Consider the following 57,671-nt stretch of genomic DNA (forward strand, 5'->3'; position numbering starts at 1 on the left):
GAGCTGGGGCTGCTGGACCCGGACTGGTCCGCGGAGCCCGCCGCCCTGGTCGGGGTCGACGGCGGTGCCGGGGGCGTCGATGCCGACGTCGATGTCGACCAGGAGCGCGGCAGCGTCGATCTGGACCCGCCGCACAACCGCGACCTGGCCCGCCGGCTGGCCCAGCAGGCCGTGGTCCTGCTGGACAACGCCGCCGGCGTGCTCCCGCTGAACCGCGGGGGGCAGGACGGCATGGGACAGGACGCCGCCGGGCCGGGCCCGGTCGCCGTGGTGGGCCCGCTCGCCGACGAGGCGATGGCGATGATGGGCTGCTACTCCTTCCCCGCCCATGTCGGCGTGCTGCACCCGGGCACCCCGACCGGGGTGGAGGTGCCGACGCTGCTCGAATCGCTCCGCGCCGAGCTGCCCGGTTCCGAGCTGCGCCACGTCCGCGGCTGCGACGTCTCGGCCCCGTCCCGCGAGGGCTTCGCCGAGGCTGTCGCCGCGGCCCGGGAGTCCTCGGTCTGCGTCGCCGTACTGGGCGACCGGGCCGGGCTGTTCGGCCGAGGCACCTCCGGCGAGGGCTGCGACGCCGCCGACCTCACCCTCCCCGGCGTCCAGGGCGAGTTCCTGGACGCACTGCTGGAGACCGGAACCCCGGTCGTGCTGGTGCTGCTGACGGGCCGTCCGTACGCGCTGGGGCGCTGGGCGGACCGGCTCGGTGCCGTGGTCCAGGCGTTCTTCCCGGGCGAGGAGGGCGGAGCGGCGCTCGCCGGAGTGCTCTCCGGCCGGGTCAACCCCTCCGGCCGGCTGCCCATCGGCATCCCGGTCGGCCCTGGCGGCCAGCCGTGGACCTATCTGCAGCCGCCGCTGGGCAACGCAAACGAGGTCAGCAACCTCGACCCCACCCCGCTGTACGCCTTCGGCCACGGCCGCAGCTACACCTCGTTCGAATGGGACGAGGCGGAGGTGACGGCGGGCGCGGTCCCCACCGACGGCGAGGTCGAGATCAGCGTCCGGGTCCGCAACACCGGCCCGCGCGACGGCGCCGAGGTGGTCCAGCTCTACCTGCACGACCCGGTCGCCCAGGTCACCCGCCCGGAGTCGCGGCTGATCGGGTACGCGCGGGTGGAGCTCCCGGTGGGCGAGCAGCGCCGGGTGACCTTCCGGGTGCACGCCGACACCACCTCCTTCACCGGCCGCGACGGCCGACGCGTGGTGGAGCCGGGCCGGCTGGAGTTCCGCTTGGCGGCGTCCAGCGCCGAGTCCGACATCCGCTCCCGCGTCCCGCTCGTCCTCACCGGCCCGGAGCGGCGCGTGGACCACACCCGCGTGCTCACCTGCCCGGCCGTCATCGGCTGAGCGGCCGTGCCGTCGGTCAGCCGATGACCATCCTGGTGTGCGGCCGGTCGACGATCCGGCCGGGTGCGAGGCGCTGGTCAGGCGTGCCCGCACGGTAGGCGCGGACCGTGGGTTCCGGGCCGTCGCGCAGGTGCCGGTCCCAGTGCCGGACCTGGTCCGCGACCGACGTGGCGAGGGGCTCGCGGTGCGGGCCGTGCGCCCACACGCCCAGCTCGAAGCCGGCCGGGTGGTCCGGCCGGCGGCGGAGCACGAGGTAGGCCAGAGTGTCCCGGTCCCAGCCGGCCGGACTCCCGAACGGGGGCGTCCAGCCGAGCGGACCGGGACCGGCCTCCAACGTCGGGCCGACATTGACGAAGCGTCCGTACACGTCCATCGTCACCGCCAGCCAGAACTCTAGGTGCAGCAGGACCCGGCCGCCGTCGCCCGGCACGGTGGTCCCGGTCCACACCTGGTACGCCGGGGCGGAGAGGGCCGCCATGAGCGCGGCCGGGTCGGCGGGCTGGTCGTCGTCGATGCGCAGCCGTGCCCCGTCGGAGCCGCCGGGCCTGTCGGAGCCGCCCGGCCCGTGGGATCCCGGGAGCAGCGTGAGGGTGCGCTGCGGCCGGGCGCCGTCGCCGCGGATGGGCACGAAGCCGCTGGGGAGCTGCTCGACCGCGATCCAGTGGTCGTTGGGGTCCCCGAGGTCCCCGAGGTCCCCGAGGTCCCCGAGGTCCCCGGGGTCCCGGTGGTCCCTGAGGTCGTCGTGGTCGCCCTCGGGTGCGAAGGCGAAGGTGCGGGAGATCCCGCGCAGGGTCAGCGGGACCACCAGCCGCCCGGTACCCGGGCGCAGCTGGTCCAGCCAGGCGGCGGCGATGTCACCGGCCTGGGCGGTCACCTCGATCGCGTCGAAGGGGGCCGATCCGGGGGCGCCGTACTCCCCGTCGCCCAGGACCGTGACCACGTTGTCCGCCCCGGCCGCCGCCAGACCGCGGCGGGCCCCGGCTGCGAAGTCGGGGTCGATCTCGACGGTGACGACCTGCCCTTCCGGACCCACCAGCCGGGACAGATAGCCGGCGTTGACACCGGTGGCGGTACCGATCTCCAGGACCCGGTGGCCCGCCCGGGCGCGGGTCATCCGCAGCATCTCGGCGACCAGGCCGGGCGCGGACGCCGAACTGAGCGCCCTGCCGCTGCCGTCCCGCTTGGTCACCACCACGTCGTCGGCGTAGAGCTGCTCCAACGGCACGCCCGGCAGGAAGAGTTCACGCGGCAGCCCCCGCATCGCCGCCTCGATCGCGGCGGTACCGACCGCGCCCTGCGCGACCAGTGCGTCCACCATCCTGTCGCGCAGTGCCTGAGCTGTCGTCACGGGACGATTCTCCCTGCCGGGCGTCGACCCCGCCGAAGGTCAGTAGCGCAGCACGGCGGCCATGTGCTCCATGCGGGTGAGGCTGTCGTCGGGGACGAAGGTGATCTCGGCGCCGGTGTCCAGGGCCCGCTCGATGATCTCGTCGACGATGTCCTCGCGGGCGTCGGGGTGGGTCGGGTCGTCGGCCGGGACCAGGTGCTCGCCGTCGTCCCGGACGGTGGTCCGGTAGTTCTCCTCGACGCTGAGCGAGGCGATCCGGCCCTGGGTGACGTTCTGCCACACCTCGTCGAGCCCTGCGGCGAACTCGCGGCGGCTACGTGCCTGGTCCAGGGCGGTGAGCACGTCGGAGACCCGGCGGCGGCGCTGCGCCTCCAGCACCGGGCCGACCGCCTTGAACAGGGCCTGGCCCGGCCCCTTCGCCAGCCCGCCCTGGGTGATGTGGGCGGCCCCGGTGAAGGCCGCCAGCGCGCTGCCGGTGGCGGCCTCCGCCAGCAGCGACAGCGCCGCGGCCTCGCCGACCAGGAACAGCGGGCGGCGGTTCGCGTCCAGCACGGGGGAGGCGGCCTCCCCCGCCTGGCGCAGGAACTGGCGGGTCTGCTCGTCGCGGAAGATGCTCGGCAGGTCGCCGATGCGCTCCTTGCGCTCGGAGTCCGGGTCCTCCAGGCTGCGCGTCAGGGGGAACCCGTCGGTGTGGTGCTCGGTCAGCCGGTCCAGCACCCCGCTCCAGAGCGAGACGTGGTCCGCGGCCACCGCCAGCACCCAGTAGGGCTGCTCGGCGATGTGGGCGGAGACCAGATTGCGGGTCACGAAGGTGTCGGCGAGGACCACCCGGGCCGGCACCGGCCGTCCGAGGCTCCAGACCTGGTGCTCGCCGGGGGCGGCGAACAGCACCAGACCGTCCTTGGCGTGCACCAGGTCCACCTCGGCCACGGCGCGGTCCAGCTGCTCCAGCACGTCGATCCGGTCGGCCCTGGAGACGTCCGGGTCGCTCGCGACCCGCTCCTTGGCCTCCGCGACCAGGTTGCGCAGCCGTACCGGGTCCTGGGTGTTGTCCGGCTCGCGGCGGTGGGTGGGCACCAGGACGGACACCGCGGGGTAGCGGCGCGGCCGGCGCAGCTCGGCAAGGACGGAGGCGTTGAGGACGGGATCCATACGGGCTCATTCCGCAGTGGGTGGCCCTGGGCGCCGATCCTCCCCGACCCGACCCGCGCACAGGCTGACCTCAACCGACCATATGCGGGGACATCGACCTTCGCAGTCCGGCGCCTCAGGCCTGTGGGCCGACCAGGCAGGAGGTGGTGGTGCCGTCGGCGGGGGAGAGGGTCGCGCGGAGCCCGTGGTCCCGGGCGACGGCGGTCGGCAACGGAAGCTCGCCGACCTCGGCGGGGAGCTGCAGGCGCTGGCGGTGGGCGACCCCGGCGGACACCGACTCGACGGTCAGCTCGCCCTTCAGGGCCGTCATCGCGGTCCAGGTGGTGGCACCGCCGGCGTCGACCCGGTACTCGAGGGCGCAGACCGGGGGAACCGGCGCCCCCGGCGGAGGGGGCCAGGGCGCCCCGGGCGGCGGCAGCGGAGGCATCAGCGGGCGGGACGCGCCGGCGGATGCGTTCGGAACGGTTGACGTAGGGGCCGTCGACACGCCCGACGACACGCCCGGCGAGGTGGAGGCGGCAGGGGCGAGTTCGCCGACCGGACGGGCCGAGGCCGGGTTTGTCGGTGTGCCCGTCGGCCCGTCGGCCGCCACCGTGCCGTCGGCGTTCGCCTTGTTCTGGGACGGCGTGGCCGTCGTCACCAGTATCAGCAGCGGCACGCAGAACATGAGCAGAACCGCCACGCCGATCGCCACATGGCCGCGCGACCGACGCCGCGGTGGTTCCCGGAACGGCTCGGACGAACTGGTGAACGCCATGGTGGTGCTCCCGCCGAGTCATATGCCTTTGCGTCAGATTGGCATCCCTGGGGGGTTGTTGATGCCAAGTTGCCGGAATGTGATGGCAGCGGGGGAGAGTACTGGGCAGTACTGCCGGACTACTGGCCGGGCAGGACGCTGCGCACGGCCTCGTCGGTACGGGCGACGACTGCGTGGCCGTCGTCTGCGGTGATGATCGGACGCTGGATCAGGACGGGGTGCTCGGCTAGCGCGGCGACCCACCTGCCGCGGGCCTCGTCGGTACGGGGCCAGGCGGTCGGGTCCTTGAGGCCGAGCTCCTTGGCGACCGGTTCGTCGGTCCTCGCGATGTCCCAGGGTTCGAGGCCCAGCCGTTCCAGGACGGTCTCCAGTTCGTCCGCCGTGGGCGGGTCCTCCAGGTACCGGCGCACCGTGTACTGGGCCCCGGCCTCGTCCAGGGTGTGCAGGGCGCCCCGGCATTTGCCGCAGCGGGGATTGATCCAGATCTCCATGGCAGCTGATCCTACGCACAGCCCGGCGCGGCCGACCAGGACGTGCCGGCTCAGGGGCTTATGGGCTTATGGGCTCAGGGGCTCAGGGGGTGGCGTCCCTTCCCTGCCAGGTCGTCACGCAGATCTCGTTGCCCTCGCTGTCGGCGAGCACCCAGAGGGCGGGGGCCTCGTCCGCGGAGACGAGTCGGCCGCCGGCCGCCAGGGCGGCCTCGATCCGGTGCTGCGCCTCGTCGTGGGGGACGCAGAGGTCGAAGTGGATGCGGTTGCGTTGCGGGCGCGGCTGGTCCATCTGCTGGAACCAGATCGCGGGGCCCTGCCCGACCGGGTCCACCAGGCCGGCGCCGGAGCAGGTCGGTTCCGCCTCGTCGGTGTAGCCCATCACGGCCTGCCAGAACGGCCTGATGGCGGGAATGTCGAGCGCGTCGATCGCGATCTCCAGCATCTGCACCGAACGGACTGCCCGCGTACCCGTCTCCGCGCCCGTTTCCGTGCCCGCCGCTGCACCGGTCTCCGTGGCGAGCTCGGGCTCTGTGCGCAGCCCGGCCGCACGTACGACTGCGGAGAGCCGCTCCGCGAGATCGGCGTCGCGCCCGGTCACGGCGGCCTGGGCCAGCGACTGCAGCGTGAGCACGACCCGCCCCGGGCGGATGTCGACATGCAGGTGTCCGTCGGCGTCGTCCCCGCACGCGCTGACCGCGCTCGCCGCGACCTCGACCGCCTGCGCCAGCGACCGCACCGGCACCGACGCGCACAGGGCACCCAGCAGCAGCCGCCACCCCTGGGCTCCGACCGCGTCCGAGGCCTGCTTACGACTCAGCTTCTGATCCAAGATGTCCATGGGTGCATCCTGGCAGCTGGGACTGACAGCCGGTGGGGGAGGCGGGGCGCCGTAGTCGGTGTGGTGGGGTTCGTCTGGCGGCCGAGCCCCCGTCCCGACGCCGTATCTGACGTGCGTGTTCGCTCCCGCTGACTGTGCGTCGCCTCCGTGGGGCACGACGGTCGGTCCCGGGCTGGGGTGGCTCGCTGTCGCTCGCGGCCAACTGCGAGGAGGGGGAGGGTGGTGGGGCGGGCGTTGCCGGGCGGCGGGTCGGTGCCCTTCCGGGCGGGGGTCTGGAGAAACGTTCCTGTGTGGCGTCTTCCGCTGAACCGGGGTCACTTTTGGTACGTCGGGTCATTCTTGGTACGAGCATGTGCGGATGAATCGGGCATATCGGCAAGATCAAGTGACACCTTGTCCCGAAAGTGACCCCGGTTTGCCCGATCACCCGGGTTTTGGGGTCACTCGACCTGCATCGGGGTCACTCGTCGACACTTTATGACCGATATGTCCGAATTCAGTGAGCCCAACGTAGGTCGAGTGACCCCAGAACGGCCCAGAGCGGCCCGGAACGGCGCACGCGCCCCAGCCCCGCGCCCTCGCCGCACGCTCTGCGCCGGGCCCCAGCACCCCCCGCCCTTGTCGCGCGGCGAAGCCGCTTCTTTCCGGGCGTGAGCCCGGGAGACGGCGGCCGACTCGCGTCACCACACGCTGCCGTTGCAGGCGTGGGGCGTTTCCACCGCCCGCCGTGTCGCGTCGTCACCACTGGGGGATCGGTGTGCTGTCGGTTGCTCCCAGGCGTGGGGTGTCCGTCAGTTCCAGGTGTGCTCCCGGTTGGTGCAGTTCCAGGACGATGAGCTCATTGGTTCCGGGCCGCCAGAGCGGGGCCGGGGCGTAAAGGGTCTCCTGCGGGCCTTCGGCCCAGTAGCGGCCCAGGGCGAAGCCGTTGAGCCAGACCATGCCCTTGGTCCAGCCGGGCAGGGCGAGGAAGCCGTCGGCCGGGGTGTCGATGTCCAGGTGGAGGCGGTGGAAGGTGGGGCCGGTGGTCGGCGAAGCCGGGGAGACCTGTGGGGTCGGGAACTCCAGCGGGGTGAGGTCGGCCAGCGGTAGGGGGCGGATCTCCCAGTCGAACTGGTACTGGTTGTCCAGCCGTACGCCGCCGCTGATGCCCTTGCGGTCGGTGGTCAGCAGTGGGCCGTAGTTGATCCGTCCCTGGTTCTCGACCAGTAGTTCCAGCACGGCACCCTGCTCCGGTACGGCGATGGTGAGGGTCTGGTTCGGGCGGTCGCGGTGCAGGACGCCGAGTTCGGCGCCGTCCAGGAAGACCTGGGCGCGGTCGGCGAGGCCGTCGACGGAGAGTTGCGCCTGCGGCAGCGGTCCGCGCAGTCGGGTGCGGTAGTGGATCAGGCCCAGTGACTGGCCCAGCGTCTCCATGGGCTCGGGCTCCGCACGGTGGTGCGCCTTGGCGAGCAGGTCGAGGGAGTCGCGGAGGGCGGTGACGGCTTCCGGACGGATCTGTCTCGGCGTCAGTCTTTGTGACAGAGAGGGAAGTTGGTGTGGGTTGGGGCCCAGGTGGCGGGCGATGACCTCGCGGAAGCGGTGGAACTTCTCGGTGAGCTCGCCGGCCTCGCCGACCGGGGCGCCGTAGTCGTAGCTGGTGACGGTGGGCTGGTAGACGGTTCCGGTGTGGTTGGCGCCGTTGTACCAGCCGAAGTTGGTTCCGCCGTGGCCCATGTAGATGTTGACCGAGGCGCCCGCGGTCAGCAGCGTGTCGAGGACCTGGGCCGCCTCCTCGGCGTCGCGGGTGTGGTGCGGCTCGCCCCAGTGGTCGAACCAGCCGTGCCAGTACTCGGAGACGAACAGCGGGCCCTCGGGCTGGTGCCGGCGCAGCGTGGCAAGTGCGGCCTCCGGGCGGGAGCCGAAGGTGGCGCTGGAGAGCACACCGGGGATCGTGCCGCCGAGTTGGAAGTTGTCGCCGGCGCCGTCTGCGGTGAAGAGCAGGCAGTCGGTGGCGCCGCGCCGCAGGAGTCCCTGGCGCAGGTACTCCAGGTGCGCGGTCTCGTTGCCGAAGCTGCCGTACTCGTTCTCGACCTGGAGGGCCACGACCGGGCCTCCGCGCCCGGCCTGAAGCGGCGTCAGGACCGGGAGCAGGACGTCGAACCAGGCGTCCACCGCCGCCAGGTAGCGGAGTTCGTTGCGGCGCAGGCGCAGCAGGGGGTCGGCCAGCAGCCAGCCGGGCAGTCCGCCGAACTCCCACTCCGCGCAGATGAACGGGCCGGGGCGGACGATGACGTCCAGGCCGAGGTCGGCGGCAACGGTGATGAAGGCGGCCACGTCCTGCGGGCCGTCGAAGTCGAAGACGCCCGGCTCGGGCTCGTGGACGTTCCAGGCGATGTAGGTCTCGACGGTGTTGACGCCCATCGCGCGCAGCCGCAGCAGCCGGTCGTGCCAGAGTTCGGGGCGGACCCGGAAGTAGTGGATCGCGGCGGAGACGATCCGGTGCGGGCGGCCGTTGCGGAGGAAGGAGTCCGCGACGACGGTCAGTCCGGACGCGGCGTCGGGGGTGGGGGGTCGTGGGGATCGCGGGGGCGGGGTGGGACGGTTGGGCATGGCGCTCTCCGGGGGCAGGGGAGTGGCGGAGCGCTCGGTGGCCCGGGTGCCTGGAAAGCGCTTTCCAAAGCTGAAGGGTATGGGCCCTGCCCGGGTGGGTCAAGCATGGTCCGGTCGGGTCCACGCGTTCGGTCGGGGGCGCTCGAAGGGGTGATCCTCGGCGGCCGGGTGGCGCAAGGTGCGGTGTCGGTCCCCAGGTCGGGGCCCTGATGCGTGTTGCTGGGTGGGTCCCCGGTTCGCTCCCCGTCGACCAGGAGTCCCCGTGCGTTCCAGCAGAGTCGTCACCGCGGCCTCGGCCGCGGTCCTCATGGCCGGGCTCGCCTGGCCGTCCGCCCAGGCCGCCGGTGTCGTGACCGTGCGTCAGGCCCAGATCGACAAGGGCAGCCCGTGGGCGGTGACCCCGGACAGCAACGGTGTCGCGGCCATCGGCACGTTGGCGGACCCGGACTTCAGCGACGGCAGCGCCCGGCTGAAGATCGGCCCCGGACAGCGCGCCCAGCTCGGACACGTCCTCAACGGCAAGCTCAGCACCGTCTCCATGCAGCCGATGAGCTACGACCTGTATGTCAACGGCAGCGATTCGACCGCCAGTGCGGTTCCCTTCGGCGCCAATCTGCAACTGGTGATCACCGCACCGACCTTCACCACACTCAGCTTCCAACCCCAGCTCAACGGAGGGGTGACGGCCGGCAGTTGGCACGAGTTCATGCAGCGCTCGACCTCCAAGTGGCGCACCTCGCGGGCGTTCGGCACCTTCGCGGCGGGCAGCGACGCCACCTTGAAGCAGTTCCTCGCGGCAGCGGGCGGCGAGGCCACCGTCGCCGGGGTGATCCTGAACGTCGGAGCGCTGGGGGACGCCTCCGCGTCCTTGGACACCTATGTCGACGACGTCCGGGTGGGCGGCAGCAGGTTCAACTTCGCGACGTCCCCCGCCAGGGAGGCGCCCGTGCGGGCGCCGGCCCGGGCCGAGCCGGGCGGGAGCTTCCCGGCCGAGCTGACCTTCATCAGCCCCAGCGGCGGCGTCCGCATCCCGAACGCCACGGCCAGGGTCACCTTCAGCGGGGTGTCCAACCTGAGCGCGGATACGGTCACGGTGACGCCGACCGGCGCCTCGGTGCGCAGCCTGCGCTCCGGGGGACAGCGGGCCGGCAGTTCCTACACCACGGAGGTCCCGGTCGCGGGCGGAGCGCTGCAGTCGGGCGGGTCGACCACGGCCTCGTTCACGGTGCGGCTCGCTCCGAGCGTCGGCCGCGGACATCTGGTCGTCACCGGTGAGCTGCTCAACGACGGCACTGCGACCGGGGTCACCGCACAGGCCACGGTCGAACTGCCGACACCGTCATCGGACGACGAGACGGAGCCCGGCGAGCACATCAGGCAGGCCGCGCACCGCGCGCAGATGGCGGACACCGGGAGTTCGCAGCGGTTGACCCCGCTGGCCGGTGCCGCGGCGGGGCTGACGGTCGTCGGTACCGCCCTGGCCCTGGTGGCCCGTCGGCGGCGGCGTCGGAGCCAGTGACCTCCGGGGCCGGCTGACGGCGGTTCAATCGGTGGACGGTAGTTCAATCGGTTGACGGCGGTTCAGTTGACGGCGGGGCTTCGTCGCTCGACCAGGACGACGTCCCGCCAGCGGCCGTGCTGGCGGCCGACGCGCTCGCGGGTGCCGACCACCCGGAAGCCGGCGCGCCGGTGCAGGGCGAGGCTGGCGGTGTTCTCCGGGAAGATGCCGGACTGGACCGTCCAGATGCCCGCGGCCTCGGTGGAGCGGACCAGCGCATCCAGCAGCGCGGCGCCCACGCCCCGGCCCCGGGCGTCCGGGTGCACGTAGACCGAGTGCTCGACCACCCCGGCGTAGGCGGAGCGCTCCGAGACCGCGGAGACCGCGGCCCAGCCGAGCACCCGTCCGTCCGGGTCCAGAGCGACCAGGCGGTGCGCCGGGAGCTTGGCCTTGTCGAAAACCTCCCAACCGGGGGCGGTGGTCTCGAAGGTGGCATTGCCCTCGTCGATCCCGAGTTGATAGATCGCCAGAACCTCGTCGGCATGCTCGCTGCCCAGTTCGGCGATCCGAACTGCCGTCCTGTCGCTTGTCATCGGCGCTCTCCCTGTGCGGATTTCACCAAATTATGCCCTGCCCGTGGAAGCGTTCCTGTGACCGGTTATTGGCTGAAGTGTCTATGCTCGGCAGTCACGCGGGCGATCCCATGCCCGCACTGGGCGAAGGCAACAACGTATGCATGCTGAGGAACTGAGCAGATCCGCCATCTCGGCCGAGGTGGCCACCGACATCGCCGTCCGGCTGGACGCGGTCAGGGCGAGGATCGCGGAGATCGAGGCGCAGCTGCCGGCGCTGCGCGAGACCGAGGCCTGGCTGGAGGGGGTCCTGGCCGCGGTCGGCCCCGAGGCGGGCCCCGAGGCGGGCGCTGAGCCGGTCGCGGCTCCGACGCCGGGTCAGGAGGCGGCCCCGGAAGCGGTCGCCGCCGACGTCACCGTGCCGGCGCCGCGGCGGGAGGCGAAGCCCGCCAGGGCCGCGCGGGCCGCCAAGCCGGCCAAGCCCGCCAAGGCGCCCAAGGCGCCGCGGGCGACGAGGCGGAAGGCCGCGGAGAAGGCGCCGGCCGCCACCGGGGCGGCGCCGAGCCTGCCCGCGCGGGTGCTGGCGTTCCTGAGCGCGCGGCCGGACCCGCAGAAGACCAGCGAGATCGCGCAGGAGCTCTTCGGCGCCGAGGCCACCACGGTGCAGACCAACCTGGCCCGCGGCGCCGCCGAGGCACTGGTCCGGCGGGGGCAGGCGGAGAAGGCCAAGCAGGGCGCGACGGTCTTCTACCAGGCCCAGGGCCAGGGCGCGGCGTCCGGGGCCGTTGTCGAGGCCGGGAGCAGCGACTGATCGGTCGTGGGATGAAGCCTCCGGGTCACCTGGGTCGGTGACCGTGGACCACAGCGCGGTCACCCGCCCAGGTGACCCGGAGCGGAGCCGGCTCAGGACGGCTCGTGGGTGCCGGGCACGACCAGTCCGGTCTCGTAGGCCGCGACCACGGCCTGGGTTCGGTCGCGCAGCCCCAACTTGCCCAGGATCCGGCTCACATGGGTCTTCACCGTCTCCTCGGTGACCACCAGTCGGACCGCGATCTCCGCATTGGACAGGCCCTCGGCGAGCAGCCGGAGCACCTGGGTCTCGCGGTCGGTGAGCGCGGTCAGCGCGGTGGCGGGCCGGTCGTCCGGACGGGGTGGCCGCTGCCGGGTGAACTCGCCGATGAGCCTGCGGGTGACGGTGGGTGCGAGCAGGGCTTCACCGTCGGCGATGATCCGCACCGCGTCGAACAGCCGCTCCGCGGTGACGTCCTTCAGCAGGAAGCCGTTGGCGCCGGCGCGCAGCGCGTCGTAGACGTACTCGTCCAGGTCGAAGGTGGTCAGGATGAGGATCCGCGGCCGGTCCGCTTCCGGGAGCGACCCGGTGAGCTGCCGGGTGGCCTCGATCCCGTCGGTGCCGGGCATCCGGACGTCCATCAGCACCACGTCCGGGCGCAGTTCGCGGCAGATCCGCACCGCCTCGGTACCGTCGCCGGCGGTGCCGACGACGGTGAAGTCCGGCTGGGTGTCCAGCAGCGCGGCGAAGCCGGTGCGGACCACCTGGTGGTCGTCGGCGACGACGATGCGCAGCGGGGGTGGACCGGACGGCAGGACGGGCGGTGGGGTGGACTGAGGGGTGGTCATCGGACGGCCTCCGACCTGGTCGGTAGTACGGATTCGACGAGGAAGCCGCCGCCCGGGGCCGGCCCGGTGTGCAGCTCGCCGCCCACGGCGGCGGCCCGTTCTCGCATGCCGAGCAGTCCGTGGCCGCCGGGCGCCGGTTCGGGGGCCGGGCCGGGACCGTTGTCGCGGATGCGTAGCAGCAGTGAGTCGTCGGTGTAGTGCAGCTCCACGTCGACGGCGGCGCCCGGCGCGTGCCGGCGGGCGTTGGTCAGCGCTTCCTGGACGATCCGGTAGGCGGCCAGTTCGACCCCGGGGTCCAGCCGGTCGGGCAGCCCCCGCAGGATGAGCCGGGTGCCGGTGCCCGCCGCGTCCCGGGCGTCGTCCAGCAGCTCGTTCAGCTCACCGAGGCCCGGCTGGGGGCGGCGCTCGGCGGGTGCCGGGGCGGTGTCCGTGCCGGCGTCCTCGCGCAGCACGCCCAGCAGCCGCCGCATCTCGGTCAGCGCGGCGCGTGCGGTGTCGCCGATCGCCGAGAGCCGCTGCGCCCCGGCGGCGGGCAGGCCGGGGGTGGTCAGCCTGGCTGTCTCGGCCTGCACCGAGATCATGGAGATGTGATGGGCCACCACATCGTGCAACTCCCTTGCGATGCGGGCCCGTTCGCCACGCGCGGTGTGCTCCAGCAGGGTACCGACGACGACCTGCCGGGCGGCGCTGCTCTCCCGCGCCTCGTCCCTGGCCCGCAGTGCGGCGCCGGCCCAGGCGGCCGCCGGCGCCAGGCCCGCGAGCAGGACCGCGAGGACCCTGGTGGCGGTGTCCGACGGGTCGCTGAGCGCCAGCGGCAGGAACGGCAGGGCCAGGCCGGCGGCCGGGAGCTGCGCGCCGCCGCGGCCGAGCCGGTAGAGCGCCAACAGCTCGGCGCAGGCCCCGGCGCCGGTCAGGGTGTGGAACGGCAGCAGTGACAGCACCACCGCCAGGGTGACGGCGACGGCGGCGACGTCCGGACGCGGCAGGGCCAGCGGCAGTGTGGTGGCGAGCGCGAGCAGGAAGAGCAGCAGGTTCAGCTGGAAGGTGTGCTCGGTGAAGGGGCGGACGGCCCACTCGACCGTCGCCAGCACCGCCAGCACGGCGCCGACCAGGACGGGGAGCTGCCCCTCCGGTCGGCGCCGGCCCTGCCTGGTCTCGTCCGCTCGGCCCACGTCGATCATTGTCACCGCTGGGACTGTGCACTGGCGACCCTCGGGTCGGGGACACGGCCATCCCCCCTACGGGGGATGCGCGGGCCGGGGGAGTCGCTGGCACCGGTGACGGGAAGACGGCTCCTCGGCGCGACGACCGGGGAGCGGCCCGACGCCATGATTTCTGCCATGGAAGCAACCATCGCGGTATCCGGCCTGCGCAAGCGCTTCGGGCCGACGCAGGCTCTCGACGGCCTGACATTCACGGTTACGCCGGGGCAGGTCACCGGCTTCGTAGGACCCAACGGCGCGGGGAAGTCCACCACGATGCGGGTGATCCTCGGCCTGGACGCCCCGGACGCGGGCACCGCTCTCATCGGTGGGCAGCAGTACCGCGCCCTGAAGCGTCCGCTGAGCCATGTCGGTGCGCTGCTGGACGCAGCCGCGCTGCAGCCCAGCCGGACCGCCCGCAACCACCTGCTGTGGCTCGCGCACTCCCAGGGCCTGGGCGGCAAGCGGGTCGACGAGGTGGTCCGACTGGCCGGCCTGGAGTCGGCGGCCCGCCGCCGGGCCGGGGGCTACTCCCTCGGTATGCGGCAGCGGCTCGGGATCGCCGCCGCGATGCTCGGCGACCCCCCGGTGCTGATGCTGGACGAGCCCTTCAACGGGCTGGACCCGGAGGGGATCGTCTGGATGCGCGGGCTGCTGGGCTCGCTGGCCGCGCAGGGACGGGCGGTGCTGGTCTCCAGCCATCTGATGAGCGAACTGCAGGACACCGCCCACCACTTGCTGGTGCTGGGGCGCGGCCGGGTCATCGCCGACACCAGCGTCCGCGAGTTGGTCGCGGCTGCGTCCGGGGACCGGGTCACCCTGCGCACCTCGGAGCGTTCGACGGCGATGACCCTGCTGGCACGGGCCGGCGCGACGGTGGCGGCCACCGACCGGGACACGCTCACCGTGTCGGGGCTGGCGGCGGAGCGCATCGTCGAGCTGCTGTCGGCGGACGGGGTGCCGTTCTCGGAGGTGTCCGCGCACCGGGCGACGCTGGAGGAGGCCTACATGGAACTGACCAGGGACGCGGTGGAGTTCCGCGGCGCGAGCAGCGACGGCGATGGCGGCGGTGCTGGTGCCGGCGCTGGTGCCTCGGCCGAGGAGGTGGCGCGATGAGTGCCACGATCACGCCGTACCGCTCGCAGGTCCAGGCGCAGGCGGCCCGGGCGGGGTTCCCGCAGCTGCTGCGGGCCGAGTGGACCAAGTTCCGTACCGTGCGCGGCTGGATGGTCGGCCTGGTAGTCGCCGCGCTGGCGCTGGTCGGGGTCGGGGTGCTCAGCGCGCTGGGCAGCCACCGCAGTTGCGGTGGACCGAACGGCTCGATCACCTGCCCCTCGGTGCCGGTCGGCCCCGAGGGCGGGATGGTGACCGACCGTTTCTACTTCGTGCACCAGTCACTGGCCGGTGACGGCAGCATCACCGCCAGGATCACCGGGCTGTCCGGCAAGGAGCCCTGGTCCAAGGCCGGAGTCATCGTCAAGAACGGTACCGGCCAGGGTTCGGCCTACGCGGCGGTGCTGGCCACAGCCGGCCACGGGGTACGGATGCAGTACGACTTCACCCACGACACGGCCGGGCTGTCCGGCGCGGTCTCCGCGGGTTCGCCGCGCTGGCTGCGGCTGACCCGCTCCGGTGACACGGTCACGGGCTACGACTCCAGCGACGGCAGCAACTGGACCCTGATCGGCACCGCACACCTGGCCGGGCTGCCGTCCACAGTTCAGATCGGGATGTTCGCGACCTCGCCGGACGCGGTGCAGACGACGTCCAGCAGCTTCGGCAGTAGCAGCACCACCGGCGGTCCCACCCTTGCGACGGCCACCTTCGACCAGGTCGGCCTGCAGGGCGGGACGTCCGGTGCGGTGTGGAAGGGGGACGAGGTCGGCGGAGCCCAGGGCGGCCCCGTCGTCGGTTCCGGCGGCCCCGGTGCCGCCGGGTCGGGTGCGACGGGCGGGAACGGCTCGCCGACGTCCGAGGGCTTCCAACAGGACCAGGCCACGGGTGCGTTCAGCATCCGCGGGTCCGGCGACATCGCCCCGTCCGTGGGTGGTCCGCTGGGAGACGGCCAGGCCGTCGAACGCAGCCTGGTCGGCACCTTCGCCGGGCTGGTCGTGGTGATCGTGCTGGGGACGCTGTTCATCACCGCCGAGTACCGGCGCGGGCTGATCCGCACCACCCTCACCGCGAGCCAGGGACGCGGCCGGGTGCTGGCGGCCAAGGCCGTCGTGGCAGCCGCCGTCTCCTTCGTCACCGGAGTGGTGGCCGCGGCGGTGGCCCTTCCGTTGTGCATGCACATCCTGAAGGCCAACGGCAATGCGCTCTATCCCATCGGCCTGCTCACCGAAGTACGCCTGGTGGTCGGTACGGGGGCGCTGCTCGCCGTCGCCGCAGTCCTGGCGCTGGCCGTCGGCACGATCCTGCGGCGCGGCGCCGGGGCGGTCACCGTCGTCATCGCGATGATCGTACTGCCGTACATCCTGGCGACCGCATCGGTGCTCCCGGCCGGCCCGTCGGAGTGGCTGCTGCGGCTCACCCCGGCGGCGGGCTTCGCCATCCAGCAGAGCCTGAAGGCGTTCAGCCAGGTCGCCGGCGTCTACACGCCGACCAACGGCTTCTTCCCGCTGTCTCCGTGGGCCGGTTTCGCGGTGATGTGCGGCTGGGCCGCCGTCGCCCTGGCGGTCGCCGGGTACCTGCTGCGCAGGAGGGACGTATGAGGCTCGCCCTGCACGCCGAGTGGACCAAGCTGCGGACCCAGCCGGGCACGGCAGCCCTGCTGATCGGCGCGGTGGTGCTGACCGTCGGGTTGAGCACGGGGGTGGCGGCGGCGTCGAGCACGTCGAGCGCCTCCGACCCGGCGAAGCTCGCCCTCACCGGCATCTACCTGGGCCAGATCGCGGTCGCGTCGCTGTCCGTGCTGGTGATGGGCGGCGAGTACAGCACCGGCATGATCCGCACCACGCTGGGGGCGATACCGCGCCGCTGGACCGTGCTGGCCGCGAAGGCGACCCTGGTCGCCGGCGCGGCGGCGGCCGCGGGCGTCGTCGCCGTCCTGGGCAGCCTGCTGGCCGGGGCGCTGATCCTCCCCGGCCACGGCTTCACCGTCGCACACGGGTATCCGCCGCTGTCGCCCAGCGACGGCGCGGTACTGCGGGCCGCCGTCGGGTCGGTGCTGTACCTGGCGCTGATCGCACTGCTCAGCCTCGGCGTCGCCACCGCCGTCCGGGACTCGGCCGCGGCCGTGGGGGTGGTCCTGGCGCTGCTCTTCCTCTTCCCGATCGTGGCGTCGGTGGTGAGCGACCCGCACTGGCAGCGCCATCTGCAGCAGATCGCCCCGATGACGGCCGGACTCGCGGTCCAGGCGACAACGGGACTGCGCAGCCTGCCGATCGGGCCCTGGGCGGGACTGGGGGTGCTCGCCGCTTGGGCAGCCGGATGGCTGCTCACCGGCGGGCTGCTGCTGCGGCTGCGCGACGCTTGACGGTGCGTCAGGGGGTGGCCGGCGCCGGAGTGGGAGTTGCATCCGGTGCCGGGTGCGGGCTGCGGAAGGTGAACGCCTCGGGGCCCTCGCCGTGTTCGCGCAGGAGGGCGACGCGTTGCACCGCCTCGGCGACGGTGGGGCGGTGGCCCGCCGGAACCCACCACAGCGCCAGGTGGTGCTCGGCCAGCCGCTCGAACCACTCGCGGCGGCGGCTGAGCACCTTCAGGTGGTCGCTGCGGTAGGTGAAGTCCTTCAGCGCCTGCACCGACTCCCAGACCGAGAGGTTGATCAGCAACATGTCGTCACGGTCGTCGGGGCGCACGCTGGTTGAATCCGCGCCGTCGTCGTCGACCAGGCGCCAGACGAAGCCCGGCGACCCGTCGGCCAGGGCATTGATCTCGGGGAGTTGGGCGACGAAGTCGGCGAGGACCGGGCCGTCGAGTGGGGCGAGGATGCGTCCGACATTGACCTGGGCGAGGTGGAAGTCAGCCATGGGGACAGCATGGCCGGAGCCGCCTTCTATCGTCAATGGCTATTGGTTTTAGATCTCACCCTTCGGCGCCAGTGCAACGCAGCACCCGTCCGGGACCGGCAGCGGATCCAGCGTCGCCGTCCAGCCCTCTCCATCGGCGCGGCCGGGCAGCAGCCCCTCGATCAGCGCCAGATTCATCCCGCAGATCAGCGCGGGGAACTCCTCGGCCAGCGACCGGAACGGGCAGTTGTGCAGCCGGAGGACCGCCTGGTCCCAGTACGGCTCGTACCCCCGCTCCCGCAACTCGGCCTCGGGGTCGGCGCGGCAGCTCCCGGCCGGCTCGGCTGCCAAGGCGGCCCCGGCTTCCCTGGCTGCCGACTGCAGCTCCCGGTCGAGCCCAGCCCGCTCGACCACGTCCGCCAGCAGCCTGGCGACCGAGTCGTAGCTACGCGGCGGCAACGACAACTCCCTTTCCCCCGGCGCCCGCTGATACAGCTTCGCGGGCCGCCCGGCCCCCGGCCCGCTACGCCCCGACAGCCGCTGGTACGTCACCGTGAGCAGCCCGGCCTCGACCAACCGGTCCAGATGGAACGCAGCCAGCGACCGCGACACCCCCGCCGCCGCAGCAGCCGCATCCCGCCCCACCGCCCCCGGCCCAGCCGCCACCACCCGATACAGCTTGCGCCGCACCGGATCACCCAGAACGGCAACCGTGTCGAGAACCGCGTCGTCGCTGTCGGTGTTGTCGTTGCTCATATGTCGACTCTATAGCGAGTGGACGTTGGTGTTAGCGGAGGCGGAACGTCACCGGTCCCGGCGGAGGTGGTCGATGGCGAGGCGGGCGGCTTGGCCGATTGCGGTGTCGGCTGCGGGGAGGCGCTGGTGCACCGAGTGGGTGCGGAGGAAGACGGCGACGGCGTAGCGGCCGCCCTCCGGGTACTCGATTACGCCCGCCTCGTTGCGGACGGTCCAGTGGGTGCCGCTCTTGGCGGACACCCGTACGGGCTCCGGGAAGCCGGACTCCAGGCGGCCGGACTGGAACTGGCGGCCCATCAGATCGCGCACCTCGGCGCAGGCCTCGGCGGGTCCGGCCTGGTCGCGCCAGATCGCTGCCAGCAGGGCGGTGATCTCACGCGGGGTGCTGGCCCTGCCGTGTGCGGGGTTCAGGTAGGCGAGGGAGCGGATGCGGTCCGCGGGGACCACTCCTCGCCGCTTGGCGGGATCGCCGTGGAGCTCGCGTTGGACCTCGGCGGCGCCCTCGCGGCAGCTGTTGCCCAGCCGGAACTCGGTGAAGCCCAGCCCGGCGATGGTGTCGCGGACGTTCTGGGCGCCGACGCGTTCCAGCAGCAGATCGGTCGCGGCGTTGTCGCTGAGGCTCATCATCAGGAAGGCGGCGTCGCGCAGCGAGAGTTCGACGTCGTCCCGGCAGCCGTCGCTACCCGCACTGCTGTCGCCGCCGCTGCGGTGGGTGCCGGTGACGATGTGGCGCTCGGTGGGGTCCAGCGTTCCGGCGGCGGCCTGACGGGCGTACTCCAAGGCGACGGCGATCTTGAACACCGAGGCGAGGACGACCGGGGTGTCCGCGCCCAGGGCCACCTCGCCGTCCCCGCTGCCGTCCCGGTCCCCGTCCAGCTCGCGCACATGGAGGAAGCCCTCGGCGCCCGCCTCGGCGAAGATCTCCTTGAGGGCGGTGCCGAGCGGGTCCAGTGGATGACCGGTCACTCCTCCGCCTCCGGAGCGGGCTCGTCCTCGGCGCCCTGACCGCTCTCGCTGCCTCCCCCGGCCAGCAGGTCGAGGATCTGCTGGCCGTACGCCGCGAGCTTGTTCTCGCCGACGCCGTTGACCGCGGCCAGCTCGGCGAGGGTGGTCGGGGCGGTGGCGGCGATCTCGCGCAGGGTCGCGTCGTGGAAGACCACGTAGGCCGGGACGCCCTGCTCCTTGGCGGTGACCGCCCGCCAGGCGCGCAGGGTCTCGAAGACCGGCAGCAGCTCCGCGGGCAGGTCGGCCGGTGCGGCCTTGCGGCCGCCGGTGGCGGTCCTCGCGGCCTTGGCCGCGCGCGGCTGCTTGGCGGGCTCGCGCCGCAGCGCGACGGTGCGGTTGCCGCGCAGCACCTCGGCGCTGTCCTCGGTGAGCACCAGCGTGCCGTACTCGCCCTCCACCGCGACCAGCCGCTGGGCGAGCAACTGCCGTGCCACCGAACGCCATTCGGCCTCTGCCAGCTCGGCGCCGACGCCGAAGACGCTCAGTGCGTCATGGTCGAACTGGATCACCTTGGCGGTCTTGCGGCCCATCAGGATGTCGGCGATCTGGGTCGCGCCGAACTTCTGGTGGCGCTCGCGCTGCAGCCGGACGATGGTGGAGAGGAACTTCTGCGCGGCCACCGTGCCGTCCCAGGACTCCGGCGGGACCAGGCAGGTGTCGCAGTTGCCGCAGGGCTCGCTCTTCTGCCCGAAGTAGTCGAGCAGCCGCACCCGCCGGCACTCGACGGTCTCGCACAGCGCGAGCATCGCGTCGAGGTGGGCGGCCAGGCGGCGGCGGTGGGCCTGGTCGCCCTCGGAGGTGTCAATCATCTTGCGCTGCTGGACCACGTCCTGCAGTCCGTAGGCCAGCCAGGCCGTGGAGGGGAGCCCGTCGCGTCCGGCCCTGCCGGTCTCCTGGTAGTAGCCCTCGACCGACTTGGGCAGGTCCAGGTGGGCGACGAAGCGCACGTCGGGCTTGTCGATGCCCATGCCGAAGGCGATGGTGGCGACCATCACCAGGCCGTCCTCGCGCAGGAACCTGGACTGGTTGGCGGCCCTGACCCGGGAGTCGAGGCCGGCGTGGTACGGCAGTGCCTCCACGCCGTGCTCCACCAGCCAGGCGGCGGTCTTCTCCACTGAGGAGCGGGAGAGGCAGTAGACGATGCCGGCCTCGCCGGGGTGCTCGGTGCGCAGCAGCTGCAGCAGCTGCTTCTTCGGTTCGTCCTTGGGGGCGATCCGGTACTGGATGTTGGGACGGTCGAAGCTGGCGACGAAGTGCCGGGCGTCGGCCAGGCCCAGCCGCGAGGTGATCTCGGCGTGGGTGGCCTCGGTGGCGGTCGCGGTCAGCGCGATCCTGGGCACCGTGGGCCAGTGCTCGTGCAGCGAGGACAGGGCCAGGTAGTCGGGCCGGAAGTCGTGGCCCCACTGGGCGACGCAGTGCGCCTCGTCGATCGCGAACAGCGAGATGGAGCCGCGCTCCAGCAGCCGTACGGTCGCCTCGACCCGCAGCCGCTCCGGGGCGAGGTAGAGCAGGTCCAGCTCGCCGGCGACGAACTCGGCCTCGACCAGCCGCCGTTCGTCCATGTCCTGGGTGGAGTTGAGGAAGCCGGCCCGCACCCCGAGCGCCCGCAGGGCGTCCACCTGATCCTGCATCAGGGCGATCAGCGGCGAGATCACCACCCCGGTGCCCGGGCGCACCAGCGCGGGGATCTGGTAGCACAGCGACTTGCCGGCGCCGGTCGGCATCAGCACCAGTGCGTCCCCGCCGCCGATCACCTGCTCGACGACCTCCTGCTGGCTGCCGCGGAAGGCGTCGTAGCCGAAGACCCGGCGCAGCACGCGCAGCGCCGGGCTGTCCTCGGCCGGTTCGGGGAAGGCAGCGGGTTCCGCCGCTGCGGCCGAGTCGGCCGCAGCGGGGTTGTCGGAGGTCAGGAGGGGTTCGGTGGTCTCCGGAGCGCTCATCCGGCGATTCTACGGGTGCGGACGAGGCCCCCGGGGCGGGCTTCGGTCAGCTCACCCCTTTCGGGGAGCGGCGCCGCGGTCGGCGTGCCACTCCAGGACCTGGACCCCGTAGCGCGGCAGGGTGACCCGGTCGACGTCCGCGCCGTCGAGCGTACGCAGCGTGCCGCCCTCGGAGGTGACCGGTTTCACGGTCACCTCCTCGCGGCTCTGGCTGACCAGCCAGACGAAGCTGCGGCCGTCCCGGTGCTCCAGCCGGTCCACGGCGACCCTGGGGTCGGCGACGGTCACCGGGCGGCGGACGCCCGCGTGGGCGGCCAGCGCGTCGTAGAGGACGCTGGTGTCCTCCGGATTGACCCGGGGGGTGGCCGCCGCCATCTGCTCGATCGGGTAGGTGCAGAGCACCACGGCTCCCGCGCCGACCCGGCGCAGCAGCAGCGCGGGGCGGCCGCGCCCGTCGGAGGCCAGCACCTCCGCCCCGGTGGGGACCACCGGGAGGAACACCCGGCTGTCGGGTCCGCCCGCAGCGCGGAAGTTGAGCCGGGCGCCCTCGGCCAGGGTGCCGAAGGGCCGGTGCAGGGTGAACCGGATCTCGTCGTCCTCCACCGGGTTCACCAGGCCGTACTCCAGCTGGTGCTCGACGCCGAAGAGCCGGTCCAGGTGGGCGTACCAGGGGCCGCGCTGCTCGTCGTGGCTGCCGGGGGAGTAGGAGACGTAGACGGTGGCGCCGTCCCGGGCCCGCTGCTCCAGTTCGTACCAGGTGGGGGCGAGCAGCTGTTTGGTGGAGGGGACCAGGTAGAGCCGGGCGGTGCCGGGCAGGCCGTCGCTCTCCCGGGTGAGCGCCGGGGGTGCGTCGGCGAGCCGGGCGGCGACCCAGGACTGGCGGAGGATCTGCTGCGCCGAGGCGCGGTCCTCGGCGCGGGTGAAGGGGTAGAGGGTGTCCAGGTAGGAGGTGACCACCAGGGCGGTGTCGGAGTCGGCGCGCCGGCAGCGGCCGAAGTCGACCCGCTCCAGCAGCGCGGCGAACTCCTTCATCTCCACCAGCTGCGGCTTGGGCGCACCATGACGGTCGGTCAGGCCGAAGTGCATCTCGAAGGCATGGTGCCGGTACGGGGGCTGCTCGGCCAGGTCGTCGTAGTCGGTGTTGTTCCAGGCGATCCAGCCGGTGGCCCCGGCCAGCAGCGAGTTGTGCATGGCCTGGCGGTAGTAGTGGGCGGCGTTGGCGCCGGAGACGAAGTCCGAGCTGACGCCGAACTCCTCCAGCAGCACCGGGCGGCCGAAGGTGCCGGCCAGCTCGCAGACCCAGGCGGCGGCGTGGTGCTGGCGGACCGGGTCGTCCTCCATCCGGTAGACGTGCGGGCCGAGGAAGTCGCAGATCTCGGCGCTGTGCCGGACCCGGAAGCCGTTGTCGTGGCCCGAGGTCTCCAGGCCCCAGGCGCCGTCGCCCAGCGAGACCGGCTGGGTGCCGCCGGCCGCGCGCACCGCGTCCACCATGATCTGCGCCCAGGCCGAGACGGCCTCGGCGGTCGCGGTGGCGCGGTCGCCGTAGATCGGCATCTCGTTGGAGACCAGCCAGCCGAGCACCGCCGGGTGGTCCTTGAAGCGGCGCACCATCTCCTTGGCGAACCAGGCCTGCCGGCCCACCATCCAGACGTCCTGGTAGAGGTCGCGTCCGCCGCGCCAGACGGGGTCCCAGTTCTCGCCGGACATGTGGCCGACCACGAAGGTGGGCACGGTGCCCATGCCCAGGGCCCGGTGGCGGTCCAGGAAGTCGGCGAAGCGGTCGCAGAGCCGCTCGTCGACGCTGTCGGGGGTGGGCATGAAGTCGGGCCAGTAGAAGAACGAGCGGGTCATGGTGAGGCCGTGGTCCCGCAGGGTGCGCAGCTCCTGGTCCACCACCTCGCCGTCGTAGCCGGTGCCGGCGGAGGCCGTGCCGCCGGAGCCCGTGCCGCCGTAGCCGGTGCCGGCGGAACCGTCCCGCCACATCAGCGGGCCGCCGGTGCGGGACCAGTAGTTGACGCCGAACCAGGTGACCGGCGGTCCGTCCGGCTGTCCGTCGGAGGTGAGGCGGGCAGAGTTCCGGTGCATGCGGGAATCCCCTCGGGGCAAGGGCGACAAATGGAAGTGCCGGACCCGGTGCGGACGGGCGGTCCCGGTGGGGACAGGGAAGCACTGCACCGGTTTAGCGACAACCCCCGGAGCAGTATTCGACAGTGTTTCGACGAAGATTCCCTAAACCGGTTCAGTCTTGATCTTCGCCGGCCGGCGCCGCGGTGCTGCCGCGCAGGGTCAGCACCGGGTCGGGATCGCGCAGGTCACCGCAGTCGGCGCCGCCGGCGGCCTGCCGCAGCACCCGGGCGGCGTGCGCGCCGTGCTCGGCGATGTCCCGGCTGAGTGCGGTGAGCGACGGGTGCACCAGCTCGCACAGCGCGGAGTCGTCCCAGGCCAGCATGGAGACGTCGGCGGGAACCCGCAGGCCCAGGCCCTGCGCGGCGGACAGCCCGGACACCGCCATCACATCGTTGTCGTAGACCAGCGCGGTCGGCCGGCGCGGGCCCAGCAGCAGCTCGCGGGTGGCGGCAGCGCCCTGCTCGCCGCTGTAGTCGGAGGCCACCGTGCGGTACTCCACCCCCAGCTCCCAGGCGCAGGCGGCGAAGGCCTCGGTGCGGATCCGGGTGTGCAGCAGCTGCTCAGGGCCGGCCACCCGGGCGATCCGCCGGTGGCCCAGGCCGACCAGATGGCTCAGCGCGGTGCGGGCCGCGGCGGCGTCGTCGGTCCACACCGCGGGCAGGCTGCCGGCCGCCTGGGGCATGCCGATGGCCACCGTCGGCATGCCCAGCTGCTCCAGCACCGGCACCCTGGCGTCGTCCACCCGCAGGTCCACCAGGAACACCCCGTCCACCCGGCGCCGTCCCCACCAGGAGCGATAGGTGGCGATCTCGGCCAGCTGGTCGTCGGCCACGGTGAACAGCAGCGGGGTGCCGGTGGCCGACAGCTCGGCCTGGATGCCGGAGATCAGCTGCATGAAGTAGGGCTCCAGGCCCAGCGTGCGGGCCGGCCGGTCGACCACCAGGCCGAAGGCGTTGGCCCGGCCGTCGGACAGGGCCACCGCGGCGCTGTTGGGCTGCCAGCCCAGCTCCTCGGCGATGGCCAGGATCCGCCTGCGGGTCGGCTCGGAGACCCCGGGCCGACCGTTCAGCGCGAAGGACACCGCGCCCTTGGTGACCCCGGCCCGCCGGGCGATGTCCTGCATGGTGGGACGCTTCACCGTGCTCCTCCGTTGAGCTGTGACTATGCCGGGTTATCGCAAAACCGGTTCAGCAGTATCAGCACCCGGCTTTCTGCAAATCAATACCGGGGCATTGACAACGCGCTGAGGGCGACCCTACTTTTTCGGCACATCAGACTTTACCGGTGTCGCCGGTGTGCGGACCGCCGCCGATCCCCCCTGACCCACCCGCTCATTCGGACCCAAGGGGACACACCCATGCCCAGAACCCTCGACCGCCCCCGGCTGCTCGCCGCCTGCAGCGCCCTCGCCCTCTCCGTCACCCTCGCCGCCTGCGGCGGCAGCAGCGGGCACAAGGGCCCGTCGGCCTCGGTGCAGCACGGAGTGCTCACCGTCTCGACCGGCTCCGGCCAGAGCTACACGGCCAACTTCAACCCGTTCTCGCCCAACGCCCTGCAGGCCACCGACGGGATGGTCTACGAGCCGCTGTTCTTCTACAACACCTCCAAGTCCGGCGACATCCAGCCCTGGCTGGGCACCTCCTACAGCTGGGCCGACGGCGGGAAGACCCTGCACATCAAGGTCCGCTCCGGGGTCACCTGGAGCGACGGGAAGCCGTTCACCAACGCCGACGTCGCCTTCAGCTTCGCCAACGCCATGCACGCCAGCACCCTGAACGCCTACGGCCTGCCGCTGGCGAACGTCACCACCGACGGCACCGACGGGGTGACCCTGACGTTCACCCAGTCCGCCTACACCAAGGCGTACTTCATCCTCGGCAAGACCCTGATGCTGCCGCAGCACATCTGGGGCTCCATCCCGGACGCGCAGAAGACCACCGTGCTCAACAGCAAGCCGGTCGGCACCGGCGCCTGGACGGTGAAGTCGGTGGCGTCCACCCTGGTCACCCTGACCGCCCGGAAGGACTACTACCTCACCGGCTACCCCAAGTTCTCGACCCTGCGCTACGTCGGCTACAACGGCAACAACAGCGCCGACGCCGCCATCGAGTCGGGCGCGCTGGACTGGGCCGGCGGCTTCATCCCGGACATCAAGAAGAACTACCTGGCCAAGGACCCCAAGTTCACCCTGGTCAACAATCCGCTGGCGGTGACCGCCTTCATCCCCAACGCGCTGCAGGGCCCCACCGCGGACCCCAACGTCCGCAAGGCCATCAGCGCCGGAGTCGACCGCGCGTTCATGAGCCAGTCCGTCTACGACGGCCAGGCCGCCGCGACCAACCCGGCCGCCCTGCTCACCCCCAACTTCTCCTCGGTGCTGGACCCCTCGCTGCCGACCGCCTTCGAGACCGGCCAGGACAAGGTGGACGGCTATCTGACCGCCTCCGGCTACACCAAGGGCTCCGACGGCTACTACGCCAAGAACGGCAAGAGGCTCACCGTCACGGTGAAGATGGTGTCCGGCTGGACCGACTACCTGAGCCTGGGTCAACTCGCCCAGCAGGAGCTGAAGAAGGTCGGCATCGACCTGCAGATCGACTCCGAGGCCTACAACACCTGGGCCGCCGACCAGGCGTCCGGCAACTTCCAGATGCTGCTCAGCAGCTTCGGCTTCACCCCGGACCCGCGCGCCTACTACGACCAGATCGTCGACAGCCGGCTGGCCAAGCCGCTCGGCCAGCAGACCACCGGCGGCAACTACGGCCGCTACAAGAACGCCGCCATCGACGACGCGCTGGACCACCTGGCCGAGACCACCGACGTCAACGCCCAGAAGCCCTACTTCTACGCGATTGAGCAGCAGTTCGTGAAGGACATGCCGGTGATCCCGCTGATGGACGCCCAGAACGAGCAGGAGTTCAACGGCAACAACGTCACCGGCTTCCCCACCGCCGCCGACTCCTACGCGGCCGCCTCGGTCTGGCTGTTCCCCGACGCCGCCTGGGTCGCCATGCGCCTCAGCCCGGCCAAGTAGGGAGCGCTCCCAGCATGCGCTACCTGCTCAGGAAGCTCGGCTTCTACGCCATCGCGGCCTGGTTGGCCGTCACCCTCAACTTCGCCCTGCCGCGGCTGATCCCCGGCGACCCGGTGGAGATCATCCTGTCCCGGATGCAGCAACAGGGCCCGGTCCCCGCGGGCGAGCACGACGCGGTGGCCAGGATGCTCGGGCTGGGCCACGGCAACATCCTGGCCCAGTACTGGGACTACCTGACCTCCGTCGCCCAGCTGCACTTCGGGCTGTCGATCAGCTACTTCCCCACCCCGGTGACCACGGTGCTGCGCAGCTGCGTGCTGTGGACCCTGCTGCTGGTCGGCCTGGCCACACTGATCAGCGTGGTGCTGGGGATCGCGCTGGGCACCCTGGCCGGCTGGAAGCGCGGCACCTGGCTGGACAACCTGGTCCCGGTCACCACCTTCCTCACCGCCATCCCCTACTTCTGGCTGGCGCTGCTGCTGCTCTACCTGCTCACCCAGGTGACCCAGGTGTTCCCGCAGAGCGGCGGCTACAGCCCGGACACCTTCATCGGCTGGAACGGCGCCTTCATCGGCTCGGCCGTCAGCCATGCGCTGCTGCCGGCCATCACCATCGTGCTCAGCTCGGTGGGCGGCTGGCTGCTCGGCATGCGCAACATGATGGTGTCCACCCTCTCCGAGGACTACGTCACCGCCGCCGAGGCCAAGGGGCTGCGCGCCCGCACCGTGATGATCGGGTACGCGGCCCGCAACGCGGTGCTGCCCAGCGTGGCCGGGTTCGCCATCTCGCTGGGGTTCATCGTCAGCGGCTCGCTGGTGATGGAGATCGTCTTCTCCTATCCGGGGATGGGCTTCACCCTGCTCAGCGCCGTGGGCAACAACGACTACCCGCTGATGCAGGCGGTCTTCCTGGTGATCACCATGGCGGTGCTGGCCGCCAACTTCATCGTCGACATGCTCTACGGCTTCGTCGACCCGCGCACGAGGCAGGCCCGATGACGACCACCGCCGCCCTGCTCACCGACCCGGCGGTGCCCACCGCCGCCCCCGGCCCCGGCCGGTTGCGCCGGATGCTGCGCTCCCGCCGACTGGTCACCGGGCTGACCGTGCTGGTGCTGTTCGCGTTGGCCGCGATCATCGGCCCGTTCCTGGTCGGCGACCCCAACGCGGTCAGCACCGACCTCAACCAGGGGCCCTCGGCCGCGCACTGGCTCGGCACCACCCAGCTCGGCCAGGACGTGCTGGCCCAACTGGTCGTCAGCGCCCGCGGGACCCTGTTCATCGGGGTGGCGGCGGCGCTGGTCGCCACCGTGGTCTCGATCGTGATCGGGATCGGCGGGGGATTCCTGGGCGGGCTGGCCGACGAGGCGCTGTCGCTGCTCAGCAATGTCTTCCTGGTGATCCCGGGTCTGCCGCTGGTGATCGTGGTCTCCGCCTACGCCCATGGCGGCGGGATGCCGGCCACGGTGCTGATCATCGCGCTGACCAGCTGGGCCGCCTCGGCCCGGGTGCTGCGGGCGCAGACCCTGTCGCTGCGCAGCCGCGACTACGTGCTGGCCGCCCGGGTCTACGGGGAGCGCCGCTGGCGGATCGTACTGGTGGAGATCCTGCCCAATGAACTGGCCATCATCGTCTCCCAGTTCATCTTCGCGGTGGTGTTCGCCATCCTCACCCAGGCCGGTCTGGCCTTCCTGGGGCTGGAGAACCCGCTCGACCTGACCTGGGGCAACATGCTGTATTTCGCGCAGAACGCGGAGGCGCTGTCCAGCGGCTACTGGTGGTGGTTCGTGCCGCCCGGGGTGTGCATCGCCGCCGTCGGCGCGGCGCTGTCGCTGGTCAACTTCGGCCTGGACGAGCTGCTCAACCCCCGGCTGAGGGTCCATCACGAGCCCAGGCAGAAGAAGGCCCGGCTGCAGAAGAAGGGAGCCGGGGCATGAGCGCCGACGCCGACGTGGTGCTGAGCGTCGAGCACCTCAGTGTGGAGTACGCGGGGGAGCGGCCCACCCGTGCGGTCCGGGACGTCAGCTTCCAGCTGCGGCGCGGTGAGCTGCTGGGCGTGGCCGGTGAGAGCGGCTGCGGCAAGTCCACGCTGGCGTACGCGATCAGCCGGATGCTCAAGCCGCCGGCCCGGCTCACCGGCGGCCGGGTGCTGCACCGCTCCCGGGACGGGGTGGAGACCGATCTGCTGGCGCTGGAGGGGGAGCAGCTCCGGGCGTTCCGCTGGAGCAGGCAGTCCATGGTGTTCCAGAGTGCGATGAACGCGCTCAATCCGGTCACCACCGTCGGCCGCCAGTTCGACGACATCTTCCGGGCGCACCGGACCGGCTGGACCGCCGAGCGCCGCCGCCGGCGGGCCGGGGAGCTGTTGGAACTGGTCGGCATCGACCCGGCCCGGATCCGCAGCTTCCCGCACGAACTCTCCGGGGGCATGCGCCAGCGCGTGGTCATCGCCATGGCGCTGGCCCTGGAACCGGAGATCGTCATCATGGACGAGCCGACCACGGCCCTGGACGTGGTGGTCCAGCGGGAGATCCTGGACGAGGTTGAGCGGCTGCGCGAGCAGCTCGGCTTCAGCGTCGTCTTCATCACCCACGACCTCGGCCTGCTGCTGGAGATCAGCGACCGGCTCGCGGTGATGTACGCGGGGGAGTTCGTCGAGTACGCCCCGGCCGAGGGCCTGGCGGGCTCGGCGGCGCACCCCTACACCCAGGGCCTGCTGCGCTCCTTCCCGGACCTGGCGGGCGTCCGCCGGGAGTTGCGCGGGATCCCCGGAACCCCGCCCGACCTGCGCGAACAGCTGCCCGGCTGTCCCTTCGCGGCCCGCTGCGACCAGGTCTTCGACCCCTGCGCCGGGCAGCACCCGGCCCTGCTCGACCTCGACCGCGGCACCGGCTGGAGCGCCGCCTGCCACCTCCACGGACTCCAGGGAGCCACTCCATGACAGACGCCCGGTCGAGTGCTCCGGCGGTGGACCCGTCCCCGGCCCCGGTGCTGGAGGTCAGCGACCTCACCGTGGACTACCCGCAGCGCGGCGGCAGGCCGCTGCGCGCCGTCGACCACCTGTCCTTCGGGCTGCGCGCGGGGCAGACCCTCGCCCTGGTGGGGGAGAGCGGCAGCGGCAAGTCCACCGTGGTCCGGGCCCTGGCCCGGCTGCAGCGCCCCAGCTCGGGGACGGTGCAGCTGGGCGGGCGGCCCAGGACCGGGGCGGCCGCCTACCGCCGCGAGGTGCAGATGGTCTTCCAGGACCCCTTCGCCTCGCTCAACCCGGCGCACACCGTGGACCACCATCTGCGCCGGCCGCTGATCGCCACCGGCCGTGCCCGGCGCGGTGCCCCGGCGGACGCGGCGGTGCGGGAGCTGCTGGAGTCGGTCAACCTCACCCCGGCCGCGGACATGGCCGCCAAGCGTCCGCACGAGCTGTCCGGCGGCCAGCGCCAGCGGGTGGCCATCGCCCGCGCGCTCGCGCCCGAGCCGCGGATCCTGCTGGCCGACGAGCCGGTGTCGATGCTGGACGTCTCGATCCGGCTGGAGATCCTCAACCTGTTGGACCAGCTGAAGCGGCGGCACGGCCTCGCGCTGCTCTACGTCACCCACGACCTGGCCACCGCACGGCACTTCTCCTCGGAGGTGATGGTGATGTACCGGGGCACGGTGGTCGAGCGCGGGCCCAGCGACGCGGTGATCCTCAACCCGGCCCACCCCTACACCAGGCTGCTGGCGGAGTCCGCGCCCAGCACCGGCGCCTCCCGGGAGCAGGCCAGGGCCGCGCGCCGGGAGCGGCTGGACCAGCGCGCCCGTCGCACGGCAGAGCAGCGCGAGACCACCGCTGAGGGCGGCTGTCCGTTCCGCGGCCGCTGCCCCTCGGTGATGGACATCTGCGCGCAGCGGCCTCCGGTCGCCGCAGTCGGTGCGGGGCACCAGGCGCTGTGCTGGCTGCACAGGGAAGGTCCGGAGCATTGACCTGAGGCCAGGTCAGACCTACGGTCCTTGTTGGTTCTTGATTGTCCGTGGGTTGATATGGCGAGATATGTTCTCTGATGGAGGATTCTATGGACCTCAGCCGTCGGCGCTTCACCGTACTCAGTGGCGGCGCGGTCGCCGGCCTGGCCATCGGAACGAACCTCTCCCTGGACACCGGGCCGGCTCAGGCCGCCGCGGCCGGACCGGTCGCGGACGGCGTCGCCCGCACCGTCGGCTTCGACCGGTACTCCCTGCTCGTCGACGGCGAACGGGTGCCGATCTGGTCCGGTGAGATCCACCCGTTCCGGCTGCCAAGCCCGCAGTTGTGGCCGGACGTGCTGCAGAAGCTCAGAGCGAGCGGCTTCAACGCCGTCAGCGTCTACGTCGCCTGGAACTACCACTCCCCGGCCCCCGGGGTGTACGACTTCACCGGCGTGCGCGACCTCGGGGCCTTCCTGGACGACGCGGCCCGGGCCGGGCTCTATGTGATCGTCCGTCCCGGCCCCTACATCAACGCCGAGGTCGACGCGGGCGGCTACCCGGGCTGGCTGCAGGCCACCGCCGGCACCGCGCGTACCGACAACGCGACCTACCTGGCCCATGTGGACGAGTACCTGAGCGCGGTCGACGCGGTGGTCGCGCCGCGCCAGTACTCCACCGGCGGCGGCACGGTGCTGCTCTACCAGCTGGAGAACGAGTACGCCTCCTACATCTCCGGGAGCACCGGCAAGAACTACCTGGCGCACCTCTACGCCAAGGTCCGCGCCGACGGCATCACCGTGCCGCTGTTCCACAACGACAAGGGCCGCAACGGATACTGGACCCCGGGGTCCTTCCCCACCAGCGGCCCCGACGGCACCGAGACCGGCCGCTACCTCTACGCCTTCGACGGCTACCCCTCGCCCTCGTCCACCCCGCCCGACTGGGGCTACTTCGGCGCCGGCGGCAGCAAGGGCGGCTCCACCGCCAGCCCGGACACCCCTGGTTTCATGGCCGAGTTCGGCGGCGGCTGGTTCGACTGCTGGGGCGGCGCCGAGTTCGCCGGGCAGGGCTACGCGGCTGCCAGGGCGACCCGCGACGCCGGCTACGAGCGGCGCTTCTACCTCACCAACCTCGCCAACGGCATCAAGATCCACAATGTCTACATGGCCTTCGGCGGCACCTCCTGGGGCTGGCTGCCGGCCCCGGTCGTCTACACCTCCTACGACTACGGCGCGGCCATCGACGAGGCCCGCAACCCGACCGCCAAGACCACCCCGATGAAGCAGATCGGCAGCCTGCTCACCGCCGTCCCCGACCTCGCCAAGCTGGACCGGGCCGCCGACACCGCCGCGGCCGACCCCGCCCTGACGGTGTATCACCTCAGCAACCCGGACACCGCCGCGCACGTCTACGTGGTCCGCAACGACCACACCGCCGACATCAGCACCACCCTGGACCTGGCCGTCGCCGAGGGCACACTCACCGTGCCGCTCCAGGTCAGCGCCAAGGACGCCCGACTGTTCGGCACCGGGATCGCCCTGGGCTCACGGCAATTGCACCACACCACGGCGCAACCCATGCTGCAGGGCCGTATCGGCCGCCAGGACGTCGGCCTGCTGGTTGGCCGACCGGGCGCACCGGTCCAACTCGCTCTGTCTTGCGCCGAACAGCCCGCGGTCGCCCTGATCGAGGGTGCCGCGGACTGGAGTTACGACCCCGCCGGCGCGCTGCTCACCGTCACCGCCACGCTCTCCGGCCTGACCCGACTGAGCGTCAGCGGCGGCGGCAACCCGGTGCCGCTGCTCCTGCTGCTCGCCGACGACGACGCCTGCGCCACGCTGTGGCCGACCCGTACCGCCACCGGCACCGCGCTGGTCCGAGGTCCGGCGCTGCTGCGCACCGCGCACGCCGAGGGTCAGGTGCTGCACCTGACCGGCGACACCACGGCCCCCAGCGACCTGGAGGTCTGGGCACCCCGGGGGGTCGAGCGGGTCACCTGGAACGGGGAGACCGTGCCGACCAGGGCCACCCGTTCCGGCAGCCTGGCCGCGCGGCGGAGCCTGGCCGGCCCGCCGGCGATCACCCTGCCCGCGCTGACCGGCTGGCGCAGCGCCGCGGGCGACCCGGAGTCGGCGCCCGGCTACCCCGACTCGACCTGGACCGTCGCCGACCGGACCACCAGTTTCAGCTCCACCCCGGTGCCGGCCGGTGGCCCGGTGCTGTTCGCCGACGACTACGGCTTCCACTACGGGGACGTCTGGTACCGCGCCTCCTGGACCGGGGCGAGCGACGCCTCTTCTCTCCAACTCTCGTACCAGACCGGCACCCAGGGCCTGCTGATGGCCTGGCTGGACGGCGTCCCGCTGGGCGGCCACCGGATGCCGGTGCCGACCCTGGCCCAGGCCACCACGCAGACCTGGACCGCCACCGCCACGCTGCCGCTCCCAGCGGCGCAGCAGGGGGACGGCGACCATGTGCTGTCCGTGCTGGTCCGTCCGATGGCCCGCTCCGAGGACGGCGGGGCCAATGACGCGCAGAAGTCCGCCCGGGGACTGGTCTCGGCGGCCTTCACCCTGAACAGCGGGAGCGCTCCCGCTCCGGTGTGGCGGCTCCAGGGCGCGGACACCGTAGCGGTGACGGCGGCCGACCCGGTGCGCGGACCGCTCAACAGCGGTGGCCTGGACGGTGAGCGCAATGGCTGGCACCTGCCGCGCTTCGACGACCGCCGCTGGAGCCCGGCGGTGTTCCCGGCGACCGCGTCCGGACAGGGCGTCACCTGGTACCGCACCGGCTTCCGGCTGCGCATCCCGGAAGGGCTCGACGCCTCGGTGGGGCTCACCCTGACCGACGACCCGACCCGTGCCTACCGGGTCCAACTGTTCCTCAACGGCTGGAACCTGGGCCAGTACATCAACGACGTCGGCCCGCAGCACACCTTTGTGCTGCCGACCGGCATCCTGGACCCGCACGGCGACAACACCCTGGCCCTGGCCGTCCTCGCTGACGGCACCACCCCGTCCGGCCCCGGCACCGTGGCCCTCAGCCTGCTCGGATCGGTGGACGGGGGAACGGGCGGCACCGGCAGGTCGGGTGACTGACCGTCAATGACGGTTTGCTGAACCCTGCATGAACGACCGGCCCCGAGCGGGGAAGATCGCTCGGGGCCGGTCCGCGTCCGCGGTCGTCGGGTCTGGTGCGGCCCCTCAACCCTCCAGGCGGACGACGCGGACGGATCCAGGGGGCAGCGGAAGGCAGCCCGAGGCGCGTTCCCCGGTGAGCAGTTCGGTGCCGGGGGCGGGCAGGGTGACCTTGGCCTCGGCCGCGGTGTGGTTGATCGCGAAGAGGTAGTCCCGCTCCGCGCCGCTGCGGCGGACCACCTCGACGTCGTGCGGCAGCTCACTGCGGTCGGGCAGTCGGGCGTCCTGGCCGGCCAGCGCGAGGACCGGGGCCAGCTGGGCGGGGGAGAGCCGGGTGGAGACGTACCAGGCGTGGCCGGCGCCCAGCGAGTGCCGCGTGATCGCCGGACCGCCCGCGGCCGGGCCGTCGGTGTAGCGCCACACCGTCTCGGCGCCGCGCGGCACCACCGTCTCGGTCCAGACGTCGCCGCTGAGCGGGGCGAGCGGGGCGCCGTCCGCCCCGGTGCCGGTCCCGACGCCGTCGAGCGCCACCTCCTGGCCGGCCCGCAGCGGCAGGAACTCCTCCACGGTCAGCCCGAGGACGTCGCGCAGCGCACCCGGGTAGGGGCCGGGGTGCACGGTGTCGGTGCCGTCGACGATGCCGGAGAAGTAGGAGACGACCAGGACGCCGCCCTGCTCGACATAGCGCCGCAGGTTCTCGGCCGCCGCCGTCTCGGTGAGGTAGAGGGCGGGGACGACCACCAGCGGATAGTCCGTCAGGTCGGCCTCGGGGTGGGCGAAGTCCACGGTGAGGTGCTGGTCGTAGAGGGCCTCGTACCAGCTGTCGGCGCGCTCCTCGGCGCTGTGGTCCTCGGTGGGACGCCACTCCAGGTCCTGGGCCCACCAGGACTGCCAGTCCCACAGCACGGCGACGTCGGCACGCACCCGGGTGCCGCGGATCTCGGCCAGCCGGCCCAGGTCGGAGCCGAGCTGGACCACCTCGCGCCAGATCCGGCTGTCGGTCCCGGCCTGCGGCAGCATGGTCGAGTGGTACTTCTCGGCGCCGTAGCGGGAGGCCCGCCACTGGAAGAACATCGCCCCCTCGGAGCCGCGGGCGACATGGGCCAGGCTGTTGCGGCCCAGCTCGCCGGGGCCCTTGGCGAGGTTGCGGGGCTGCCAGTTGACCGCCCCGGTGGAGTGCTCCAGCAGCAGCCAGGGGGCGCCGGAGGCGACCGAGCGGGTGATGTCCGCCGACATGGCCAGGTTGACGTGGGTGCGCTCGGCCTCGGCGACCAGGTAGTGGTCGTTGGAGACCAGGTCCACCTCGCGGCCCCAGGCCCAGTAGTCGACATTGCGGCCCTGGCTGAGCGCGGTCATGAAGTTGGTGGTGACCGGGGTGTCCGGGGCCAGCCGGTGCAGGATGTCACGCTCGGCGCTGAAGTTGGCGAGCATGGCGTCGCTGGTGAAGCGCCTGAAGTCGAGCTGGTGGCCCGGGTTGCCGGCGGTGGGGGTGCGCCGCGGCGGCTCGATCTGCGACCAGGAGGTGTAGGTCTGGCCCCAGAACAGGGTGCCCCAGGCCTCGTTGAGCCGCTCCAGGGTCTGGTAGCGCTGCTGCAGCCAGCGGCGGAAGTCCGCGGCCGACTGCTCGCAGTAGCAGGCCGCGACCGGTGCGCCGTACTCGTTGTGGACGTGCCACAGGGCCAGCGCCGGGTGGTCGGCGTAGCGCTCGGCCAGGGCGGTGGTGATGCCCGCGGCGGCCTGGCGGTAGGCGGGGGAGCTGTGGCAGATCGCACCGCGTCCGCCGAAGGCCAGCCGCTGGCCGTCCTTGGTGACCGGCAGCGCCTCGGGGTGGCGCTGGTAGAACCAGGCCGGCGGGACGACGGTGGGGGTGCCCAGGGCCACGGCTATCCCGTTGTCGTGCAGCATCGCCAGCAGCCGGTCCAGCCAGTCGAAGGTGAAGACGCCGGGGGACGGCTCCAGCAGGGCCCAGGAGAAGACGCCGACGCTCACGGCGTTCACCCCGGCCTCCCGCATCAGGGCCATGTCCTCGGCCCAGACCTCCTCCGGCCACTGCTCGGGGTTGTAGTCACCGCCGAACGCGAGGCCGCGCCCCAGGAGTCGCGTGGGGAGCCGAGTGGGTTTCGGGGGCATGACGGACTCCTGCGGAAGCGAGAGGGCTGGGAACGTGCACACGTTAACCGACGCGTACCGCCCTTTGGCAAGTGGTGCGTCATGTTGGATTTTGTTGATCACTCGACACTTCTGAGCTGCTGACTGCCGGAAAGTCGGGATTTGCAGGCCCTTGGATAACCGGATTGCAACAACTCTTGACAAGTGTCGTGTTGGTTTCCGTACTGTGAACGCTCACAGTGACTGAAGACGACAGTCCGCATGGTGCGGACGTCCTCGTCCGTTGGAGTGTCCATGCTTTCGATGCACCGTCGCATCGCCCTCGGCCTGACGGCCGCCGGTGTCGCCACCGCTCTTCTCGCCGGCTGCAGCAGCAGCGGCTCCACTTCCTCCGCCGGTGCGAGCACCCAGGCCACGGCCTCTGGTCCGGTCAAGCTCACCTACTGGGCCTGGGCCCCCGGTCTCGACCAGGTCGTGGCGATCTGGAACAAGTCCCACCCGAATATCCAGGTCACCGTGGAGAAGCAGGCCTCCGGCGACGACCTGCTCACCAAGGTGATCACCGCGGCGAAGGCCGGCGGCGCCCCCGACCTGGTGCAGGCCGAGTACCAGGCGCTGCCCACGCTGGTCAGCAACAACGTCCTCGCCGACATCTCCAAGCAGGACGGCTCCGCGTCCGGCAAGTTCGCGGCGGGCATCTGGAAGCAGGTGACCCTCGGCTCCAACGCCGTCTACGCGATACCGCAGGACAGCGGTCCGCTGATGTTCTTCTACCGCAAGGACCTCTTCGCCAAGTACGGGCTGACCGTCCCCACCACCTGGGACCAGTTCGCCGCGGACGCGGCCAAGCTGCACGCGGCGGACCCGAAGAAGTCCCTCACCACCTTCTCCAGCAACGACGCGGGCCTGTTCGCCGGCCTGGCCCAGCAGGCCGGCGCCTCCTGGTGGACCACCAGCGGCGACACCTGGAAGGTCGCCATCAACGACGCGGCCACCCAGAAGGTGGCCAGCTTCTGGGGCAACCTGGTCAAGAACGGCACCATCGACAACCAGCCGATGTACACCCCGGCCTGGAGCAAGGCCCTCGCCGACGGCTCCCAGCTCGCCTGGGTCAGCGCGGTCTGGGCGCCCGGTGTGCTCAGCAGCAGCGCCCCCGCCACCAAGGGCAAGTGGGCCATGGCCCCGCTGCCGCAGTGGAGCGCGGGCGAGAACGTCACCGGCAGCTGGGGCGGCTCGTCCACGGCCGTGACCAACAACTCCAAGCACCAGGACGCGGCGGCCCAGTTCGCGCTGTGGCTGAACACCGACCCGACCGCCGTCGCCGCGCTGGTCAAGGACTCCTACGTGTACCCGGCCGCCAGCGACGCCCAGACCGGCGGCGCCCTGGCCACCGCGCCCGACTTCTTCAGCAACCAGCCCGACTTCTACACCAGCGCCGCCAAGATCGCCGCGACCACGGCCCCCGCCGCCTGGGGACCCAACGTCAACGTCGCCTACAGCGCCTTCAAGGACGCCTTCGGCAAGGCCGCGCAGAACAAGAGCGACTTCGTGGCCGCGCTGAACACCATGAACCAGGCCACCCTGGCCGATATGCAGAAGCAGGGCTTCAAGGTCGCCGGCTGACGCCACCACCGCAGCACCGCTGAGACTCCCCCGCCCGGGCTGGTGCCTCCACCCGGGCGGGGGCACCCCTCCCAGCCCCAGACCTGCACCGCTTCACCCCACCCCCACTCCCTGCTCCCCAGCCCCCACCCTCAACCCCTGGAACGGAGCCGCGCCCCATGGCCACGGCAGCCCCACCCCCCAGGCGTCGCACGTTCCGACTGGCGCCCTACGGATTCCTCGCCCCGGCGATCGTGCTGTTCTCGCTGATGTTCGCCCTGCCCATCGGCTACGCGGGCTACCTCAGCTTCCGCAAGATCCACATCCAGGGGCTGGGGCTGGGGCCCGGCTCGCGCAGCGAGGGCTGGGCCGGACTGTCCAACTACGCCTCGGCACTCAGCGACCCGGAGCTGCTCAACGGCACCGCCCGGGTGCTGGTCTACGGCGCGATGCTGGTTCCGGTGATGCTCGGCCTGGCGCTGCTGTTCGCCCTGCTGCTGGACGCCGACAAGGTCCGGCTGCGGGCCTTCTCGCGCATCGCGATCTTCCTGCCCTACGCCATCCCCGGCGTGGTGGCCAGCCTGCTCTGGGGCTTCCTCTACCTGCCGACCACCAGCCCGGGCTACTTCCTGCTCGGCAAGCTCGGCATGAGCGGCCCGCAACTGCTCTCCGGCCACGGCATGTACGTCGCGCTGGCGAACATCGCGGTCTGGGGCGGCACCGGCTTCAACATGGTCGTCATCTACACCTCGCTGCGCTCCATCCCCGCAGAGGTGTACGAGGCGGCCCGGCTCGACGGCGCGTCCGAGCTGCAGATCGCACTGCGGATCAAGATCCCGATGGTGCTCCCCTCGCTCGTCCTCACCTTCTTCTTCTCGCTGATCGCCACGCTTCAGGTGTTCAGCGAACCCACCACGCTGGCGCCGCTGACCAACGGCATCTCCTCCACCTGGAGCCCGCTGATGAAGGTCTACCGCGACGCGTTCGTCCGTGGTGACATCTACTCCGCCTCGGCCACCTCGGTGGTCATCGCGGCGGTGACGCTCGTGATCTCCTTCGGATTCCTGAAGCTGGTCGGCAGCCGTGCCTATGGGGAGCAGCAGTGACGATGACCCAGGACGCCACCCGCGTCAGCGTGCCCGTGAGCGGCTCCCCGCTCACCTCCCGGCTCCGCCGCATCGGCTGGGCCCCCACCCTCGGCCTGCTGGCCGGCGCGGTCTACTGCCTGATACCGGTGGTGTGGGTGCTGGTCGCCGCCACCAAGAGCAGCGCGCAGCTGTTCACCAGCTTCACCCTGTTCCCCGGCACCGGCCTGCTCTCCAACCTGCACGACCTCAGCGCCTACCGGAACGGCGAGTTCTGGACCTGGATGCTGAACTCCGCCTTCTACGCCGGGGTCGGTGCGCTGCTCTCCGCCGGGGTCTCCGGGGTCACCGGGTACGCCCTGGCCAAGTACCGCTTCGCCGGGCGCAACGCGATCTTCAACACCCTGCTGGCCGGTGTGCTGATGCCGCCGGTGGTGCTGGCCATCCCGCAGTACCTGCTGATGGCCAAGGCCGGTCTGGCCGACACCTACTGGTCCGTGCTGATCCCGAGCATCCTCAGCCCCTACGGCATCTACCTCGCCAGGATCTACGCCGCCGGCGCGATCCCCGACGAACTGCTGGAGGCGTCCCGGATCGACGGCGCGTCCGAGTGGCGGACCTTCCGCTCGGTGGCGCTGCCGATGATGATGCCGGGGCTGGTCACCGTGTTCCTGTTCCAGTTCGTGGCGATCTGGAACAACTTCCTGCTGCCCTTCATCATGCTGGGCGACGACAGCAAGTTCCCGGTGACGGTGGGCCTGTTCACGCTGCTGAAGCAGGGCGCGGCCGCCCCGGCCCTCTACACCCTGGTGATCACCGGCTCGCTGATCTCGGTGCTGCCGCTGATCGCACTGTTCCTGTCGCTCCAGCGCTATTGGCGCCTCGACCTGCTGTCCGGGGCCGTAAAGTCCTGATCAGGCATCAGCAGCCGGACCCTTGCCGTGCAGAACCCTTCAGAGTCCTTCAGAGCCCTTCAGAACCGTTCAGTACCGTCCTACCGTTCGAGGAAGAACCGTCACCGCAGATGACCGAAGCAACGCCGGCCCGTCGCCGGCCGCCGACCATCCACGACGTCGCCCGTGAGGCGGGGATCTCCCGCGGCACCGTCTCCCGGGTGCTGCAGGGCGGGCACAACGTCAGCCCGGAGGCGCTGAAGGCGGTCAACGCCGCCATCCGCAAGACCGGGTACGTCGTCAACCGCCATGCCCGCAGCCTGGTCACCCAGCGCTCCGACTCGGTCGCCTTCCTGCTGACCGAGCCGCAGACGCGCTTCTTCGAGGACCCGAACTTCAACCAGCTGCTGCGCGGCTGCACCACGGCCCTCGCCAAGCACGACATCCCGCTGCTGCTGATGATCGCGGGCACCGAGGAGGAGCGCCGCCGGATAGGCCGTTACATCACCTCGGGACACGTCGACGGCGTCCTGCTGGTCTCCTCGCACTCCGGCAACCCGATGGTGGAGCTGCTGGACGAGGCCCGGATGCCGGTCGTGGCCTGCGGCAAGCCGCTCGGTCACACCTCGACCACGCCCTATGTCGCCGCGGACGACAACGAGGGCGCCCGGGCGATGGTGCGGTACCTGCTCGGCACCGGCCGCCGCAGGATCGCCACCATCACCGGCCCGCTGGACACCCCCGGCGGGGTCGACCGGCTCAACGGCTACCGGGAGACCCTGGCCGAGGCCGGTCTGCCGCAGGACCCGGCCCTGGTCGCCGAGGGCGACTACAGCCGGGCCGGCGGCGAGGCGGCGATGACCGCGCTGCTGGCCGCCGCCCCGGACCTGGACGCGGTCTTCGTCGCCTCCGACCTGATGGCCGACGGCGCCCTGGCCGCCCTGGAACAGGCCGGCCGCCGGGTGCCGGAGGACGTCGCGGTCGGCGGCTTCGACGACTCCACCATCGCCGCGAACACCCGCCCGGCGCTGACGACGGTCCGTCAGCCCTGGGACCGGATCAGCGCGGAGATGGTCCGGGTGCTGCAGTCCCTGATCGCGGGCGAGCCCCCGGCCTCGGTGATCCTGCCGACGGAGCTGATCGTGCGGGCTTCGGCCTGAGCGGGCAGCACGGGAGGCCGTGTCGCCGGTCGGAGAGACCGACCGGCGACACGGCCTCCCGTGCTGCCGGGGTTCAGCCCTGCTCGCGCTCGGCCACGTCCTTACGGGAGACGGCCAGGTAGACCACGAAGCCCAGGATGACCACGGCCCAGCCGAGGCTGACCGGTCCGGTGCCCCAGGCGAGGCCGCCGCGGGCGTGGGAGACCGCCATCCAGTCGGCGAAGGAGGCGCCGAGCGGGCGGGTGATGATGTAGGCGAACCAGAAGGCGCCGATCGGGTTCATCCCGAAGCGCCAGTGCGCCAGCGCGGGGATCGCGATCAGCACCGCGAAGAGCAAGCCGGAGGCCCAGTAGCCCAGGTGCAGGTTCATCGCGGTCAGGTCGCCCGCCGCGGTGCCCAGCGCGAACGTCGTCAGCACGGTGGCCCAGTAGAAGAGCTCGCGGCTGCGGGTGTGGATGCTGTGGATCGACAGCGTCCCCTCGACCTTGTACCAGGCGACCAGGACCACGGCCAGGACCACGCTGAAGAACGCGGTGGACACCGTGTACGGGATCTTGAACTGGACGTGCAGCACATCGGCGGCCATGGTGCCGAAGACGCTCACCATCACCACCGCGGTCCAGTAGATCCAGGCGGTGTAGCGGGTCGCACGCAGTTGCAGCAGCATCGCGGCGGCGAAGGCGACGAAGCCCAGGCCCACGGCGATCACCGGGTCGATGTGCTGGGCCAGGAAGTCCGATGTGGTCTCGCCCATCCCGGTGGTGAGGACCTTGGTGATCCAGAAGTACAGGGTGACTTCGGGCACCTTGCTCAGGGCGTGCCGCGCGGATGTCGTCGCGCGGTGCCTTGCTGCAATCTGGCCTGTCGACATGGAGGCGGCGACCGTTCTCGAGCAGTACATGGACCGCGCCAGCCTCGCACGAGGCACCTAACACCCGGATAACAGGCCCAACTTGTCAGCGCTCCGGCAACCGGCCGGATGCCGGAGCCGTAACACCGGGTGAACAGTCGCCCCGGCCACTGCCGCCTTCGCCCACGAAGGGTCAGGATCACGCCGAATCCCCGTCCCGCCCACCCCTGAAGGGCTTCCCCATGACTCGTCGCCGTACAGCGACGGCAGCAGCCGTCGGCGTGGCTGCGCTCGCCTGCGTCGCCGCCCTGCCGCAGAGCAGCCTGCACCAGTCCCACCGGCACCTGGCCGGCTACTCCGTCGGCACCCCGGTGGTCGACAAGGTCAAGGGTGGTCCGTGGACCCTCTCCCAGGGGGACCCGGCGTTCGGCAGCACCATCAGCGTCGGCGGGGTGACCTACCCCAATGTGGCCGTCGACCCGGCCGGCACCGGTGCCGTGCCCGCGCAGAGCGGCTCCACCGGCACCCCCGGTCCGCTCACCGGCTACTGCTCCACCGACAACGGCACCAGCTCGGCGACCGGCACGGTGCTGCGCCAGCCCAAGGGCAGCGTGCTGCCGATGCAGCCGTACTACTTCCCGTTCGTCACCAGCGACGACGGCGGCCGCACGCTGACCGGCTACTTCGACTACCGGCCGAAGGACACGGACGAGGCGGTGGTCTCGGCCACCTCGACCGACCACGGCAAGACCTGGAAGTACACCGGCGAGGCGCTGGAGCAGAACGCGGGCCTGTGCGCGACCGGCAACACCGACGACGACGGCCAGGGCCACGCCTTCGTGCTGTCCGTTCCCGGCTACGGCGGCAACGGCCAGGCGGGCAGCGGCAAGCGGGCGCAGGTCCTCTACACGCTGAGCCGTCCCACCGGGGACGCGCTGGGCGTCAACCTGATCGTGCACAAGCTCACGCCCAAGGGCGACGACCCGCTGGCCGGACTGCCGGCGACCGAACCGGTCGGCATGGGCGGCAGCACCACCGCCACCGCGGCGGTCAGCATCCCGGCCGGTCCGACCGGCGCGGGCGTCACCGTGAACGTCGGCTCGACCGCGAACTTCGAGCAGCCGGGCCACTTCAACGTCGACGGCCACATCGTGGACTGCAACGACGCCGCCGCCACGGCCACCGCGCTGACCGGGTGCACCACCCGCGACGCGGCCGGGGTCAGCGTCGCGGCGGGCGACGCGGTCAAGGCGGACGCGGTGATCCCGGCCGGCGCCGACCAGACCTCGGGTCTGATCGCCCCGGACGGCATCATCAGCACCCTGTCGCACTACCAGGGCGCGCCCAGGGGCAGCGTCGCGGTGCTCTACACCGAGAAGATCGTCAACTACTTCACCCCGACCACCACCACGGCGGCCGTGACGCTGCCCGCCGCCACCATTCCGGTCGCGGACACCTCCGCGCTGCAGCCGAGCGGCGGTTCGGTGACCGTGAGCCTGGGCACGGCGGCCGGCATCGTGCAGGTCAGCTGCACCGGCGCGGACGCGACCGATCTGACCGGCTGCACCGGTGGCACCGGTGCGGTGGCCAAGGGCAGCAGCGTCGGCGCCCCCGGCGCGGCCACCGTCCCCTACGCCCAGCTGGCAGCGATCGGCGAGGGCAAGAACAAGCCCAAGTCGCTCTACGGCAACAACGAGGACTACTCGGTGGTCCGCGCCGCCTACACCTACGACGGCGTGCACTTCACCGACCTCGGCCAGGTCTCCGGACTCAACGACCCGACCTCCAGCAGCGACTCGGTGCTGCGCTGGGTCGGCTCGCGCGGCACGGTCATCACCAACCCGGACGGCAGCTACGGCCTGTTCCTGTCCGGTGCCTACGCCTCGGACGGTGACAGCGACGCCTTCAACCAGATCTTCTACTCCTCGTCCGAGGACGGGAAGAACTGGAGCACCCCGCAGAAGCTGATCGGCACCGACTACACCTTCTCCGCCCTGGCGAAGCAGGCGACCAGCGGTGGCGCGCTCGGCCTCTCCGGCTACTACTCGGGCCGGGTCTACGACCCGACCGTGGTGCAGAACGGCAATGGCACGCTGACCATGCTGTTCGCCGGCTACTCCACGCCCAAGCCGCTGCCGAGCACCGGCTCGGTGCAGGGCACCGACCCGAGCAGCCTCTACACCGTCCCGGCGGCCCAGCCCGCCGAGTACCGCACCATCCTCAGCGTGACCCTGCGTCCGGACTGGACCCGCTGACGGGTCCGGCGCGGCCCGCTGCCGCATCCCGTCCTGCCTCCCGTCCGGGCGGCAGGACGGGCGGCAGGACGGGCGGCAGGACGGGACTGCCGATGAACCGGCCCACCGAACCGGCCAGGATCTTCTGCAGCAGGCTGTAGGCGAGGATCGGCAGCAGTACCGCAGGATGGTCCGGTATCCGGGTCGCCGCCAGTACCGCGCTGGCGCTGCTGTTGTTCATGCCCGACGCGTAGGTGAGCGCCACGGCCTCGCCGCGGTCGCAGCGGAGCCGGCCCGCGATCACCCAGCCGCAGAGGAACGACACCGAGCACATCAGCGCCGCGGCGGCGACCACCAGCAGCAGGAAGTCCGGGTCCGGTCTGCGGACCACCTGGCGCAGCGCCCCGCAGGCGTTGGTGTAGCTGAGGGTGACCACCACCGCCAGGTTGACCAGCCGGATCAGCGGCGGGGTCGAGCCCCGACCGGACCGGCCGCCCTTGAGCACTGTGGCCAGCCGTCCGGTCAGCAGCCCCAGCAGGCAGGGCAGCACGACGACCAGGACGGCGAACAGGCTGCCGGCCGTCTTCGCCGCGGCGTGCAGGTCGGCGGCGTAGCCGCCGGTGGTGAGGAATCCGCCCAGGTGCAGACCGAGCGGGATGGTCAGCGGGCTGAGCAGGGTGGAGCCCAGCACCAGGCCCAGGCTGAGCGTGGCGCTGCCCTCGTCGCCCTGGGAGAAGACGGTGGCGCCGGCCGCCACCGGCATCGCCCCGATCAGGGCCAGCCCGGCCAGCAGGCTCTGCGCCTCGCGCGGACTGTGCCACCCCTCCGCGCCGACCGAGGCCACCGCCAGCAGCACGCTGGGCAGCAGCGCGTTGATCGCCACCCCGAGCGCCAGCGGCCCGGGACGGCGCAGCAGCGCGGGCAGCCGCTCGGCCCTGGCCGTCAGCCCGGCGTTGAACACCACCACCGCGAGCAGACCCGCCTGCAGCGGAAGTGCGGTGGTGCCGATCCTTCCGAGCGTGACGGAGCGGACCGCCTCCCCGGGACCGGGCAGGACGGCGGCCAGGACATACGCCCCGACCATGATCCACAGAAGGTTCCGTTGCAGTGCTCCGGCGAGCAGGGTGAGTGCTCCCGTTTCTGGTTCCCTGCGAGATGGCTGCGTACCGGCCATGAGGGTTCCCCCGATCGGCGGCGATCGACCAGGTCAGCGGTCGATCGATGATGCGGACCTGGTAGGACCGCATCACGTCGGCGGGGTCGATGTCACGTCAGATCGGTGTGGATCACCTGATCGAGTGGTTTGGGGGTAGCTTTGTCTACAGGTATGTAGACGATGATGACGGCGAAGACGAAGAGCGATCCAGGAGAAGGCGCATGCGACAGACCCAGCAGGCATGGTCCTGGCTGCAGTCCCGGGAGGGCGGCGAGGTGATGCTGTTCATCGCCCAGGCCGTCGTGCTCTGGTTCTGGGCGGGTTGGCCCTCCTGAGTGCGCCGGTCGGCCTGAGCGCGTCAGTCGGGCTGAGCGCGCCGATCAGGCCGCGGGGAGCAGCAGGCTGACGGCCAGTCCGCCCTCCGGGCGGGCCGTGGCGGTGACCCGGCCGCCGTGGGCGGTGGCGACGGCGCGGACGATGGACAGGCCCAGACCCGCCCCCTCCGGGGCGTCCGGCCCCGGGGCCCGGCCCCGGCCGCCGCCGCGCTGGAAGGGTTCGAAGAGCCGGTCGAGCCGGTCCGCCGGCAGCGCCGGACCGTCGTTGACGACGGTGAGCTCGACCCGGTCGGCCCCGCTCCGTGCGCTGGTGACCCGTAGCAGGCCGCCCTCGCTGCCGTACTTCACCGCGTTCTCCAGCAGGTTCGCCACCGCGATCCCGAGCAGGGCGACACTGCCGTGCAGCGGAGCCGGCCCGAGATCGGACTCCACCCGCAGCCGCCGCTCCCGGCACCGGGCGGCCACCCGGTCCATCGCCTCGGCGGCGATGTCGGCCAGGTCGTCCTCCTCCGGATCGGTGAGCCGCTGCTCCGAGCGGGCCAGCGTGAGCAGGGCGTCGATCAGCTGCTGGGCCCTGACCGTGGAGTCGGCGACGTCGCGCGCCATGCTGCGCCACTGCTCCTGGTCCGGCTCCGGTTTGGCCAGGGTGACCTCGACGGCGGCGCGGGTCAGCGCGAGCGGGGTGCGCAGTTCGTGGCTGGCGTTGGCGACGAAGCGGCGCTGGGCGGCGAAGGCCGCGTCCAGGCGTTCGAGCATCTGGTCGAAGGTGTCGCCGAGCTCCTTGAGCTCGTCCGACGGGCCGGAGAGGTTGAGCCGCTCGTGCAGGGTGGTGCCGCTGGCGCGGCGGGCGGCGGCGGTGATGTCGGCGATGGGACGCAGCAGCCGCCCGGCGACCCACCAGCCGACCAGCGCCGAGACCGCGACCACCAGCACCAGCAGGGCCAGCGCGACCCGGAGCAGGTGCGAGGCGGCGGCGTCGCGGATCTGGTCGCTGAGGCCGACGAAGTGGTCGTGGTCGGGGTCCAGGCTGCTGGGGATCTGGTCGTCGGGCAGCGGCTGGAAGATGAAATGGTAGAAGGCCGTGGTCAGGGCCAGCACCAAGGCGCTGCCGCCGAGGGTGAACAGCGCGGCGTAGGTGAGCGTGAGCCGGGCCCTGATGGTGAGCGGGGGCATCCCCGGCCGTGGCCGCCTCATGCGCTGATCCGGTAGCCCGCGCCGACCACGGTCTCCACCAGCTCGGGGGCACCGAGCTTGCGGCGCAGCCGGTTGACGGTGACCCGGACCGTGTTGGTGAACGGGTCCGCGTGCTCGTCCCAGGCGCGCTCCAGCAGCTGCTCCTGGCTGAGCACGGCGCCGTCGGCGGCCATCAGCAGCTGCAGCACGGCGAACTCCTTGGCGGTGAGCGCGACCGGCTGTCCGGAGCGGTGGACGGTGCGGCGCAGGGTGTCCATGGTCACGTCCCCGCAGCTGAGCACGGCGGCGTGGGAGCGGCCCCGGCGGGCCAGGGCCTGGACGCGCAGGGTCAGTTCGGCGAAGGAGAAGGGCTTGCCGAGGTAGTCGTCGGCGCCCAGGGCCAGGCCGTCGACCCGGTCGTCGGTCCCGGACAGCGCCGTGAGCATCAGCACCATCGGCGCGTCGGCCCGCCCGGTCAGCTCGCGGCAGACCTGGTCGCCGCTGCGTCCGGGCAGGTCCCGGTCCAGCACCATGACGTCGTAGCCGGTGGTGAGGTCGATCTTGGCCAGGGCCTGGTCGCCGTCGTGGCACACGTCCACCGCCATGCCCTGGTCGCGCAGCCCCTCGGCGATGCGCTCGGCCAGCCGCACCTCGTCCTCCACCAGCAGTATCCGCATGGCGCCATTGTCCACTGGCTCCCTGATGGGCTCCTCCGGCCGGCTCCCGGCGAGGTGTGGCCGACCGCTGCGGGGGCAGGAGCCGGGTAGTCTTCGTCCTGTCCGTACACCCCTTGACCTGGAGTCATTCTGAACAGCGCAGTGGCCGAGGGGCTCTCCGTCGCCCTGCTGCTGGGTGTACTGGTCTTCGCGGTGCTACGGCCCAAGGGCTGGCCGGAGGCGGCCGCCGCGGTCCCGGCCGCCGCCGTGGTGGTGCTCCTGGGCGCGGTCTCGCCGGGCGAGGCCTGGGCGCAGACCCGACTGCTGCTACCAGTGGTGGGATTCCTGGCCGCGGTGCTGGTCCTGGCCCGGCTCTGCGCGGACGACGGACTGTTCGCTGCCGCCGGTGAGCTGGTGGCCCGGGCCTGCCGGGGACGCCCGGTGCGGTTGCTGGGCGGCGTGTTCGCGGTGGCCTCGGTCACCACCGCGGTGCTCAGCCTGGACGCCACGGTGGTGCTGCTGACGCCGGTTGTCTTCGCCGCCGCGGCCAGGGCCGGTGCGCGGCCGCGTCCGCACGTCTACGCCACCGCGCACCTGGCCAACAGCGCTTCGCTGCTGCTGCCGGTCTCCAACCTGACCAATCTGCTGGCCTTCACCGCCGCCGGGATCTCGTTCGTCCGCTTCGGTGTGGTGATGGCGCCGGCGTGGGTGCTGACCATCGGCATCGAGTACCTGGTCTTCCGCCGCTTCTTCCGAGCCGACCTGGAGCTGCGGGCGGACCCGCGGGAGGAACCGGAGGAACCCGACCCGGCAGAATCGGCGGACCCGGCCGGACCCACTCCCGTTCCGCTGTTCACCCTGGTGGTGCTGGCCCTCACGCTGGCCGGCTTCGCCGTGGTCTCGCTGGCCGGGGCCAACCCGGCCTGGGCGGCGCTCGGCGGCGTCCTGGTGCTGGGCGTGCGCGCGGTGGCCCGGGCGCGCGACCGGCGCCGCGCCACCACGCTGGCGCTGCTGCGCTCGGCCGATCCGCTGTTCTGCGTCTTCGTGCTGGCGCTCGGGATCGTGGTCGAGGGGGTCATGGTCAACGGGCTGCAGTCGGCGGCGGGCGGGCTGCTGCCGCAGTCCTCGGACCTGCCCGCGCTGCTGGCGGTCGCGGCGGTGGCGGCCGTGCTGGCGAACGCGATCAACAATCTGCCCGCGATCCTGGCGCTGCTGCCGGTGCTCTCCGCGGGCGGCCCTGGACCGGTGCTGGCCGCGCTGATCGGGGTGAACCTGGGGCCCAACCTCAGCTACGCCGGATCGCTGGCCACCCTGCTCTGGCGCCGACTGCTCCGCGACCACGGGACCGACGCGGAGCTGGGCCTGTTCACCCGTCTCGGTCTCTGGACGGTTCCGGCGACGCTGGTCGTGGCCACCACCGCCCTGTGGGCCATGCTGCGGGTGACGAGCTGAGCGCTCGGGTCAGCGCGCCCAGCAGGGGCAGCAGCGCGCCACCGATGACCGCGGCCAGCAGCCACCCGGCGAGCACGTCGGTGGGCCAGTGCACCCCGAGGTAGACCCGGTCGACGCCGACCGCGAGCGCCCACAGCGACGGGAGGACCACGGCCGCCGCCCGGGTGGTACGGCGCTGAGCGTGCGTCAGCAGAGCGGCGGTCAGGCCGATGGCGAGCAGCGCCGAGGTGGTGCTGTGCCCGGACGGGAACGCATGGCCGGAGGCGTAGGCGAGCCAGTCGGCGCGAGGGGGTCGGGGGCGGCCGACGGCCGTGGCCAGTGAGGTGCGCAGCAGTTCCGCCGATGCCAGTGCCGCCACCCCGACCAGCGCACCGCGCCACCACCAGCGCCGGGTGCCGGTGGCGACGGCACCCGCCAGGGCGGCTACGGCGTAGGCGGGCGCCCCGGTGCCGGTGACCGCCAGGTCGATGCCGAAGCGGTCGAGGGCGGGGTCACGGTGCGTCAGCGCCCAGTGGTGCAGCCCGGTGTCGACGCCGAACGGGCGGCCGTCACGGACCATCACCAGGGCGGTCAGGGCCGCGAGGAGGAGCGCCGCGGCGAGCAGGCCGAGGCGGACGGGACGCCGGTGACGCCGTGCGATCACTGTCACACCGTAGCGTCTACCTCCATGTAGACGAGTCATGCGTGGGTTGCATAAGGTATGCCTAAGCTAAGCATGCCGAACAGAAGGATCACTGATGTGGGACGACGCATTCCCGAGTTTCCTCATCGGGCTCAGAGAGGGCCTGGAAGCTGGACTTGTCGTCTCCATCCTGGTGGCCACCCTGGTCCGGAGTGACCAGAAGTCACGGCTTCCGCAGGTGTGGACCGGGGTCCTGGCCGCGATCGGGCTGTCGCTCAGCTTCGGCGCGGTGCTGACCTTCACCGCGCACAGCCTCTCCGCCACCGCGCAGGAGGCCTTCGGCGGCACCCTGAGCGTGATCGCGGTCGCCTTCGTCACCGCGATGGTCTTCTGGATGCGGCGCAACGCCCGCAACCTCGCCGGTGAGTTGAAGGACAAGGTCGGCGCGGCACTGGCGGTCGGCTCCGGCATGCTGGTCGCCACCAGCTTCCTCGCGGTCGGCCGTGAGGGTCTGGAGACGGCGCTGTTCATCTGGACCACCGCGCAGACGGCGGGGGAGTCCACCGGCCCGCTGATCGGCGCGGCCGTCGGGCTGGTGCTCGCGACGGTGCTCTGCTGGGCGCTGTACCGGCGGGTGCTGAAGATCAATCTGACCCGCTTCTTCACCTGGACCGGCGCGGGCCTGATCGTCATCGCGGCGGGGGTGCTCGGCTACGGCATGCGGGACCTCCAGGAGGGCGGCGTCCTTCCCGGCATCCACGCCTTCGCCGTCGACATCAGCAGCAGCATCGACGCCAACTCCTGGTACGCGACGCTGGTGCAGGGCGTGTTCAATCTGACGACCCAGATGACCTGGCTCCAGGTCGTCGCCTACGTCGTCTACCTGGCCGTGGTGATGACGCTGTTCCTGCGCGGCGTCCGCGCACCGAAGCCGGTCCCGGCCGCCGAGCCGACCCCCGAGGGTGCGGCGCAGTCGAAGGATGCGAAGGAGGCGAAGCAGGCGGAGCCGGTTCCGGCCGGGGGAGGGGTCGGGCGCCCGCGCCCCCGCTGGGTGGTCCCGGTCGCGGTGGTCGCCGTTCCGGCGGTCGTCGCCGGCGCGGTGATCGCGGCCGGCAACGGCAAGCCGGCCGCCGCGGCGACCGTCACCGTCTCACCCACCGCCTGCGGCAAGGGTTTCACCACTCCGCAGCCGGGCCAGCAGACCTTCCAGATGCACAACACCGGCAAGGACACCTCCGAGGTGTACCTGATCGACCCCGGCAGCAACGCCGTCTTCGGCGAGGTCGAAGGCCTGGCCCCGGGCACCACCCGCGCCCTCACCGCCACCATAGGCAAGGGCACCTACGCCTGGCGCTGTGTGCCCACCGGCGGCAAGGCCGTCACCTCGGCCAGCGTCACCGTCACCGGGGGAGGGACGGTCAAGGCCGTACTGCCCCTCGCCGCCGCCGATCTGGACGCGCCGCTCGCCGCCTACAAGGCCTACGTCAACGCCGGACTGACCACCCTGGTCACCGAGACCGACAGGCTGCAGGCCGACGTCAAGGGCGGCAACCTGGCCGCGGCCAAGGCCGACTGGCTCACCGCGCACCTGCAGTACGCCTCGCTGGGCGCCGCGTACGGCACCTTCTCCGAGTTCGACGCCAAGATCAACGGTCGTGCGGACGGGCTGCCCGACGGGGTCAACGACCCGGACTTCACCGGCTTCCACCGGCTCGAGTACGGGCTGTGGCACGGCGAGTCCGCGAAGAGCCTGACGTCCGTGGCGGTCCAGCTGTCGGCCGACGTCGCCGGGCTGCGCAAGGCGTTCCCGAGCCAGGACTTCGACCCGACCGACCTGCCGCTGCGCACCCACGAGATCCTGGAGAACACCCTCCAGTTCGAGCTGACCGGCGACACCGACGAGGGCAGCGGCACCAACCTGGCGACCGCCCAGGCCAACCTGGCCGGCACCAGGGAACTGCTCTCGGTGCTCCGGCCGCTGATCACCGAGCGCAGCCCCGCGCTCATCGGCACCGTCGACGCGGACATCGCGCGGCTCTCCGCACTGCTGGACGCCCAGCACAAGGGCGCCGCCTGGACACCCGTCGAGCAGCTCGACCCGACCGCCCGCGCCGCCGTCAACGGCGCCACCGGGCAGCTGCTGGAAGACCTCGCACCCATCCCCGACCTGCTCGAGATCCGGAAGTCCGCCTGATGACCGACCAGTACCAGCCTTCGACGGGAAGCTGCCCCTTCGGATTCGGGAGCGGAGCCGGGACTGCCGGCGCCGCGACTGCCGGCGCCGTGACTGCCGGCACCTCGCGACGCGCCGTCGTCAAGACGGCGTTGGGTGCGGGCGCGGCGGGTGCCGCGATAGCGACCGGCGCGGTCGCGCTCGGCAGCGGATCCGCCGCGGCCGCCGCCCCCGCGTCGGGCTCCGGCGCCACCTCCGACAGTGGTTCGGTCGCCTTCCACGGCGCCCACCAGGCCGGGATCATCACGCCCACACCGGCGTTCGCCATCTTCCTCTCGATGGACGTGATCGCCACCGACCGCAAGGGTCTGCAGGCCCTGCTGCAGACCCTCACCGAGCGGATCCGCTTCCTCACCTCCGGCGGCACCCCGCCCGATCTGGGTGTCGGCGCGCCGCCGTCCGACAACGGGATCCTCGGCCCGGTCGTCCCCACCGACAGCCTCACCGTGACCGTCGGCGTGGGCGCGTCGCTCTTCGACGGACGCTTCGGGCTGGCCGCGCAGAAGCCCCGCAAGCTCACCCCGATGCGGACCTTCCCCAACGACAACCTGAAGGCGGCGGAGTCGCACGGGGACCTGTCGCTGCAGATCTGCGCCGACCGCCAGGACACGGTGCTGCACGCGATGCGTGACATCGCCAAGCACACCCGCGGGCAGATGCAGGTGAAGTGGCGGATCGACGGCTTCCAGAACACCCCGCGTCCCAGCGGCGCGCAGCGCAACCTGCTGGGCTTCAAGGACGGCATCGCCAACCCGGACGTCACCTCCACCCGGGAGATGGACCGTCTGGTGTGGGTGGACTCGGGCGCCGGCGAGCCGGCCTGGGCGACCGACGGCAGCTACCAGGTGATCCGGATCATCCGGATGCTGGTGGAGTTCTGGGACCGGGTCTCGCTCAACGAGCAGGAGTTGATGTTCGGTCGGCGCAAGGACACCGGCGCCCCGCTGGACGGTGCCAACGAGACGGACATCCCCGACTACGCCAAGGACCCGCAGGGCAACGCGATCCCGCTGGACGCCCACATCCGGATCGCCAACCCGCGTACCGCCAAGACCGACGACTCCCGGATCCTGCGCCGCGGCTACAACTACGACCGCGGCATCGACGCGGTGGGCAACCTGGACATGGGGCTCGCCCCCTGATTGCTTCCTGTGCAAGGTCTTGACCGCTTGCGCCTTCCAATGAAAACTCGTCAGCCGTGGGTCCTTTGGTGACACGTGAGTCAGGTTCACGAGTTGTCGCCGGGTGATGCCATGCGTTCGCCCAGGCCGGGGCTCTCCACCGGCCGTTCGCGTACAGTGCTGCCCCCGCCGTTCCACCCGACGGCGGGGGCTTCTCCGCTCGCAGGCGCACAGAGACGTGCAGCCTTGAAGAGAGGCAGAGCCGTATGCACCCCACCCTCATCAGCAGGACCAGCAGGACCAGTAACAGCAGCCAGACCAGCAGGACCGGCAACAGCAGGCGCCACCGCCGTGCGACGGTCTGTGCCGTCGCGTTGCTCAGCACCCTCGGGCTCGCCGTGGCCGGGGCGCCCACCGCGTCCGCGCGGCCTGCGCCGGTCACCGGGGACGCCCGGGTGGACCGGCTGCTGGCCAGGATGACCCTGGACGAGAAGCTCTCGATGATCGAGGGCCAGGCCGAGGCCGCGTCCACCACCCAGTACCAGGCCGGCTACCTGCCGGGCGTCCCGCGGCTGGGCATCCCCTCGCTGCGGCTGAGCGACGGGCCGCCCGGGGTGATCACCGAGCAGGACTCCACCGGGATGACCGCCACCATGGGCGTCGCCGCCACCTTCAGCCAGAACGACGCCCGGCTGAACGGCGAGGTGATCGGCCGTGACGCCAGGGCCATGGGACAGGACGTGGTGCTGGAGCCGTTCGTCAACCTGGACCGTGACACCTCCTGGTCCCGGGGCTTCAACACCTTCGGCGAGGATCCGCTGCTCACCGGGCAGACCGGTGCCGCCGAGATCACCGGTATCCAGAGCCAGGGCACGATGGCGCAGGTCAAGCACTACATCGCCTACGACGGCGGCAACAACGTCAGCGTGGACCAGCAGACCCTGCACGAGATCTACCTGCAGCCCTTCACCGACGCCGTCAACGCCGGTGTCTCCTCGGTGATGTGCTCCTACAACGTCGTCAACAGCGCCCAGGCGTGCGACAGTTCGGACACGCTGACGACCATCCTGCGTAACGAGCTCGGGTTCAAGGGCTTCGTGACCTCCGACTGGGGCGCCAACCACGGCACCGACTACCTCAACGCCGGTCTGGACATGGAGATGCCCGGCGGCGGGTTCGGCGGGCTGCTGCCGTCCTACTTCACCTCCGCCGCGCTCAAGGCCGCGATCGCCGACGGCTCGGTCCAGGAGTCCCGGGTCGACCAGGCCGTGGGACGCATCCTCTACGAGTACGACCGGTTCGGCCTGCTGGACGGCGCGTCCAAGCACACGGTGACCGCCCAGCCGACCGCGGCCGACGAGAAGGTCGTGCTCAAGACCGGCCAGGACGCCGCCACTCTGCTCAAGAACGACGGCTCCACGCTCCCGCTCGGCGGGAAGTCGCTCTCGTCGCTGGCGCTGATCGGGCCCGGCGCCGGGCAGACCATCGCCACCGACGGCGGCGGTGAGAAGTCCGGCGGCCTGGTCGCCGAGCAGACCGGGACGTACCAGGTGCTGCAGCAGGAGCTGGGCCGCCGGGGCAGCTCCGGAATCAGCTACTCGGTCGGGGACGACATGACGGGCACCGCCGTGCCGGCGTCGGCTCTGTCGCACGACGGACAGTCAGGGCTGCTGCGGGCCGGGGGCGGTGTCGACGCCACGCTGGACTTCACCGGCAGCCACGCCCTGCCTGTCGGTCAGGCCGCCTCCTGGAGCGGAACCCTGACGATCCCTCAGGCCGGGGACTACTGGCTGAACATCCAAGCCCTGGGCGCGACCGCGGGGCTGACCGTGGACGGCAACACCCTGACCACGGTGGGTGGTTCCGGGTTCAGTACCGGGCCGCGGTACGGCGTGGTCCACGCCACCGACGGCAACGGTCCGCTGCCCACCACCGACGGTCTCGCCAACGGGCGCACCCTGGTCCATCTGACCGCCGGGGCGCACACCCTGGCGGTCGCGGCCACCCCGGACGCCTCGGGCCGGCCGGTGCAGGTGCGGCTGGACTGGGTCACCCCGGCGCAGCAGCAGGCGGCTCACGACGCCGCGGTGAACGCCGCGCGCCACGCGGGCACCGCCGTGGTGTTCGCCTGGAGCGACGGGGACCTGTCGAAGCCGCTGCCGGAGGGCCAGGACCAGCTGATCGCCGATGTGGCGGCGGTGAACCCGGACACCGTGGTGGTGCTGAACACCAGTCAGCCCGTCGCCATGCCGTGGCTGGGCAAGGTGAAGTCGGTGCTGGAGATGTGGTACCCGGGCGACAAGGGCGGACAGGCCACCGCCGACGTCCTGCTCGGCAGGGTGAACCCGGGTGGGAGGCTGCCCTTCACCTGGCCGGTCTCGCTCGGCCAGGAGGTGGCGCACCAGGCGGCCCACCCGGAGCGCAGCTCCGCCGGCGTCGGCGGCACCGGAACCTGCGCGCCCTTCGGTGCGACGCTGCTCAACTGCCCGGTGACCAGCTACTCCGAGGGCGTCGACGTCGGCTACCGGTTCTACGCGGCCAACGGGGAGACCCCGCTGTTTCCCTTTGGCTACGGGCTGAGCTACAGCCGGTTCCGGTACGCGGACCTGTCGGCCCGTCGGACCGGGAGCGGCCTGGCGGTCAGCTTCCGGGTCAGCAACACCGGGTCGGCCACCGGGGATGCCGTACCGCAGCTCTACCTGGGCGCACCGCGGAACCCGCCCGCCGGGGTGCAGTTCGCCCCGACCGCGCTGGCCGGCTACGACCGGGTCCGGCTGGCCCCGGGTCAGTCGCGGACGGTCACCATCACCATTCCGACCCGTCAGCTGCAGTACTGGTCCACCGCGGCCGACGGCTGGAGGACCGCCCTCGGTGCCCGGTCGCTGACCCTGGGCACCGACGCCACCAGCCCCGTGCTGTCGCGGACCGTCACCATCGGCGGCTGAGTGGGCGCCGGTCGGGCGTCGCAGGCGTCGCAGGCTTCGCGGGCGTCGCAGCAGGGGACGTGATCGACGGCCGGGGATGATGGGCGCCATGCGCACTGATCCTCTCCGGTCGTCGCGGGCCCGGCTGCTCCGGTGGGCCGCCGGGTATCCGCGTCGGAACCCGGCGGCCTTCGGCTACCTGCTGCTGCTCGCGGTGGACGCGGCGCTGCTGCGCCGGGTCCTGAGCGAGTCGGACGGCGTCCGGCTGCGGCAGTACATCAGCACCAACCTGGACAACATGGGACAGCACCCGTTGCGCAGCCTGTTCGGCAGCCTGCTGGTGGTCGACACCGGCGACGCGCTGAGCTTCTTCCTGGTCGTGGTGGTCGGGCTGGCCGTCTGCCTGGCCGTGCTGGAGCGCAGTGTCGGCACCCGGCGGGCGGTCGCCCTGGTGCTGGTGGCACATGTCGGCGCGACCCTCACCACGACCGCGGTGATCTCCGTCGCGGTGGGCGACGGGGCCTATCCGCAGGCGACCCGGCACGCCCTGGACTACGGCGTGAGCTATGTGTCCATCGCGGCGGTGGCCGCGGTCACCCCGCTGCTGCCACGGCGGCTCCGACCCTGGTGGGCCGGGGCCGCCGTGCTGTATCCGCTGTCCGACGCCGAGTGGTACGGGGCGCTGCCGGACTTCACCACGATCGGGCACTGCACCGCCGCGCTGATCGGCCTGGCCGGTGCCCGGATCGGCGGGGTCGGCCGGGGCCGGCCGACGAGCGCCGCTGCCGATGGCAGCCATCAGCAGCAGCCGCCGGGCGCCCCGCATACCACCCATGCTGTCCGGCGATGACACCGTGCCTTGTCCCTGGTGATGGCCGCTTCATACGCTGCGCTGCATCGCTGACGCTACTGCTTCCCCTTCTGCGAGCCACCCACCGCGGTAGCGAGAGCCACAGCGAACACCCATGGACTGAGCATGAACCAGACTCGAGGGAGAGTCCCCACCATGACCGCAACTCCCGCCCCTTCCCCGCCGTCGGTCACCGCCGCGGCCCGCCGCCTTCGGACTCACGCTTCTCGGATCCGGGGCGCTTCGGCCCTCTTCGCCGCGACGGCGCTGGCGCTCACGGCCGCGGGGTGCAGCAGTTCGGCGACGACCACAGCGAGCAGCGGCTCCTCGGGGGACAGCAGTTCCACAGCCTCGTCCTGCGGCACCGTGCCGGCTGCCTCCTTCAAGGACACCGCCGGCCTGGTCAAGGCGCTGGGGGCGCAGTACGAGGCCGCCTACAGTGGCTACTCGGGCACCGTCCAGGCCAGCAAGTGGGCCACCTGGAAGCCCACCAGGACCAGCGGCTTCACCATCGGCATCTCCGAGTCGCAGCTCAGCAACCCGTACCAGACGCTGATCAACACCTCGCTGCAGCAGTACCTCAAGGCCGACGGGTACAAGGTGATCGACCTGGTCTCCAGCAACGAGGTGACCAGCCAGATCGCCCAGTTCAACCAACTGATAACCGACAAGGTCGATCTGATCATCTATCAGCCGCTGGCCTCGGGCTTCGAGTCGGTGGTCGACAAGGCGGCGGCGGCCGGCATCCCGTCCATCTCGATGCTGAACAACGTGGTGGACGCCAACACCGTCAATGTGGTCCCCAACGCCTTCGCGGCCGGTGAGGCGCAGGCCGCCGCGGTTGCCAAGATCATGGGCGGCAAGGGCGCCATCCTCGGGGTGCACGGCATCAAGGGCGTCCCGATCGACACCGACACCTTCAACGGTGCCAAGGCGGCGCTGAAGCTCTGCTCGGGGATCACCCTGGACGACTCGATCTACACCGACTTCTCGCCCACCACCGCGCAGACCGACGTGCAGCAGTACCTGGCCGCCAACCCGACCAAGACCATCGGCGGCGTGCTGGAAGGCGGTCCGATGACCACCGGCATCATCTCGGCCTTCCAGAAGTCCGACGTCACCGTGCCGACCGTCGCCGACAACGGACTGACCACCGGCGGCGTCGCCTACTGGTCCGCCAACTCGGGCAAGTACCGGGGCGTCGGCCTCTACAACCCGGGCGACGGGCTGGCCCAGGCGGTGGCCCAGGTCGCCAAGAACATGCTGGACGGCAAGGGCGTCAAGGTCTCCGACATCGTGATCAACCCGCCGCTGGTGACCAGCGACAACCTGTCGAGCTTCAGCAAGTCCAGCTTCAAGGTCGGCGACGCCTCGACGGTCACCCAGTCCGACGTCGACCAGCCCTTCGCGACCAGCAGCTACATCGACGGCTTCTTCGGCCAGTAGCAGCCCAGTAGCAGCACGAAAGCCGAAGGCGGAGTCGACGAGCACGTCGACAGGCAAGGAGTGGTGCGTTGAACGAGCAGAGCCAGGCGGAGCGCCCGGCCGTGCTGGAGGCCGCCGGACTCGCCAAGGCGTTCGGGGCGACCAGGGCCCTGCGGTCCTGCTCGCTGCGGATGCCGGCCGGCGAGGTGCACGCGCTGATGGGGGAGAACGGGTCGGGGAAGAGCACCCTGGTGAAGATCCTCACCGGAGTGCACGCCCCGGACTCCGGAACCCTGACGGTCGACGGCCGACCGGTCCGCTTCGGCGGTCCGGCGGCGGCGATCCGGGCCGGGGTGATGGCCGTCTACCAGGAGGTGCTGGTGGTCGGACCGCGCTCGGTGCTGGAGAACGTCTGGCTCGGCGCGGACGGGGTGTTCCGGCGCAGGGTCGCCGAGGCCGACAAGCGCAGCAGGGC

Annotated in this window: 46 protein-coding genes (2 of these 46 only partly in view); 24 read left to right on the forward strand and 22 right to left on the reverse strand. The window is 71.8% G+C overall.

All coding sequences use genetic code 11. The features are described from left to right. Window positions 1-1,341, forward strand: the 3' portion of a protein-coding gene (locus IF29_RS0108790) for a beta-xylosidase/alpha-l-arabinosidase (protein ID WP_030252002.1). It extends 1,092 nt beyond the left edge of the window; 1,341 of the gene's 2,433 nt are visible here — the last part of the coding sequence; its start codon lies beyond the left edge, outside the window; the stop codon is at window positions 1,339-1,341. A gap of 16 nt (window positions 1,342-1,357) precedes the next feature. Here IF29_RS0108790 and IF29_RS0108795 read toward each other — a convergent pair whose 3' ends face one another. The 6 genes from IF29_RS0108795 to IF29_RS0108820 form a co-directional block, all read right to left on the reverse strand. Next, window positions 1,358-2,689 carry a class I SAM-dependent methyltransferase gene (locus IF29_RS0108795; RefSeq protein ID WP_084713773.1) on the reverse strand — a complete coding sequence of 444 codons (1,332 nt, stop codon included), beginning with the start codon at window positions 2,687-2,689 and terminating at the stop codon, window positions 1,358-1,360. Between the two features lie 39 nt (window positions 2,690-2,728). Continuing rightward, window positions 2,729-3,841, reverse strand: coding sequence for a baeRF3 domain-containing protein (locus IF29_RS0108800; RefSeq protein WP_030252006.1), 1,113 nt, complete (start codon window positions 3,839-3,841; stop codon window positions 2,729-2,731). Between the two features lie 115 nt (window positions 3,842-3,956). Continuing rightward, window positions 3,957-4,598, reverse strand: coding sequence for a hypothetical protein (locus tag IF29_RS0108805; RefSeq protein ID WP_030252009.1), 642 nt, complete (start codon window positions 4,596-4,598; stop codon window positions 3,957-3,959). Between the two features lie 119 nt (window positions 4,599-4,717). Then, window positions 4,718-5,089: an arsenate reductase family protein gene (locus IF29_RS0108810; RefSeq protein ID WP_030252011.1), complete on the reverse strand. Its 372-nt coding sequence runs from the start codon at window positions 5,087-5,089 to the stop codon at window positions 4,718-4,720. Between the two features lie 82 nt (window positions 5,090-5,171). Further along, window positions 5,172-5,927: a VOC family protein gene (locus IF29_RS0108815; RefSeq protein ID WP_030252014.1), complete on the reverse strand. Its 756-nt coding sequence runs from the start codon at window positions 5,925-5,927 to the stop codon at window positions 5,172-5,174. A 738-nt stretch (window positions 5,928-6,665) separates the two neighbouring features. Beyond that, the gene (locus IF29_RS0108820) at window positions 6,666-8,516 is read right to left on the reverse strand and encodes a glycoside hydrolase family 35 protein (protein ID WP_051725070.1); all 1,851 of its coding nucleotides are present in this window, start codon (window positions 8,514-8,516) and stop codon (window positions 6,666-6,668) included. Between the two features lie 262 nt (window positions 8,517-8,778). On the opposite strand from IF29_RS0108820, the gene IF29_RS0108825 reads away from it, so the two are divergent. Beyond that, on the forward strand, window positions 8,779-10,035 hold the full coding sequence (locus IF29_RS0108825) for a hypothetical protein (protein ID WP_030252018.1): 1,257 nt from the start codon (window positions 8,779-8,781) through the stop codon (window positions 10,033-10,035). Between the two features lie 62 nt (window positions 10,036-10,097). Here IF29_RS0108825 and IF29_RS0108830 read toward each other — a convergent pair whose 3' ends face one another. After that, window positions 10,098-10,607, reverse strand: a complete 510-nt coding sequence (locus tag IF29_RS0108830; protein ID WP_030252021.1) for a GNAT family N-acetyltransferase — start codon at window positions 10,605-10,607, stop codon at window positions 10,098-10,100. Between the two features lie 139 nt (window positions 10,608-10,746). Between IF29_RS0108830 and IF29_RS0108835 the strand changes: the two genes are divergently transcribed. Next, window positions 10,747-11,397: a hypothetical protein gene (locus IF29_RS0108835; protein ID WP_030252023.1), complete on the forward strand. Its 651-nt coding sequence runs from the start codon at window positions 10,747-10,749 to the stop codon at window positions 11,395-11,397. Between the two features lie 92 nt (window positions 11,398-11,489). Here the strand turns inward: IF29_RS0108835 and IF29_RS0108840 are convergent, their stop codons facing one another. Beyond that, a complete protein-coding gene (locus IF29_RS0108840) occupies window positions 11,490-12,224 on the reverse strand; it encodes a response regulator (protein WP_051725071.1) in 735 nt (244 codons plus the stop codon). Next, window positions 12,221-13,405 carry a sensor histidine kinase gene (locus IF29_RS0108845; protein ID WP_051725072.1) on the reverse strand — a complete coding sequence of 395 codons (1,185 nt, stop codon included), beginning with the start codon at window positions 13,403-13,405 and terminating at the stop codon, window positions 12,221-12,223. Before IF29_RS0108845 ends, IF29_RS0108840 begins: the two co-directional genes overlap by 4 nt. 159 nt (window positions 13,406-13,564) lie before the next feature. Between IF29_RS0108845 and IF29_RS0108850 the strand changes: the two genes are divergently transcribed. The 3 genes from IF29_RS0108850 to IF29_RS0108860 are packed head-to-tail and all read left to right on the forward strand — an operon-like array spanning window position 13,565 to window position 16,904. Then, on the forward strand, window positions 13,565-14,542 hold the full coding sequence (locus tag IF29_RS0108850; RefSeq protein ID WP_037594673.1) for an ABC transporter ATP-binding protein: 978 nt from the start codon (window positions 13,565-13,567) through the stop codon (window positions 14,540-14,542). Continuing rightward, on the forward strand, window positions 14,539-16,140 hold the full coding sequence (locus tag IF29_RS0108855; RefSeq protein WP_030252035.1) for an ABC transporter permease subunit: 1,602 nt from the start codon (window positions 14,539-14,541) through the stop codon (window positions 16,138-16,140). The genes IF29_RS0108850 and IF29_RS0108855 overlap by 4 nt, the downstream gene beginning before the upstream one ends. Further along, window positions 16,137-16,904 carry an ABC transporter permease gene (locus tag IF29_RS0108860; protein ID WP_030252036.1) on the forward strand — a complete coding sequence of 256 codons (768 nt, stop codon included), beginning with the start codon at window positions 16,137-16,139 and terminating at the stop codon, window positions 16,902-16,904. Before IF29_RS0108855 ends, IF29_RS0108860 begins: the two co-directional genes overlap by 4 nt. Before the next feature lie 7 nt (window positions 16,905-16,911). Here the strand turns inward: IF29_RS0108860 and IF29_RS0108865 are convergent, their stop codons facing one another. The 6 genes from IF29_RS0108865 to IF29_RS0108890 all read right to left on the reverse strand — a co-directional run bounded on the left by IF29_RS0108865 (window position 16,912) and on the right by IF29_RS0108890 (window position 24,342). Beyond that, a complete protein-coding gene (locus IF29_RS0108865; protein WP_030252039.1) occupies window positions 16,912-17,397 on the reverse strand; it encodes a DUF3291 domain-containing protein in 486 nt (161 codons plus the stop codon). 48 nt (window positions 17,398-17,445) lie between these two features. Then, window positions 17,446-18,132 carry a helix-turn-helix transcriptional regulator gene (locus IF29_RS0108870; RefSeq protein ID WP_030252042.1) on the reverse strand — a complete coding sequence of 229 codons (687 nt, stop codon included), beginning with the start codon at window positions 18,130-18,132 and terminating at the stop codon, window positions 17,446-17,448. 48 nt (window positions 18,133-18,180) lie between these two features. Beyond that, window positions 18,181-19,098: a serine hydrolase gene (locus IF29_RS0108875; protein ID WP_051725073.1), complete on the reverse strand. Its 918-nt coding sequence runs from the start codon at window positions 19,096-19,098 to the stop codon at window positions 18,181-18,183. Then, complete coding sequence (gene recQ, locus IF29_RS0108880; protein ID WP_084713776.1) at window positions 19,095-21,077, reverse strand: DNA helicase RecQ; 1,983 nt, start codon at window positions 21,075-21,077, stop codon at window positions 19,095-19,097. The genes IF29_RS0108875 and recQ overlap by 4 nt, the downstream gene beginning before the upstream one ends. A gap of 51 nt (window positions 21,078-21,128) precedes the next feature. Continuing rightward, window positions 21,129-23,162 (reverse strand): cellulase family glycosylhydrolase, encoded by a 2,034-nt coding sequence (locus tag IF29_RS0108885; protein ID WP_051725074.1) that lies wholly within the window; start codon window positions 23,160-23,162, stop codon window positions 21,129-21,131. 154 nt (window positions 23,163-23,316) lie between these two features. After that, on the reverse strand, window positions 23,317-24,342 hold the full coding sequence (locus IF29_RS0108890) for a LacI family DNA-binding transcriptional regulator (RefSeq protein ID WP_037594674.1): 1,026 nt from the start codon (window positions 24,340-24,342) through the stop codon (window positions 23,317-23,319). Between the two features lie 219 nt (window positions 24,343-24,561). Between IF29_RS0108890 and IF29_RS0108895 the strand changes: the two genes are divergently transcribed. From IF29_RS0108895 to IF29_RS0108920, 6 genes are all read left to right on the forward strand, one after another. Further along, window positions 24,562-26,238 carry an ABC transporter substrate-binding protein gene (locus tag IF29_RS0108895; protein ID WP_051725075.1) on the forward strand — a complete coding sequence of 559 codons (1,677 nt, stop codon included), beginning with the start codon at window positions 24,562-24,564 and terminating at the stop codon, window positions 26,236-26,238. Window positions 26,239-26,252: 14 nt separating this feature from the next. Further along, entirely contained in the window at window positions 26,253-27,236 is a 984-nt protein-coding gene (locus IF29_RS0108900; RefSeq protein ID WP_030252058.1) for an ABC transporter permease, read from the forward strand. After that, complete coding sequence (locus tag IF29_RS0108905; protein WP_051725076.1) at window positions 27,233-28,174, forward strand: ABC transporter permease; 942 nt, start codon at window positions 27,233-27,235, stop codon at window positions 28,172-28,174. Before IF29_RS0108900 ends, IF29_RS0108905 begins: the two co-directional genes overlap by 4 nt. After that, window positions 28,171-29,178, forward strand: a complete 1,008-nt coding sequence (locus IF29_RS0108910) for an ABC transporter ATP-binding protein (RefSeq protein WP_037594675.1) — start codon at window positions 28,171-28,173, stop codon at window positions 29,176-29,178. The genes IF29_RS0108905 and IF29_RS0108910 overlap by 4 nt, the downstream gene beginning before the upstream one ends. Further along, on the forward strand, window positions 29,175-30,197 hold the full coding sequence (locus tag IF29_RS0108915; protein WP_051725077.1) for an ABC transporter ATP-binding protein: 1,023 nt from the start codon (window positions 29,175-29,177) through the stop codon (window positions 30,195-30,197). Before IF29_RS0108910 ends, IF29_RS0108915 begins: the two co-directional genes overlap by 4 nt. A gap of 89 nt (window positions 30,198-30,286) precedes the next feature. Beyond that, window positions 30,287-33,277 carry a glycoside hydrolase family 35 protein gene (locus tag IF29_RS0108920; RefSeq protein ID WP_030252067.1) on the forward strand — a complete coding sequence of 997 codons (2,991 nt, stop codon included), beginning with the start codon at window positions 30,287-30,289 and terminating at the stop codon, window positions 33,275-33,277. Between the two features lie 105 nt (window positions 33,278-33,382). Here the strand turns inward: IF29_RS0108920 and IF29_RS0108925 are convergent, their stop codons facing one another. Continuing rightward, window positions 33,383-35,446, reverse strand: a complete 2,064-nt coding sequence (locus IF29_RS0108925; RefSeq protein ID WP_030252069.1) for a beta-galactosidase — start codon at window positions 35,444-35,446, stop codon at window positions 33,383-33,385. Between the two features lie 282 nt (window positions 35,447-35,728). Between IF29_RS0108925 and IF29_RS0108930 the strand changes: the two genes are divergently transcribed. The 4 genes from IF29_RS0108930 (at window position 35,729) to IF29_RS0108945 (ending at window position 40,165) form a co-directional block, all read left to right on the forward strand. Further along, entirely contained in the window at window positions 35,729-37,048 is a 1,320-nt protein-coding gene (locus tag IF29_RS0108930) for an ABC transporter substrate-binding protein (protein WP_030252072.1), read from the forward strand. Window positions 37,049-37,206: 158 nt separating this feature from the next. Continuing rightward, window positions 37,207-38,133: a carbohydrate ABC transporter permease gene (locus IF29_RS0108935; RefSeq protein ID WP_030252074.1), complete on the forward strand. Its 927-nt coding sequence runs from the start codon at window positions 37,207-37,209 to the stop codon at window positions 38,131-38,133. A gap of 2 nt (window positions 38,134-38,135) precedes the next feature. After that, a complete protein-coding gene (locus tag IF29_RS0108940) occupies window positions 38,136-39,026 on the forward strand; it encodes a carbohydrate ABC transporter permease (protein ID WP_030252075.1) in 891 nt (296 codons plus the stop codon). Between the two features lie 110 nt (window positions 39,027-39,136). Next, entirely contained in the window at window positions 39,137-40,165 is a 1,029-nt protein-coding gene (locus IF29_RS0108945) for a LacI family DNA-binding transcriptional regulator (protein WP_030252077.1), read from the forward strand. Window positions 40,166-40,238: 73 nt separating this feature from the next. On the opposite strand, the gene IF29_RS0108950 is transcribed toward IF29_RS0108945, so the two are convergent. Beyond that, window positions 40,239-40,970, reverse strand: a complete 732-nt coding sequence (locus tag IF29_RS0108950; RefSeq protein ID WP_037594677.1) for a COG4705 family protein — start codon at window positions 40,968-40,970, stop codon at window positions 40,239-40,241. A 287-nt stretch (window positions 40,971-41,257) separates the two neighbouring features. Here IF29_RS0108950 and IF29_RS0108955 point away from each other — a divergent pair, with 287 nt between their 5' ends. Next, window positions 41,258-43,270 carry a hypothetical protein gene (locus IF29_RS0108955; protein ID WP_157623662.1) on the forward strand — a complete coding sequence of 671 codons (2,013 nt, stop codon included), beginning with the start codon at window positions 41,258-41,260 and terminating at the stop codon, window positions 43,268-43,270. Here the strand turns inward: IF29_RS0108955 and IF29_RS0108960 are convergent. The 3 genes from IF29_RS0108960 to IF29_RS0108975 form a co-directional block, all read right to left on the reverse strand. After that, window positions 43,236-44,333 carry a bile acid:sodium symporter gene (locus tag IF29_RS0108960; RefSeq protein ID WP_051725078.1) on the reverse strand — a complete coding sequence of 366 codons (1,098 nt, stop codon included), beginning with the start codon at window positions 44,331-44,333 and terminating at the stop codon, window positions 43,236-43,238. The two genes, IF29_RS0108955 and IF29_RS0108960, sit on opposite strands and share 35 nt — an antisense overlap. Before the next feature lie 452 nt (window positions 44,334-44,785). Further along, complete coding sequence (locus IF29_RS0108970; protein WP_030252090.1) at window positions 44,786-45,934, reverse strand: sensor histidine kinase; 1,149 nt, start codon at window positions 45,932-45,934, stop codon at window positions 44,786-44,788. Continuing rightward, window positions 45,931-46,590, reverse strand: a complete 660-nt coding sequence (locus IF29_RS0108975) for a response regulator transcription factor (protein WP_030252093.1) — start codon at window positions 46,588-46,590, stop codon at window positions 45,931-45,933. Before IF29_RS0108975 ends, IF29_RS0108970 begins: the two co-directional genes overlap by 4 nt. Window positions 46,591-46,731: 141 nt before the next feature. Here IF29_RS0108975 and IF29_RS0108980 point away from each other — a divergent pair, with 141 nt between their 5' ends. Beyond that, complete coding sequence (locus IF29_RS0108980; protein WP_232242073.1) at window positions 46,732-48,021, forward strand: SLC13 family permease; 1,290 nt, start codon at window positions 46,732-46,734, stop codon at window positions 48,019-48,021. On the opposite strand, the gene IF29_RS0108985 is transcribed toward IF29_RS0108980, so the two are convergent. Next, a complete protein-coding gene (locus tag IF29_RS0108985; protein WP_063757458.1) occupies window positions 47,936-48,664 on the reverse strand; it encodes a phosphatase PAP2 family protein in 729 nt (242 codons plus the stop codon). The genes IF29_RS0108980 and IF29_RS0108985 overlap by 86 nt on opposite strands. Before the next feature lie 94 nt (window positions 48,665-48,758). Here IF29_RS0108985 and efeU point away from each other — a divergent pair, with 94 nt between their 5' ends. From efeU to IF29_RS0109005, 4 genes are all read left to right on the forward strand, one after another. Further along, window positions 48,759-50,837, forward strand: a complete 2,079-nt coding sequence (gene efeU / locus IF29_RS0108990) for an iron uptake transporter permease EfeU (protein WP_030252101.1) — start codon at window positions 48,759-48,761, stop codon at window positions 50,835-50,837. 89 nt (window positions 50,838-50,926) lie between these two features. After that, window positions 50,927-52,018 carry a Dyp-type peroxidase gene (locus IF29_RS0108995; RefSeq protein WP_232242074.1) on the forward strand — a complete coding sequence of 364 codons (1,092 nt, stop codon included), beginning with the start codon at window positions 50,927-50,929 and terminating at the stop codon, window positions 52,016-52,018. A gap of 245 nt (window positions 52,019-52,263) precedes the next feature. Continuing rightward, window positions 52,264-54,942: a beta-glucosidase family protein gene (locus IF29_RS0109000; protein ID WP_232242075.1), complete on the forward strand. Its 2,679-nt coding sequence runs from the start codon at window positions 52,264-52,266 to the stop codon at window positions 54,940-54,942. Between the two features lie 88 nt (window positions 54,943-55,030). Then, window positions 55,031-55,771, forward strand: a complete 741-nt coding sequence (locus tag IF29_RS0109005; RefSeq protein ID WP_051725079.1) for a rhomboid-like protein — start codon at window positions 55,031-55,033, stop codon at window positions 55,769-55,771. A 218-nt stretch (window positions 55,772-55,989) separates the two neighbouring features. On the opposite strand, the gene IF29_RS46785 is transcribed toward IF29_RS0109005, so the two are convergent. Next, window positions 55,990-56,136, reverse strand: a complete 147-nt coding sequence (locus IF29_RS46785; RefSeq protein ID WP_198037353.1) for a hypothetical protein — start codon at window positions 56,134-56,136, stop codon at window positions 55,990-55,992. A 1-nt stretch (window position 56,137) separates the two neighbouring features. Between IF29_RS46785 and IF29_RS0109015 the strand changes: the two genes are divergently transcribed. Both IF29_RS0109015 and IF29_RS0109020 read left to right on the forward strand, forming a co-directional pair. Then, window positions 56,138-57,217: a substrate-binding domain-containing protein gene (locus IF29_RS0109015; RefSeq protein ID WP_030252110.1), complete on the forward strand. Its 1,080-nt coding sequence runs from the start codon at window positions 56,138-56,140 to the stop codon at window positions 57,215-57,217. Between the two features lie 68 nt (window positions 57,218-57,285). Beyond that, window positions 57,286-57,671, forward strand: partial view of a sugar ABC transporter ATP-binding protein gene (locus tag IF29_RS0109020; RefSeq protein ID WP_051725080.1) — the beginning only. Its footprint extends 1,231 nt past the window's final position; only the first 386 of its 1,617 coding nucleotides appear in the window; the start codon lies at window positions 57,286-57,288; the stop codon falls past the right edge of the window.

This window comes from Streptacidiphilus jeojiense (assembly GCF_000719095.1).
Lineage (GTDB): Bacteria > Actinomycetota > Actinomycetes > Streptomycetales > Streptomycetaceae > Streptacidiphilus > Streptacidiphilus jeojiensis.

Coding starts and splice junctions, on each gene's coding strand:
- IF29_RS0108800 (WP_030252006.1), bottom strand. CDS start 3,841: ATGGATCCCGTCCTCAACGCCTCCGTCCTTGCCGAGCTGCGCCGGCCG.
- IF29_RS0108805 (WP_030252009.1), bottom strand. CDS start 4,598: ATGGCGTTCACCAGTTCGTCCGAGCCGTTCCGGGAACCACCGCGGCGT.
- IF29_RS0108810 (WP_030252011.1), bottom strand. CDS start 5,089: ATGGAGATCTGGATCAATCCCCGCTGCGGCAAATGCCGGGGCGCCCTG.
- IF29_RS0108815 (WP_030252014.1), bottom strand. CDS start 5,927: ATGGACATCTTGGATCAGAAGCTGAGTCGTAAGCAGGCCTCGGACGCG.
- IF29_RS0108820 (WP_051725070.1), bottom strand. CDS start 8,516: ATGCCCAACCGTCCCACCCCGCCCCCGCGATCCCCACGACCCCCCACC.
- IF29_RS0108830 (WP_030252021.1), bottom strand. CDS start 10,607: ATGACAAGCGACAGGACGGCAGTTCGGATCGCCGAACTGGGCAGCGAG.
- IF29_RS0108835 (WP_030252023.1), top strand. CDS start 10,747: ATGCATGCTGAGGAACTGAGCAGATCCGCCATCTCGGCCGAGGTGGCC.
- IF29_RS0108840 (WP_051725071.1), bottom strand. CDS start 12,224: ATGACCACCCCTCAGTCCACCCCACCGCCCGTCCTGCCGTCCGGTCCA.
- IF29_RS0108845 (WP_051725072.1), bottom strand. CDS start 13,405: ATGATCGACGTGGGCCGAGCGGACGAGACCAGGCAGGGCCGGCGCCGA.
- IF29_RS0108850 (WP_037594673.1), top strand. CDS start 13,565: ATGGAAGCAACCATCGCGGTATCCGGCCTGCGCAAGCGCTTCGGGCCG.
- IF29_RS0108855 (WP_030252035.1), top strand. CDS start 14,539: ATGAGTGCCACGATCACGCCGTACCGCTCGCAGGTCCAGGCGCAGGCG.
- IF29_RS0108860 (WP_030252036.1), top strand. CDS start 16,137: ATGAGGCTCGCCCTGCACGCCGAGTGGACCAAGCTGCGGACCCAGCCG.
- IF29_RS0108865 (WP_030252039.1), bottom strand. CDS start 17,397: ATGGCTGACTTCCACCTCGCCCAGGTCAATGTCGGACGCATCCTCGCC.
- IF29_RS0108870 (WP_030252042.1), bottom strand. CDS start 18,132: ATGAGCAACGACAACACCGACAGCGACGACGCGGTTCTCGACACGGTT.
- recQ (WP_084713776.1), bottom strand. CDS start 21,077: ATGAGCGCTCCGGAGACCACCGAACCCCTCCTGACCTCCGACAACCCC.
- IF29_RS0108885 (WP_051725074.1), bottom strand. CDS start 23,162: ATGCACCGGAACTCTGCCCGCCTCACCTCCGACGGACAGCCGGACGGA.
- IF29_RS0108895 (WP_051725075.1), top strand. CDS start 24,562: ATGCCCAGAACCCTCGACCGCCCCCGGCTGCTCGCCGCCTGCAGCGCC.
- IF29_RS0108900 (WP_030252058.1), top strand. CDS start 26,253: ATGCGCTACCTGCTCAGGAAGCTCGGCTTCTACGCCATCGCGGCCTGG.
- IF29_RS0108905 (WP_051725076.1), top strand. CDS start 27,233: ATGACGACCACCGCCGCCCTGCTCACCGACCCGGCGGTGCCCACCGCC.
- IF29_RS0108910 (WP_037594675.1), top strand. CDS start 28,171: ATGAGCGCCGACGCCGACGTGGTGCTGAGCGTCGAGCACCTCAGTGTG.
- IF29_RS0108915 (WP_051725077.1), top strand. CDS start 29,175: ATGACAGACGCCCGGTCGAGTGCTCCGGCGGTGGACCCGTCCCCGGCC.
- IF29_RS0108920 (WP_030252067.1), top strand. CDS start 30,287: ATGGACCTCAGCCGTCGGCGCTTCACCGTACTCAGTGGCGGCGCGGTC.
- IF29_RS0108925 (WP_030252069.1), bottom strand. CDS start 35,446: ATGCCCCCGAAACCCACTCGGCTCCCCACGCGACTCCTGGGGCGCGGC.
- IF29_RS0108930 (WP_030252072.1), top strand. CDS start 35,729: ATGCACCGTCGCATCGCCCTCGGCCTGACGGCCGCCGGTGTCGCCACC.
- IF29_RS0108935 (WP_030252074.1), top strand. CDS start 37,207: ATGGCCACGGCAGCCCCACCCCCCAGGCGTCGCACGTTCCGACTGGCG.
- IF29_RS0108940 (WP_030252075.1), top strand. CDS start 38,136: ATGACCCAGGACGCCACCCGCGTCAGCGTGCCCGTGAGCGGCTCCCCG.
- IF29_RS0108945 (WP_030252077.1), top strand. CDS start 39,137: ATGACCGAAGCAACGCCGGCCCGTCGCCGGCCGCCGACCATCCACGAC.
- IF29_RS0108955 (WP_157623662.1), top strand. CDS start 41,258: ATGACTCGTCGCCGTACAGCGACGGCAGCAGCCGTCGGCGTGGCTGCG.
- IF29_RS0108960 (WP_051725078.1), bottom strand. CDS start 44,333: ATGGTCGGGGCGTATGTCCTGGCCGCCGTCCTGCCCGGTCCCGGGGAG.
- IF29_RS0108970 (WP_030252090.1), bottom strand. CDS start 45,934: ATGAGGCGGCCACGGCCGGGGATGCCCCCGCTCACCATCAGGGCCCGG.
- IF29_RS0108975 (WP_030252093.1), bottom strand. CDS start 46,590: ATGCGGATACTGCTGGTGGAGGACGAGGTGCGGCTGGCCGAGCGCATC.
- efeU (WP_030252101.1), top strand. CDS start 48,759: ATGTGGGACGACGCATTCCCGAGTTTCCTCATCGGGCTCAGAGAGGGC.
- IF29_RS0109000 (WP_232242075.1), top strand. CDS start 52,264: ATGCACCCCACCCTCATCAGCAGGACCAGCAGGACCAGTAACAGCAGC.
- IF29_RS0109005 (WP_051725079.1), top strand. CDS start 55,031: ATGCGCACTGATCCTCTCCGGTCGTCGCGGGCCCGGCTGCTCCGGTGG.